Here is a 57,671-nt window from a genome sequence, read left to right on the forward strand (position 1 = left end):
GATGCTGAAAATTGCAAAAGAAGGACTTACAGCGATGGCTAACGCTGCTTTCCGTGATGTGGCTTTCATGCTTCGTCCCGAGCACAACGAACAGGTGGCTAAGATCCTGAGCGATCCGGAAGCCAGCGACAACGATAAGTTCGTGGCATTGACTTTCCTGCGTAATGCGGAAGTATCTGCAAAAGGACAGCTTCCTTTCTGCCAGGATACCGGTACGGCTATTATCCACGGTGAAAAAGGCCAGCATGTATGGACTGGATATTGTGATGAAGAGGCGCTTTCTTTGGGTGTTTACAAAACTTATACGGAAGAAAACCTGCGTTATTCACAGAATGCTCCTTTAAATATGTACGACGAGGTAAATACGAAATGTAACTTACCTGCACAGATCGACATCGAAGCTACTGAAGGTATGGAATATAAATTCCTCTGTGTAGCTAAAGGCGGTGGTTCTGCCAACAAGACTTATCTGTTCCAGGAAACAAAAGCGATCCTGAACCCGGCTACCCTGGTTCCGTTCCTGGTAGAAAAAATGAAGACATTGGGTACGGCTGCTTGCCCTCCTTATCATATTGCGTTCGTTATCGGTGGTACTTCTGCTGAAAAGAACCTGTTGACAGTGAAGCTGGCTTCTACTCATTATTACGACAACTTGCCTACAAGCGGTAACGAAGGCGGACAGGCTTTCCGTGATATCGAATTGGAAAAACAGGTACTGGAAGCCGCTCACAACATCGGTTTGGGTGCCCAGTTCGGCGGTAAGTATTATGCGCACGACGTTCGTATCGTTCGTCTACCCCGCCACGGTGCTTCTTGCCCGGTAGGTATGGGTGTTTCCTGTTCTGCCGACCGTAACATCAAATGTAAGATCAATAAAGACGGTATCTGGATCGAAAAGATGGATTCAAATCCTGGCCGTCTGATCCCAGAGGAATTGCGTAAGGCCGGTGAAGGGAATGCTGTAAAGATCAATTTGAACCAGCCGATGGCTGATATCCTGAAAGAACTGACTAAATATCCGGTATCGACTCGCCTTTCTCTGAGCGGAACGATCGTGGTAGGTCGCGACATTGCGCACGCTAAACTGAAAGAACGTATCGATAAAGGGGAAGGTCTGCCTCAATACATCAAAGATCATCCTATTTATTATGCAGGTCCTGCCAAGACTCCGGCTGGAATGGCTTCCGGTTCTTTCGGCCCGACAACTGCCGGTCGTATGGACTCGTATGTCGACCTGTTCCAGGACAATGGCGGTAGCATGATCATGATTGCCAAGGGTAACCGTAGCCAGCAGGTTACAGATGCCTGTCAGAAGCATGGTGGTTTCTACCTCGGTAGTATCGGTGGTCCGGCTGCTATCCTTGCACAGGAAAGCATCAAGAAGGTAGAATGTCTGGAATATCCTGAACTGGGAATGGAAGCAATCTGGAAGATCGAAGTAGAAGACTTCCCTGCATTTATTCTGGTTGACGATAAGGGTAACGATTTCTTCAAACAGCTGAAGCCGCGTTGTTCTTGTAGTAAATAAATGAATTATTAAATAAGAGGTAAAGAACCTGCTCCGTTTGTTCGGGGCAGGTTTTTTTGTGCATTAAAAAAGGTGTGCCTCTGCCAACACGTAATTCATGTTGCAATGCGCCTGTTCCGCCTGTACTGTTTTTCGATAGCAGCCTACTTCTTTAGCTCAAATATGGCTGTTATTTTCACGAAAACTACTTATTCTTCTCCTTTAGATCCCCTTTTAAGGCCCTTTTGCACCCGGGTTTGAACGGTGCTAAGACCCGGATCTCAGCACCCTTTACACCCGGGTCTCAGAAAAGAAAAGTCCCTACTTTGTTGAAAATAAGTCATATACTTTGCCGGTTTTGTCAGGGTGTTTTATGATAGTATGATGGTTGAAAATAGAACTGTCATAGGAACTGTCATTCTATATGTATATTGAAATACAATTGGTATGTGCTGCTGAGTGATAGTATGATGGTTAATTTGAAAAAAAATGATCTGTTTAAGTTTTATGTGTATGGGTTGTAACGTGCCTGAAAAGTGGAGGTCGGGTATAAAAAAAGAGCCATCCTGTCGCAGGATAGCTCTTTATATATAATGTATAAGAAAGTCGTTTATTAACGATCGTTACGGCGATCTCCACGGTCACCACGATCCTGGCGAGGACCACGGTCGCCGCGATCACCACGTTCCGGTCTCGGACCTCTTTCTGGTCTCGGCGGACGTTCTTCGTAACCTTCCGGCTTCGGCAGCAACACCTTGCGTGAAAGTTTGAACTTACCGGTCTTTGCATCGATGTCTACCAGTTTAACCTGAATAGTATCACCTTCTTTCAAACCAGCCTGTTCTACTGTTTCCAGACGAGCCCAGTCGATTTCAGAGATATGAAGCAGACCGTCTTTGCCCGGCATGAATTCAACGAATGCGCCGTAAGGCATGATAGAAGAAATCTTTCCTTCGTATACTTCGCCTATTTCCGGAACTGCAACGATACCCTTGATCGATCTGATAGCAGCATCGATTGTATCTTTGTTGGTTCCTGAAATTTCGATACGACCGAATCCGTCAACTTCTTCAATCGTGATAACAGCACCTGTCTTTTCCTGAATACCCTGGATGATCTTTCCGCCCGGGCCGATTACTGCACCGATAAATTCTTTGCCGATTGTCATCGTTTCGATACGAGGAGCATGCGGTTTCAGATCTTCACGGGTTGTCGGTTGAGCTTCCATGATCTTTCCTAAGATATGCATACGGCCTTCTCTGGCCTGTGCCAATGCATTTTCAAGAATTTCGTATGACAGACCGTCTACCTTGATGTCCATCTGGGTAGCTGTGATACCGTCTTTTGTTCCTGTTACCTTGAAGTCCATATCGCCCAGGTGGTCTTCGTCACCTAAGATGTCGGACAGGATAGCATAGTTCTTACCTTTGTTTTCTGAAATCAAACCCATTGCGATACCTGATACCGGTTTCTTCATCGGAACACCGGCGTCTCTCAATGCCAATGTACCGGCACAAACAGTTGCCATGGAAGAAGAACCGTTTGATTCGAGGATATCGGAGATTACGCGGATCACATACGGATATTCATCCGGAATCATACGTTTCAAAGCACGGTGGGCCAGGTTTCCGTGGCCGATCTCACGACGTCCTACGCCACGTGATGCTTTTGCTTCACCGGTTGAGAACGGAGGGAAGTTATAGTGTAAAAGGAAACGTTCTTTGCTATGGTTCAGTACGTCGTCAACCATCTTTTCGTCGGCTTTGGTACCGAGTGTAACAGTTGTCAGTGACTGAGTTTCACCACGTGTGAAAACTGCTGATCCGTGAGGTCCCGGAAGATAATCTGTTTCGATCCAGATCGGACGAATTTCGGTAGTCTTACGGCCATCCAGACGTTTGCCTTCGTCCAGAATTGCACGGCGCATAGCTTCTTTTTCTACATCGTGATAGTAACGGCTGATCATTTCAGCCTTTTCAGCCAGTTCTTCTTCTGTGAAGTTGGCTTTATATTCTTCTATGATTGCTTCAAAAGCATCGAAGCGCTGGTGTTTGTCTGTACCTGATGTAGCAACGGCATAAGCCTTTGCGAAACATTTGTCATGTACGTCTTTACGCAGTTCTTCGTCGTTTACTTCGTGGCAATATTCGCGTTTTACGAGTTTACCGCATGCTTCCGACAGTTCGAGTTGAGCCTGGCACTGTACTTTGATCGCTTCGTGAGCAATCTTGATAGCTTCAAGCATTTCAGATTCCTGTACTTCAGACATTTCACCTTCTACCATCATGATGTTGTCGATTGTAGCGGCAACCATCATGTCGATATCTGCTTTTTCCAATTCCGAGAATGTCGGGTTGATAATGTATTTGCCATCTACACGTGCTACACGTACTTCGGAAATCGGACCGTTGAAAGGTATATCTGAAACGGCCAGTGCAGCAGATGCAGCCAAACCTGCCAGTGCATCCGGCATGTCTTCGCCATCGGCAGAGAACAATATAACGTTTACATATACTTCGGCATGATAATTGTCCGGAAATAACGGACGCAGTGCGCGGTCTACAAGGCGTGATGTAAGGACTTCGTAATCAGAAGCCTTTCCTTCTCTTTTTGTAAAACCTCCCGGAAAACGGCCAAATGAGGAGTACTTTTCTTTGTATTCAACTTGCAGCGGCATAAAGTCAACACCGGGATTTGCATCTTTTGCGGCACAAACAGTAGCCAGCAACACTGTGTTACCCATACGCACGGTAACCGCACCGTCCGCCTGTTTTGCCAACTTCCCGGTCTCGATGGTGATGGTTCTTCCATCAGCCAACTCGATCGTCTTGTTAATTGGATTAAGCATAATCTTCTTTCTTATTTTTCTATCTGTAAAAATTGGTGCAAATGTAATGAAAGTTTACCTGTAAATGCATGAAAATGAAAATAAAAAACATCAGAAAAGTTCTTTTTTATAAAAATAAAGGGAAGATTTTGAGAATAATAGTGCCACAATTGTAAAATAATGTATATTTGCATCGGAATTACGAACATTGTAAAGAAGAAATGATGAAACAAATATCTGCACAATTACTGCTTGTTTTCGGAATATGCATGCTGTTATTCACCGCGTGTAATAATGCATCCGATTTTACCGTGAAAGGAGTTGTTTCCGGAGCTGATGGGCAGACCATGTATCTGGAGAACGTCGGTATATCGAATGTCGAGACTCTTGACTCTGTCAAGCTGACGGCTGCCGGTAAATTCAAATTCAATCATAAACGTCCGGCGTTTCCTGATTTTTATCGTTTGCGCCTGAATAACCAGCGGATTAATTTTGCGATCGATTCGGTTGAGACGATCACGATTGCTGCCGATGCAGGTACATTTGCTACTTCATATACCGTGGAAGGTTCTGAAAATTCGAAAGCGATCAAAGCGATTACCCTGGCACAATTAGATGCTAACCAGGCTATCGGCAGGTTGCGTAAAGAATATGAAGATAAACATATAGCGGACACGACTTATCGTGCAAGAATACTGGAAACGGCAGAGGCCTATAAAGATGTTGCCCGTAAATATATTTACTCGGCACCGATGTCGACTGCTGCTTACTTTGCGTTATTCCAGCAGATTGACGGTCTGTTGTTCTTCGACCTGTATGACAAGAATGATGTGAAGGCTTATGGTGCCGTAGCAACCAGCTACGATCATTTCTATCCGGGAAGTCCCCGTTCCAAACATCTGTATAATCTGACACTACAGTCGATGAAGGTGCTTCGTGCCCAGCGTCCGGTGAACTTTGATAATGTGAAAACAACCGAGGTGAGCTTCCTCGATATTGAACTGCCGAACCTGAAAGGGGAAGTGGTGAAGTTGTCGTCGGTGGCTGAAGGTAAACCGGTTGTGATCAATTTTACTGCTTATCAGGCAGAATGGTCGCCGGCTTTGAATATGACTTTGGGAGAACTCTATACAAAGTATCATGGACAGGGATTGGATATTTATCAGATATCTTTGGATTCCGATGTCCATTTCTGGAAAAATGCTGCTTCTAATCTGCCTTGGGTTACCGTGCGTGATCCGCAGTCGGTTTATTCGCAGATTGCAGGATTGTATAACGTGAAGCAACTCCCCGCGATTTTCATACTCGATCGCAAAGGCAACCTGGTTAAACGTGTGGATGACGTGAAAACCTTGGAAGCCGATGTGAAAGCAGTACTTTAATGTATCGCGCTAACAATCAGATTTATATGTTGTAAAGCACTTGCGAAGGTTTGTTCATTTTGAAAAGATGTCTTATCTTTGCGTAGTCTTAAATAGAGAGAAAGAGGAGTTCCGGCCAGGTTGTTGGTCGGGATTCTTTTTTTATATGTGGTATAAATATTAATTTAATAATCAATAATTAGGAGGATTTAGTATGGCTGTTAGTTATATGACAGAAGACGGCTACAATAAGCTTTTAGCTGAGATCAACTATTTGGAAACCGTGAAACGTCCTGAGATTTCTGCCCAGATTGCTGAAGCCAGAGATAAAGGAGATTTGTCTGAAAATGCAGAATATGATGCTGCAAAAGAAGCTCAGGGTATAATGGAAGCAAAGCTGTCACAGTTGAAAGGTTTGTTGGCCAACGCTCGTTTGATCGACGAAACACGTGTTCAGACGAACGAAGTTCAGATTTTGAACAAAGTAAAGATCAAGAATACGAAAAACAATGCTGTGATGACGTACACTTTAGTGTCTGATTCGGAAGCGAACCTGAAAGAAGGTAAGATTTCTGTCAGCACTCCGATCGCTCAGGGACTGATGGGCAAGAAAGTTGGTGACGTAGTGGAAATCAAAGTTCCATCGGGGTTAATGACTTTCGAAGTAATGGAAATTTCAATTTAATACAATAAGATATGGCAACAATATTCAGTAGAATAGTGGCTGGTGAGATACCTTGCCATAAAGTTGCGGAAGACGAAGAATTCTTTGCCTTCCTGGATATTAACCCGGTTGCAAAAGGGCATACATTGGTGATTCCAAAGAAGGAAATTGATTACATTTTTGATCTGGAAGACGCATTGTTAGGGCGAATGATGGCTTTTGCCAAGCGTGTAGCCCGTGCTCAGGAAGCAGCTATTCCCTGTAAGCGTGTAGGGATGGCTGTGATGGGGCTGGAGGTGCCTCATGCCCATATCCATCTGATCCCTATAACGAAGGAATCTGATATGTATTTTGGAGGTGAAAAATTGACAATAAGTCAGGATGAATTATCTTCAATCGCCGCCTTGATAAGAAAAGCGTACAAATAATTGGTGAAAGTCTTTTTTTATTAAAAATAATACGTATATTTGTAACCACTATTTCTGTGTAACCTTAAGGGGCCCAGAGATAGTGGTTTTTTAAATGATTCATTAGTGGTTTTTACTCATAAATTTGTTAACCTTAGAAGAAAGGCCCCTCTGAGACAGAGCGGCCTTCTTTTTTTAAACACACATTTTAAACGATAATCATTTTATTTCCTTCTATATATGTATAGAGTAACCGTTTTGCCAGAAATAAGGAGTAAGAGCCGGTAATCCTACATGTACGAAATAGATCACACAACCAGCCAGTGCGATTATCCATAAGACAAGTAATGTCCATTTTGCTGAATTGGGAAGCGGTTTCAGATTGAACAGTTGTCCGCATATAGCATAAAGCAGGGAGATTGCCGGTATGCCAATCAATAATATAGTGCCGATGCAACCGATGATGACCATATAAACAGGCTCTCCATTATATAAATCCATTCCGAACGGTGAAAGATGATACAGAACACTGGCTCCGCCTCCGAGTAATGCGACCGTTACAATGAATAATATGAATACAACGAGCAGGAGAGGAGGTAATAGAATAATACCCGCCAATATAGCACCGAATTTCAGGATGAAGCCGAACACTGTAACAAACAGGTCAGCTATTTTTTGAAAAAAACTTCTTGGCTTATCAGAACTGATATAATCGTTTACGTTATTCGATACCTTTTCGAAACCGTCTGTAACAGTTTGTCCGATAGTTTCAAGTGTGACGCTTTTCCCCCGCATGATTAATCGATCGGCTGCCGTTCTTGCTAACGGCATTACCAACCAGAGTACGAGATATAAAATAGCCATCCAATGTACGAAAGGAATAAAGAGTAATAGGATCATGGCTAACCTGACGGCTGTGGCATCCCAGCCCATATAAGCGGCAATGCCAGCTGCAACTCCACCGATCACCCGGTTGTCGGGATCACGCATCAGTTTTTTCTTACCGGTAATGACCTGTTCCTGGAATACGCGTTTACCCGTAGTCTCTTTTTCATCTTCTTTCTCTTCTTCAAATATTTCCTCCGGTTTTCCCATGCGGTTGATGACCTCTTCGACATGTTCGATCGTGATGACTTCATGACCCAGGCGGACCCGTTCGCCGAAAAGTTCGGATATGCGCATTTCGAAATCGTTCATGATCTCTTCGGATCCCTCTTCTTTGCGGAAATGTATACGCAAATTGGAGAGATATTTATCTAATAGCTGATATGCATCTTCGTCAATGTGGAAAACTGTTCCTCCCAAATTAACAGTAAGTGTCTTCTTCATTGTTTTGCTGTTTTAATTGTTTCTGATGTGGTTGATTGTTTCGTTTAGTTCCTGCCAGGAGTTTTCCAGTTCTCCGAGAAATTCTTCACCTTTCTCTGTGAGTTGGTAATACTTGCGAGGCGGTCCCTGAGTCGATTCTATCCACTGATAACTTAATAATTCGCTGTTCTTTAACCGGGTTAAAAGGGGATATAAGGTGCCTTCAACTACAATCAATTTAGCCTCTTGTAACTTCTGAATAATGTCAGAGGTGTAAGCCGGCTCTTTCTTGAGAAGCAGGAGGATACAATACTCCAGTGTCCCTTTTCTCATTTGTGATTTTACGTTCTCTGCATTCATCTCTTATAGTTTTATGATGCAAATATATGTATTGCCTATGTACTATGCAATACATACTACTATATTTATTCTATTTTAACATGCTCTTTCTATTGTGTCCGTAATATGTCGGAAATGTTTTTTGCACAAAAAGTGCGATTGTGTGTAAAAAAAGGAGGGAATGTGTTGCTATTCAGTAGGAAAGCCGTACTTTTGTTGTATCAATTCAAAAAGAAGAATTATGGTATATTACCACTATGCCGAGTTAATTCACCGGCAGGCTGAAAAATATGGCTCGCGTACAGCTTTGAAATACCGCGATAATGAAAGCGGAAAATGGTTAAAGATCTCATGGAGAGATTTCTCTGAGTATGTAATGCTTACAGCAAAAGCGATGGCAGAGTTTGGAATAGAGGTACAGGAGAAAATTGGTATCTATTCTCAGAACATGCCGCAATGTTTGTTTACCGATTTTGGAGCTTATGGCAACCGGGTAGTCTCTATCCCTATGTATGCCACTAATTCTCCGGCCCAGATAGAATATATTATCAATGATGCGGATATACACACCTTATTTGTGGGCGAACAGTTACAATATAATAATGCCTTTAAAGTCCAGAAAGAATCATCTGTGTTAAAACGCCTGGTGGTATTTGACTCAGCTGTTAAATTCAATCCGGACGATAAAACGTCTATCTATTTCGATGATTTTTTGCGTTTGGGGGATAATGCACATGCGGAGACTACCGTAAAGATCCGTACCAATGAAGCTACTCCTGATGACGTAGCAACTATCATGTATACTTCCGGTACTACCGGCGAATCGAAAGGGGTTATTCTCCACCATTTCAATTATCTGGAAGCAATGCGCATTCATGATATCCGTCTGCCGATGGTAAACGACAAGGATACGTCGATGTGTTTCCTGCCTTTAACCCATATCTTTGAAAAGGCCTGGACTTATTACTGTCTGCATAAAGGGGTGAAGATAGCCATCAATCAGGATCCGAAGCAGATCCAGAAAACATTGCCGGAGGTTCATCCGACCTTGATGTGTAATGTACCTCGTTTCTGGGAAAAAGTATATGTAGGAGTTCATGAGAAGATCAATTCTTCTGCTCCTTTTATGAAAAAGATTTTCCTGGATGCAATAGAAACAGGACGTTTATATAATCTGGAATATAAGAATAAAGGACTTCAGGCTCCTTTCTGTCTGAAATCCAAGTTTAAATTTTACGACAAGACTGTTTTCACTTTGTTGAAAAAGGTATTGGGTATCGAAAGGGGACGTCTGTTTCCTGTGGCCGGTGCTCCATTGTCCGATACGGTGAACGAATTCCTGCAGTCTGTTAATATCCCTATTGTTTATGGCTATGGCTTGAGTGAGACTACGGCAACCGTATGTTTCTATCCGGAGATAGGTTTCCAGTTTGGTTCTATCGGTGAAACCATGCCGGGTGTGGAAGTGAAAATAGATGAAAGCAATGGTGAAATCCTGGTAAAAGGAAAGACGGTAACAACCGGATATTATAACAAGCCGGAAGAAAACGCCCGTTCGTTTACGGAAGACGGATTTTTCCGTACTGGAGATGCCGGACGCCTGGAAGGTAATGTGTTGTTCTTTACAGAGCGCATCAAGGACCTTTATAAAACATCCAATGGTAAATACATTGCTCCCCAGGCCATCGAGATGGAGATGAGTAGTGATAAATATATCGAGCAGATTGCTGTTATCGGCGATCAGCGTAAGTTTGTCAGTGCTTTGATCGTTCCGGCTTATCCTTTATTGGAAGAGTATGCTGAGAAGAAAGGTATAACATACGGCAGTCGTGAAGAATTGGTTGCCAACAATGATATTATCCGTCTGATAGAATCGCATATTGAAGAACATCAGAAGAATCTGGCTTCTTATGAAAAGATCAAGCGGTTTACTTTGCTTCCCCAACCGTTTACTATGGAAGGGCGTGAGCTGACCGATACCTTGAAATTACGACGTCCGGTTGTCCTGCAGAAATATGCCGATCAGATTGAAGCGATGTATGCAGAGTAAACTGACGATTAATTTTCTATCTTTGCACAAAATTTAAAAGAAGAACAAGAGTATGATAACATCAGACCAACTACAGAATGTGTTGGAGCGCGAGCTCGCGCTGAGGGGGTATCTTTGACATAGATGGTAAGACCATCCAGTTAGAAGAAGAAGAATTGCGTACGCAGGACCCCGGTTTCTGGGAGGATGCCAAGCGGGCAGAGGCTCAGATGAAGAAAGTGAGGGAACTGAAAAAGTGGATTGAACTTTATAACGAGGTTCATGATGCCGCAGAAGAGTTGCAGTTGTCTTATGATTATGTAAAAGAGGAAATTATCACTGAAGCTGAGGTTGATGCTGCTTACAACAAGGCGTTGGAACTGGTAGAAAACCTGGAATTCCGGAATATGCTTCGTGATGAGGCCGATCAAATGAGTTGTGTCCTTAAGATCAACTCCGGAGCCGGCGGTACCGAAAGCCAGGACTGGGCTTCCATGCTGATGCGAATGTATCTGCGTTATGCTGAATCCAATAATTATAAAGTCTCTATCGCCAACTTACAGGAAGGGGATGAAGCCGGTATAAAAACGGTAACGATCAACATCGAAGGTGATTATGCATTCGGTTACCTGAAAAGTGAGAATGGTGTACATCGCCTGGTTCGTGTCTCTCCGTATAATGCACAGGGAAAACGTATGACTTCTTTCGCTTCCGTGTTTGTCACTCCGTTGGTGGACGATACGATCGAAGTGAAGATTGAAACTGCGGCAATTTCGTGGGATACGTTCCGTTCGGGAGGTGCCGGTGGACAGAATGTGAACAAGGTGGAATCCGGTGTTCGTCTGCGTTACCAGTTTAAAGATCCTTACACAGGTGAGGAGGAAGAGATCCTGATCGAAAACACGGAAACGCGCGACCAGCCTAAGAACCGTGAAAACGCGATGCGTCAGTTGCGTTCCATCCTGTATGATAAAGAGTTGAAACATCGTCTGGCTGAACAAGCCAAGATTGAAGCCGGTAAGAAAAAGATCGAATGGGGATCACAAATCCGTAGCTACGTCTTTGACGACCGTCGTGTGAAAGACCACCGTACCAACTATCAGACTTCTGATGTGAACGGTGTCATGGATGGCAAGATCGACGAATTCATCAAGGCTTATCTGATGGAATTTGGTGGTGAGGAAGCTGCTGAAAAGTAAAGTTTTCACAAGAATACTTGCAAAATCCGATTAAATGTCGTAATATTGCACCCGATTTCAGAGTAACCCTCTGAAATACCGGTCCTATAGCTCAGTTGGTTAGAGCACCTGACTCATAATCAGGGAGTCCTTGGTTCAAGCCCAAGTGGGACCACGTTGAGAATCAAGCAGTTGCTAAATAAGTGACTGCTTTTTTTGTTTGCGGTGTTATGCAGGTGTTATTGAATTACGTTTGTCTCTGTTTTGAGCGCTGGATATGCAGGATTTTTTCATGGCTGTCTGATCGAGGAACTTTCCAGTGAAGGGTGGGAGGGGTAATTGGTCTACTAATAATATATACGTTTCTGATCCTGAAATTTTTTTCATCAATTGTTTTCTACATATTTTGTATTAAACTTGGATAACGAGAGGGTCAAAAAATTAATTCTGACCCTTTTCGATTCATCTGAAATAATTACCAATCACTGTGAACTGCCTTGTCTAAAACGCCTTCTAAAATCATTAAGATGGTACTGTTGACTGTGTATTCCAATGACTTTTTCGCTTTTTCGTTTTTCAGTTTTCCTTTCATATTGTAAATTGAAAATTCATCTCCTCCAATAGATATGGTATTCTTTTTAATGAACATCTCTTGATATTTATGTGTTACAGTAGTCATTTTGTTTATAATTGGCGCATTTACTTTTATTTTGTTATCCTTAAATTCAAATACTAGCTTGAATGAAATATCAAACGAATGAAAGTCTGTCCTTTTTACTCCTTTACCAACAGTACATGCTATTGAAACTTGCTTGTTTTCAACTGTTGATAAAACATCTTTGGGAGATGTAAAATGTTCTCCCACCGTTAACAGCACTTTCTCATAAAGATCTCTTTGGGAAAATTCGGGATAATCAAAAATGAGGTAGTCTGGAGTTTCTGGATTGGTGCTTAACATACCTGACGGAGAAAGTACAAATATGTGACCTTCTGCAAAAGAGGTTAATGATACTATTAACATAGCCAATGTAAATAAACTTTTTTTCATGATCGTATTATTAGTGGATTAAAAAACATCTTGTATAAGAATGTTTGTATAGTATAGCTAAGTATTATTGTTTCGTACAGATGATTTTCATGCTGTCTTTGTCAAGAAACATTTCTAATTCACATTCCTTCGCAGATATGTTCAATATTTGATATCTCACATATTCTTTACCATCAATGTAGCAAGTAATAGTTTTGCCGGAAGCCTTATAGTTACCTTTGCCATTCCCAAAATATCCTTCCCCGTAGTAGGAGTCATCTGAATTAAAGGTCGCGTAAGCGGCTTCTATCGTGTAGGAATAAGGTGGTTTTGTCACATCTACATAAGAGCCATTGATCTCCACTTTCGTTAGTTTCCATTTCCCGATAAGAATATCCTTATCAAAGTCGAGTTTCTCATCATCAGAGCATCCAGCACAGATAGTGATGATTAAAGTGAGCAATAAAATAAAGTTCTTTCTCATAACTTGTAAAATTTATTTGTTAATACTAAATCAAAAAACATTTTAATTCAGCAGTCACTCCATTTACAAGCATAAAAAAAACGTAGAGCTACCGCCATACGTCATCTAGGCCTCCTACAGCCTACTTACTCAATGGTGCAGCTCTACGCCTATGGCATAGATACACTAACCCAATGAGTAAGTCTGAAAGCCTGTTGTTGGTCGATGTAGGAGTTCGATGACGATTAGGCTTATGTAAAAAAATCATTCGTACAATTCGAATGGTGCACAAATATACAAAACGTTAGAATACTGACCAAAGATTAATAATAAATATTGTTCCCTTTATACAGGGGGTAGGAATGTTCTGTCAATACTATAACTTAATTTGTATATGCTAAGAGATTAATACTGCTTTATCTTTAAATTAACTTCATATCCTTCATAAGCTAAACAACGGGCAAAGATACGGACATACTCTTGTATTTGAGGATCATTCCACCATCTGGAAGCTATAGGTCCAAGGGATGATGGTTTTCCTTGAAAATTGAAAGCAAACCTGTATGCTTCTGACATAGGGTAACACCCCATTACATAAAGAACCAATGCGGTTCGTGTTTGGAGATCAATTTGGTTTTTTACAAGTGTCCAACCTGATCTTATAGGCCTTTGCTCGCCCCACTTTTTATACTTTTTTCTTCTCATCGTTACTATTTAATTGGTGCTCAATACAACCGTAAAGGCCATAATCAGCAGTTAATGATGCCGGTCTATTCTCCCCTAGTTTACAGCGCTCCCATTTGTGGCAGTTCCGGCACGAGTATTGGGGAGTACTGTGCCGGTGTTCTGCTTGAGGCAGTAAATTAATCAAGGGCATACAAGAGATCCTTTTTGATCGATAGATGACCTAAAGAGGGCTCTATGTTCCTCTAATTTTTTGTTATTACCAATCCAAAACCAATGAAATCGAAGTTTAATCTTGTCATCTTGGATATTGGGATGCACTTTGTCATATGATATTATCATTTTTTCTAATAAGATATACGGGTTATAGAAATGAATATACTTAGTAAGCACCTCATCTATAGTCGTCTTTAGCACTTTGCCTAAAGAGTCTTCATCGTCTTTATATCGATTGACTACTCGCCAGATTTGTTTACTGACTTCTTTGTTTAAGATCTTATAATACTTTTTATTCGACCCATAAACAGGATAAAATGATTTATATTTATACATGATAATTAATACTGTTCCTTTACAGTAATTAAATGATGAAAAAGCTTATATATTAAACCACAAGAGCCGCTTTTTCAAAATAAACTCGTTGTTGTTGTTGTAAGACAAAGATAGTTTGTCCTAGTTTGGACAGGTATTTGACAATTTAGACAAAACAAAACATAATATACTGAATGATAGCGGTTTATATTGTCTTCTTTTTGACAAGTCTTTAAGACAAAGCGACACACACCTATATATAGGTGTGTCGTCTTGTCAAATGTCAAGTTCCTGTTCAGTAGTAGCTTCTTGCTCCTGAAGAATATACATTTTTGCCTGATTCTTTTTTAATATACCCCAATCAGATGCCGCTTTAATCCTCCTTTCAGCAGTTTTGTAACCTTTGGGGGCTATTATTTGCATAATTTGCCCCTTTAGTTCATTACGGGACCACCAAAGACGATCTTTCATAGCCTGTTTCATTAGGTCATAAAGCTCTTTGTACTCCTCTTCTATTTTGGGTATCTTACAAGCAATTGGCAATCCTGTGTTATCAATAGAAAAAGAGAAGGGTTCTATTCCTTTATTACGGCTGTGAATAGAAGAAACCGTGGCTATCCCACTACTATTTACAACCTGTAGAACAGTTTCAGATTTGTTACATAATTCTGATCCTAAATGTCCACGAGCATTGTTGTCGGCTTTATTTTGATGCAGAACAGTGATTATTCCGCACTGGTGATTTGTTGAGATTGCCATTAAACAACTAGTGATATAAGCAGATTCTTTCAAATCATTAAAATCTCGTATCATGTCGCGAATGCCATCGATAATAATCAAATCTGGTTTCAGTTGTTCAATTGCCTTTAGACTGATTCTTAGACGTTCTTCGGCCTCAAATTCGCGTAGGGATAACATTATTAGTCTATTGTTAGACTTCTCTAATTTCCAATTGCAAAGTCTATAAATACGTTTCTGTACCATATTGACATGGCTTCGACTTTGTTCTGTGTCAATGAAAAGACAAGTGTCTCCTACTCCACTTATACTAAATACATCGTCTTCTAGAAAGGCTGCTACGATGGAAGATGTTAAGAATGTTTTGAAAGCTTTAGGCTTACCTATGATAGTTGCTATATTTCCCTTTGAAACAATTGTTCTATCTCCTTGCTTAATTATAGGATCAGGTTCGGTGAATTGCTCTGTTATTATTACTCGGCAATTCAGATATTTATCCTCATTCTCATTCTCTTGGGACTGAAAGTTTCTTCCTTCATTATCCATGACCTGTATCCTTTCTCTCTTTAATGGCCTCATCTATTTTATCAGGATCGAAAAAAACACGTTTCCCGATCGTGTAAAATGGAATTATTTCTTTGTTTTTTAGGTCCTGAGCCTTTGATACAGAGCAGCCCAAATGTTTCGCCAGTTCTCTGATTCCACTTATTCTTTTTGGGGATGGTTGATGTTGGAGTAAGCATTGACTGTTTAGCTTTTCCACAACCTTTTTAGCAACAATAGAGGATATCTGTTCGTAATCTATTGTTAAAATAATTTCGTGATATGTCATATTTCTTTGATTTTTTTGCTTGCCCCGCAATATGCGTTCTCTAGCATGAAGTGAAACTGTTGTTAAATAGTTATATCTGTTGACTACAGTTTCATAGTGCAAAGTAAGCTACTGGCATTGGTTAAATCAAGAACCTTACATAATTTTGTTATGCATCTGATTTACAGTGTTATACGATCAAGATTCGGCAATGTTTACTATTGCCGTATTTATTCAGGAATTAGTAACATAGAGTTGAACATAATTCTTTTTTGTGGTGAAAAAGGAGCTATATAACCTCCTGTAATATTTTTATTGCTATGTCCCATGGCTTGAGAAATATATCGTTCTGAGACGCCAGCGTGTGTCAAATTGGTTGCAAAACTGTGCCTTGCATAGGTCATTGAAATGGGGATTGATAATCCTACTTCTTTAGCCGCCTTTTTTAGACGGAAACCAAAATCTGCATTTAAATCCTTTACAATAGCCTTTATTTTGATTGGGTTAGTTTCTCCTTTTAGTAAATTCGGAAAAACAAAATTATCTTTTGAAGGAGTTGAGGCGTAGTGATTGAGTATCTCTTCCAGTTCGGGTATTATAGGTATAATAATCTGAATTTCTGAATCTGATGTTGATTCTGTCTTTTTACGAACAAACATCAATTCTTTGCCCATGCTGTTAAAATAGTGGTCGTTATATGTGAGTAAACAAATATCCATTAGATTCATTCCATTGGCAAGATAAGAAAAGAGAAACATATTTATGGCCTCACAAATCCATTTTGTTTGATGCTTTTCCCGTTTGTCAGGGGCGTCGTATTTTTTTAATTTAAGTATGTCAGATATTGGTAGATAAGCTTCTGTCTTACTTCTGCCTTTTTTAATAGTAACTTTATCTGTCCCTTTGCCAAAAGGATACTGATTTAGTTCTATGTAGCCTAATCTCATAGCCTCATTTATAACAACTCTCATTCCTCTATGATATATTCCTATTGTAGTTTGAGATAAACCGCAATCGGTCATTTTGCTTGTCCATCTATCTACAATGTCAAAACCAATATTACTGAATGATATATTGAACCCTACGCTTTTGGAAAAGCTATTGAATGCATTGTTATAGCTGTCCGCTGTTCCTGCTCTACCTTCATGGCGAAGCTTTTCTATTGTTTGTTTCCAAAATTCAGAGAAGTTTAGGTCTAATCTACCGGTGAGTTTCTTTTTTAAATTTTCAATGTTAAAGGCTTTAATTTCATGAAGTTCTCTAATAGTGGCGCACACTTTATCAAATACCTTTTCCTGCTCTTTACGGTGTTTGGCAAAGTTGCTGGAACCTGTTGCGTGTCTTAGCTTCTCCCATTCATAAATAGTAAAAGTTCCGCCTGTACGATAAAAGTAAAGGTGGAATTTATCTGAAGAGAATGAGACTCGTATGGCGGCAGGTAGTACTGTTACCTCATTTTTTAATTCGTTTATATCATTAAGTATTTCGGTTTCTTTTAAACTCTTGATGTAGTCGACATGTTTGCGTTGGTCGAGTATCAATCCGATAGAGATAGTTTCAATTTTCTTTGTAAAAATGGGTTTTAGAAAATGGTCTACTTTGTTCATTGTGGTGTTATTTAGGTGTTATTGAATTTCATAACAGGACAAAGTTAGAAAAAACAATTGTGTTTTGCAAGTTGTTGAAATACAAATATATATAATATTATTCAGGGCAAAAAAGAACAAGGGATAATAAGAAAAAACATTGTTTGTGTTACTCATAATCAGGGAGTCCTTGGTTCAAGCCCAAGTGGGACCACAATAAAAAGCGAACTACTTTATTATTAAGTAGTTCGCTTTTTTCTTAGAAGGATCCCTCCCCCTCTTATGCAGAAAATGATTGGTAGTTACCTATTCTCCTATCTTAAATTTAAACTCCCTTTCTACCGGTTTATCGCCTTCTGAGTCCATCCGGATGTTGTAAGTCATTTCCCAGGTTCCGGATGTCGGATCAAAATCTGTTTGCCAATAGTCATTACCGTAGGTAGACTGGTCGATCTGTGTCCACTGGTTTCCTTTTTTGGTGTATAGAGCCGGTTTTTTATATCCGGATAATTGACGGATTGTGATGGGAACATAACCTATTCCTCCTTTTGTTTTGAAATGAGCCTGATCATTTATGGCAGAAATGACGATAGGATAATTATCTTCTACTGTTCCTTCTACCGGAGTTACAATAATGTTATTTCCTTTTGCTTCCCTGTATGCAAGGGGCCATTTGTTGGTGAATTTTGATAAGGCCGTTTTAAAATAGGTATTAGGGCCGTAATAATCATCACCGGTTAAAGGCGTAACAAATAATTCTATTTCAGCTTCTATATAATCCCCCGCAGATAAAGTACGGCAATTTTCGGGAAGGGTTACTGTGATGATAGAACACGGATCGCCATGTGCTCCTTCTGTCGTAATGTATTCACTCCAATAAGGAGGAATATTTGTTTTTCCATTGACCTTGGAATCCCACTTCCGGATAATGAAACCACGATTCCCGGAGACAAAACGTCCTTCCTGATCTTTACTGATAGGTGAATCGTATAAGAAGAACCAGGGAGTATTCCCGGAAAAAGACTTCTTGCTTTTGTCATTTACAGGGTGTGTATTATTATTTGCTTTCCACTTCTTTATAAGCCCTTTTTCATTTCCTAGAGCAATCTCTTTCGAAAAACCGTAATGATAAGTGGCTGCTCCTAATTGGAATATATCTAATTTTTCAAACTCTATGTTGTCCTTTACATTCATCCGGATTTTATATATTCCCCTGGTTATGTCGTCAGACCGGGTGATAGAGGTTGCATACTGAAAATCTATTTTTTGATCTAACATATTACCGGAATATATGACTTCCGTAAGATTGGGGCAATATCGTTTGTAATCAGTTTTCATTGCCGTATGCCATGCCCGGGTACCGTCGTTTCTCCGAAGATTTAAAATATCGGCTCCCCCTACATTTCCTGTCCATCCCCATTGTTGTCTTTTAGGATCGACGATTAGCAACGGACGAACATCCAGTACGGCGGCAGATGCCTGGTCCAGATCCGGTTCATAACATATACTTTCTCCCCATGCACCGATTGCCGATTGATCCCATTGCTGGTTACTTCCCCAGCCAACAAGGCAAAGTTGAGCATGAGAAGCGGCAGGTACGCCTCCCCAATGTGCATTCACCCCTGAATACTCAAGTGTTATTTTACTGTTGGCAGGTATACGAAGGACACTGAGTCCGTGGAACCAAGGCCCTTTATAAAGGTGTGAGTCATAATTGTTGAAATCAGTGGTATGCCAGTTTTTAGATAGTTGGACAGGAATGCCTGTGGGGTAACCCTCCTGATCTCTTATTATTCCCGAAATACCGGGGACCGCGTAGACCTCGTTTTCTTTTGAGAAATTTAATCTGACCGTAGCTTCCGAGGAATTATTATTCTCGATCGTAAATTTAACCTGCTCCATACGGTCGTTATCTTTGACTGTTTCACCGGAAATGTCATTGCGAAGCTGGATGGAATGCCATCCCATTGCCGGATCGTATTGAGTTATTAAAGAAGTGTTGACCGGCTGTATTTGTTCGGCACTTACTACCAGAGGATTTGTTTCTTGGTGGATAATGCTGTTCAGTTCCTTTTCCACATCTTCGACCGGATAGATGATAAGCCCTGTCTGATAGAGTTGTTCGGGTTGGAGTTTTTGAGTTGAATTCAGGCGTGCTTCTATTTTGTTTCCTGAAAATGAAAGATGGGTATTGTCGGTGGATTTGGTTATTATGTACCCACCGGTTCCTGTTGTGTGCTTGTAGACTGTCCATCCTTCGGGAGAGGATTGTTTCTGGTAATTAGAAGGAATTGTATAATTGATAACAATAGCGTTCGAACGAAGGATCACCGTTGGAACCACCCGTAAGGAAAGTGTTAAGCGATCGTTCCATGAAATAATGTCGAGCCCGCTTTGGTAGGGATCGCAACCGTTTAACTCCGGTATCCAGTTGATAAAACGGTGTTGTAGGAAACGTCCGGTATGAATGAGTTGACAATCTTCTACCCGTAAAGAAGATTGTTTGCACGGATAAAGTTTGCCATAGGTTTCTATTCCAAATGAAATATCGGGAGGGTTATTATCTATCTCTTGTTTACTCCCGGAAATAGAAAAACTGTTGAAGACCAGTTTCTCATAATCAAATTTGAATGCATATTTATTCGTTTGAACTTCGAAGATCAATGGAGATTGGGTTTTAAGAGAGTTTTTCCACCACATATTCGAATTCAGTGCCGAACTGTTTTTGCATAAATCTTCAACTTTAATCGATTGTGCATGAATACCGTTGGAACACGAAAGATATAGTATAGTCAGAAACAAAAATATTTTTTTCATTGTAATCTCGCTATATGAATGTAATGAAGAGAATAAAAAGATCTTTCCGGAATGAAAACCGGAAAGATCTTTTCTATTTAATTATAACCTGGATTTTCTAAGAGGTTCGCGTTTGCGCCGGTCCTGTTTAATGTGATTGGGAAATAGTAATTCTGTTTGTAGAAGCGAGGAGGAGTGTTAACTCCGTCAATATCGTCCAACACAACCAGTTTATACTTTCTTGTATTAAAATCGAGTATATATCTTAGTCCCGAGAATGACTGTGACAAAACGGATTCAGCTTCCCTCCAACGGCGTAGATCCCAGTATCTGTGTCCTTCAAAGGCCAATTCGACTTTCCGCTCATGGCGTATTGCCTGGCGGTCGATTGTCGTTTTGGTAGCGATACCCGCTCTTGTTCGTAGTTGGTTGATAGCACCTAGGGCTTCTCCCGATTTACCTAACTCGAATGCCGCTTCTGCATAATTCAAAAGAATTTCACCAAAACGGAATACAATGAAATCTGTCCCGGAATTAGACCATGTACTACCGATATCTACATTTTCATCCAGATATTTCATCACTCCGAAACCAGTGCCAAAATTCCCTGCATTGATATTCTGGTCTCCCATCGCATTAACGCCTTCGTAGCCTTCCCCGTCGTTTTCATACAATTTACCGTCTCCGCCGATCAAGCCTTTGTGGAAGTCAACATTTCCGCCCCGCCAGGGAGTTCCCATCGTATAGATGGTTGCTGCAAACCGGGGATCTTTCTTTCCCCATAGTTCTTCCATACTCCACAGGCCATTTTGAATAGCTTGCCGATCCAGTTTGCCTGGTTTACCGTCTATATATTCAAATTCTTCAGCCATCTCCAGGTAAGGCGTATTACCCATTCCCAGATTCCACCCATGTGGTTTGGGACGTTGGCAGAAATCATATCCCCATGTATTTCCTCCACCTGCTAAAGCATCTATATAACTGTGTTGTTTGGCAAATATGACTTCGCTATTTCTCTTCTTAACAAATATATTCCTGAAATTAAGCGATTTGTCAGTATCTTGGTCATATAGCTGGAACGCTCCGCTATTTATGATAGCCTGGGAAGCATCAAAAGCTTTCTGGTAATAATCGGAGGCCTGGCTTTGAGGTATTCCCAACAAGTCATTCAACTGCATCGAACCGAATTGGGCTATACTTCCGGCATATAAAGCAGCCCGGCTCTTCAGGGCAAGTGCCGTCCATTTTGTTGGACGTCCGAAGTCGGTGGTAGCTGCCAGGTCTTCGGCTATTGCATCCATTTCCGATATGACAAAGTCGTACAGTTCCTTTTCCGAATTCCGTTTAGGGTAAAGAACATCTTCGGAGTCATCCAGGGAAGCCGCTTTCGTCATTAGAGGAACACCGCCATATCGCTTGACCATTGAGAAATAGTTGAACGCCCTTATAAAACGTGCTTCAGCTACACGGAGCGTTCTTGTTTCGCTGTCAATAGGCGAGTCTGGCACCCGTTCAATAAATTGATTCAGGTTACGAATGATATAGTAAGGGTATTCCCACCATTCGAGAAATCCTCCGTTAATATTCAGTTTCCCGGTTTTGTAGCTTCCGGCATTCCCGGAAATTTCCCAGCCACCTTTGCCTTCGTCCGCAATGTTGTTAATGACCAGCGGACCGTATCCATGTTCACTGGTATGGATCTCCCATTTCCCATCGACAGGCGAACCTGCCGACCAACTCTCTATATAATCGCTGGCCTCATTGGTAAAGACTGTTGTCAGCATATATTGTTGGGCCAGATAAGCATCGATCATTACGGGATCATTCCATACCACGTCATCTGAAATAATATCCAGCGGTTTCTTATCCAGGATATCATCCAGACAAGAGGTCAGACTACATAATCCGATTAAGAATAGAACTAATTTCTTTTTCATATTATTGATACTTTATTTTCTGTTAGAATGATAAATTCAATCCAAAACTGAATGTGCGCTGTTGCGGATAATACATCAGTTTATTGCCAATATTCGGAGCTTCAGGGTCTATGCCGTATTTTCGTATGTTGCTTATGGTGAACAGGTTGGTGCCTGCAACATAAATACGAACCTGGTCGATCCCGACCTTATCCAGTATTTCTTTCGGTACATTATATCCCAAGGAAGCATTTTTAAGTCTTAAGTAAGAGGTTGACTTGTAATAATAATCGGAAGTCCAGCCATTGGATGTCGAGCCTCCTAATCGAGGAATCAATGCCTGTGGATTATTATTCTCCTGTGTCCAGCGTTCATCATATTTTACTTCTGTTTCAAAGCCTAAAGATGCATTGGTGTAATATCCGAATGCTCCCTGAAATAAAGCAGAGAAATCAAAGTTGCGGTATCTTAAATCCATCGACAGACCATACATCCAGTGTGGCATTGTACCCATTCCGATATCTTTCTGGTCTTTCCAATCTAATACGCCGTCTCCGTTCAGGTCTTTGTATTTGATATCTCCGGGACGAAGAGAGTGATTACCGCCTAATGCACTATAAGTATATTCCAATGCATCGATCTCTTCCTGGCTGGTAAATAACTTCTCGGCTGAATAACCGAAGGCGCGGTCTGTCCACTGTCCTGACAACTGATTGATTCTTTTTTGATCAGGATCTTCGTAATCGGGCTCTTCATGGTGATCCCATTTGGATCGTGACCACGATATGTTACCATTGATATTATAGGAGAAATCAGCAACTTTACCCTCCGTTCCCAGGTTTAGTTCAAATCCACGGTCATTCAGGCTGTTCAGGTTTTCCTGAGGCAGCGCGGAGCCAAAGGTAGAAGGCAGTGAGCGTGTACGGGTTGCCGGTATGCCATCCCGTTGACGATAGAATCCTTCGATGGAGCCATGAATTTTCCGGCCAAGGAAAGAATAGTCGATACCTCCGTTATAGATAGACATTTTTTCCCAGGTAAGCAGCGGATTAGCCAGGCCTGTTGAGTAAAGCCCCGAGACAGGGGTGTCACCTAATAAATAAGTCCCTCTCATCGCATATCCCGACAGATATTGGAAATTACCTACGGCATCATTTCCGGACTGACCGTAACTAACCCTTAACTTCAGGTTGTCGACGAAGGTCAGGTTTTTAAAGAAACTTTCCTGTGAGGCGACCCATCCCAGGGATACTCCGGGGAAATATCCCCAACGGCTATCTTTCGGGAATTTGGCAGATGCATCGGCACGCAGGATAGTTTCAATCAAATAGCGGTCTTTGAATGCATAATTGATCCTTGCAACAAAACTGGCTCTTCCCATTTCGCTGGCAGAGCCATCGTTACTCATTCCCGAGGTACTACCGGCATACAATTGTTCGATGGAAGGAGTCAGGAAATCTTTCCGGTAAGCCATAAAGTTATTATTGGAGTAATCGATACTCTCGAACAAAGCTAAACCGGAGACACGGTGAGTGTCGTTGAACAGGTTGTCGTAGGTGAACGAATATTGTTGAGTCAATATGCTTCCCCGGTACGTCCTTTCCCTGAGTTCTGCTTTTTCTTTAAAGTTACCCGCATAATTGTACGTGTCCGTCGCTGTATTGTAGGTGTAATACTTGATTGGTTTTGTAAATTCCTTTACATACTGTTCATCGTCGATATAATTGATAAATGCTTTAGCCTTCAGCCCTTTGACATATTTGAAATCGTAAGACAAGGAAACACCTCCTCTTAAATCACGTTTCTTGTTGTGGTTATAGCCCGTCAGGTCCGAATTGGAGGTGGCGGCAATACTGCCCACATCGATACCACCCCAGGCAAGCTTGGTCGGGTCCGGTAACTGGGACGGATACCAGGGTTTGGTATTGTATAAATCCTGCCACAAATGTCCCTCATTTCCCATGCCTCTGACAGGGAAGTTACGATCTTCGTAAGTCAGGGTCAAGTCGATGGTCAGATTGATACGGTCTGTAATAGCGGCATCCATGTTCGATTGGATGTTATAACGTTTGTAGTCTCCACCATTCTTTTTGATCATGGTTTGTTGGTCGGTATAACCGAAGTAACCCATATATTTGATTTTACTGCTTCCTCCTCTGACAGATAAGTTATGATTCTGTTGAGGTGCCCATTTGCGGAATACATAATCGAACCAATCCGTATTAGGATAAGCCGGATCGTTGCCTGCAAAGAACTTATCTACCGCCTCTGCCGTCCAGGGGGCACCGGCTTCCGGTTGACCACTCTGCAGGTACGCTTCGCGTTCCATCTGTGTCCTTTGACCTGAGCTGGCTGGTTTTACCATATCGGTAACTCCCTGGATCGTAAATGATCCGTTGTAAGTGATCGTCGGCTTTTGATCTTGTCCGCGTTTGGTCGTCACCAGTAGTACCCCGTTTCCGGCACGAGCTCCGTAAATAGAGGCTGCACCATCTTTCAGTATCGAGATAGACTCTATCTGATTTGGGTCGATATTATTGAAACTGGACTCCACTCCATCCACTATTATCAGAGGATCACCAAATCCGCGAATACTTAATGAACTGCCGTCGGAGCCGGGCTGGCCGCTATTTTGTTTGGCTAACAATCCGGGCAGTTGTCCGGCCAGTGCATTGGTTACGTTGGCAATCGGGGCCGTTGTCAGTTTATCTGATTTAATAGCAGCGACCGATCCGGTAAGGTTTCCTTTTCTTTGCACACCGTATCCTACGACAATAACTTCGTCGATTGCCTGACTATCTTCTTTTAACTGGATATTGATCACCCGTCTGTTATTTACCGCGATGGTTTGCGGATTATACCCGATATAAGTGATTTGCAGTGTAGACGACAATAATGCGTCTATACTATACTTACCCTCTATATCTGTTATTGTGCCATTGGTTGTCCCTTTCTCTACAATGTTAGCCCCGATGATCGGTTCCCCGTTTATGTCTGTGACAATACCAGTAATTGTAGTACGCTGCTGGTTGATTTCGTTTTTTTCCGATGAGGAAACAACAATGTAAGATCCCTCCTGCACATAACTCAGTCCTATTGTAGAAAATAGATTGTCTAAAATCTGTTTGACCGGCTGGTTTCTGGCATTCACTACAACTTTTAAGTTCGTGTCTACATTCACATTATATACGAACAGGTAGTCTGTCTGTTTTTCAATAGTATTCAATACTTCTTTCAGAGATGTATTGTTGGCCCGTATGCTAATTCGTGCATTTTGTGAGCTCGAATCGATTGCATGTAATGAAAATATCAGTACAAACAAGAGGATTGAGGTTATTCTCATAATTCTGAAAAAATGTTTATGTCGTGATTTTTTTAGGTAATAGGTTCCCGACAAAGATACTTTATTCATAACTTTGTAATTATTAGAGATTAATACAGTTTTTGATAATTGTGTTAGTCATAAAGCGATAGATGTTCCCGCATTTATCGCTTTTTTCTTTCAGCATTCTATCATAGGCAATGTGATTTAAGGGTTTAACATGTTATTTAATGTAGATAATAGTGTTGTTTTCATTCCTCTTGAAGCGGAAGTCGGCATCTCGCTGGAGAACCTGCAATATGAAATCTACGCCGTCTGAAATACGAAATTTCCCGCTACAGATATAATTGTCCAGGTGCTTATTCTCGTTAATGATCTGTATATCATAGGTTTTTTCAAACTCTTTCATTAAATCGTTAAATGCAATATGTTCAAAACAAAGTAATCCTTCTTTCCAGCGGTAGATATCGTAGTTCTGTATTTTATCAACTATCAGTTGCCCGTCTATATAATCCGCTTTTTGCAGTGGGTGTAATATTATCTTGTTATCTGGTTCGCTTTTGTCTGAAATTAATATGGAGCCTTCCATCAATGCTACTGAAAATGAAGATGTTTTATTGTAAGCATCGACATTGAACTTTGTCCCCAATACTTCTATATTATATTTGTCGGTCTGCACGACAAATGGTCTCCTGGTATCTTTCGTGACCTCAAAATAGCCTTCCCCGTCTAACGTAATCACCCTTTTTCCTTTCTTGTTGGTGAATGATGCCGGGTATTTCATTTTTGATCCGGAATTGAGCCATACGTTGGTTCCGTCTGACAATAGAACATTGACCCTTTGGCCGGTAGGAACGGATATCGTGTTCATTAGCTGCCCTGTATCTGGCTTCACAAAATTGTAAATCTGTATGCCGCATACGATAAACAGGGCGATAACGGCTGCATACCGGATTATATTCTTCCAATGAAGAACATTTTTCGGCGAGGTATGAGATATCTGAATCTTCTTGTTCTGAACAAGCAGAATATCGAAGTATTTGCGTTCTTTCAGATATTCCTGCATGTTCTGCTCTGAAGCTTCAGCCCAGTTACAAACCTCTTCTTCTTCTTTATAAGAAGCTTTTCCTAAGAAAAAACGATATAGTATTTCCTTTTCCATATTTAATAAGCACATAAATAAATAGTATCCCTAAAAGAGAAAGCTTATTTTTTTGGAAAAAAATGGGGATGGTCTGTTAATTCAAAAAAATGAAAAAGAACGGAAGATAATCTTTCAATCTTTTTCTTAATACGTTTAGTGCCTTTGTGATGTGAAATTCAACGCTTTTAGTCGATAATTCGAGTCGGGCTGCAATCTCTTTGTGCGTTTTATTTTCGTATCGGCTCATAATGAAAATGGTTCGTGTTTTTTCGGGGAGTGTTTCCAACGCTTCATTAATTAGGCGTTGTGCTTCCGAGCTGAACAGTTCCTCAGGGTCGCATGCCTCCAATGTTGTGATCTTCAAATTCCTAACCCTTTCCATATGCGTCCGGATGTTTTGTTCTATATCCTCCCGTATCCGTTGATTGCGTAGATGGTTGAGGCTTTTGTGTTTCACCACTTCCATGATATAAGCCGGGATATTGGCATTAGAGATAAGAGAATGTCGGTTTTCCCAATAGTAAACCAAGCTGTCGACAACTATATCTTCAGCAGTCTCTTCATCCTGAATATAGGTATTTGCAAAACGAATGAAAATGCCCTGATAGTTTGAAAACAGTTTGTTAAATTCTTTTATCTCTGAAATGTTCTCCATATCTCAAACCATTGATAAGGTAAAGATAGATAAAAAATGGAGATTATAGTATTTCTTTGTCATAATCGTATTTATATCTATGATATTGATTTATGTAGAATCCTTTTTGACAAAATGATAATTTAGCATCAGTTTGCAGGAGGTATACAAGTATAGGCCGGGCTTGTCTTCATACAGGCTATCCTACGGGAATATCAAAATGACATATATGTAAGTTAATTTCTCTATTACTGTTAAACTGGAATGAATGTGTGAGCGATAGGGCGGTTTTTGTTCATGAACCGTCTGTATAGATGCATTTCGGTTCTTTGTTTTTGTTCACATTTTTACTCGTTCTGGCATTGTGAATATGTTATTTAGCATGCAAAATCAGTTTTTTGACAGGCTATTTTCTCAAAATTTGGGCTCCTTTTTGTGGAAATCTCGTTTTAAACGGAGCTCAATCTCGGTTAAACAAAATTTTTTTTCGTTTTAAACGAAGTTGAAGTTTGTTTAAAACCGGGTTTTGGAATCATATTATTGGAGATTAGTGTTAAAATATGTATTGATATTTTCTCCAGAACTGATTTGATATGTGATATTCATGTTTTTATTTTGCTCCTTTTTGTGTTAAAATGCTTCAGATGTCTTCAAATTTGATTATTGTGATATCTGTTTGGTTGCATAGATCTTTTGTATAAAATATAGACGTACCTCTAAACAAATTAAAGGTACGTCATAATTAATAACACTGTAAATACTTTTATAATTCAGAAAGCCATTTTTCGAGTCGTTTTACCATAGGTATTTCAAAGTAAAACATCCAATCACTGTTATTTGTCCTGGCTGAAAGATGCTTGTTTGGATCGACTTCTTCTATATATCCGTCTGCTGTAGACATGAAGCGTATTTCAGAATAGACATTTTCGAATTGACTTCTCATTATTTTGAAGTAATTACACAAGTTCTTTATTTCAGAAAGTGACTGTTTTCTTTGTTCGGGAGTATTTGCCATATCATATTTATGAAGGGCAATAATGACTTTTGTTGAAAAAGCAAACAAGTGTGCGGTCTGCCTATATACTTGCAGAGTATATCTGTTCCTTAAAGCTGTTTTCTCTCCGATATTGAGGATAGAATCGATTCTTTCGTATCTTTCTATAGCTTTTATAGCTTCGTTTACCTTTTTGTTATTATCAGAACTCCATTTTCCCGGATTATTAGGGTTAGGCATATCCAATAAAGTAAAAGGTGTAACTCCCCATGCCGGATTCCTTCTCCCGCTTGTAACTAATGCTTCATCGAAGAAATCCGCTAGAGCTTTCAGATCGTTTATGAACTCTGTTAATGAATCTGCCGGACAAAAACCGAACTCTCTTTGACCATGTGCCAGACTGAAAGATATTCTGTCCCTGGCATCGGGGTTCCAGCTGTATTCTCCCAAGGCAATAAATTCCCTCCACACTGCTTCCGCATGTGGCGAACCATCATCCCAGGTTGTAGCCAGTATTCCAACCAAGTCATTTTCAGTAGTAATTTTACAGAATCCTTTGATGAAATCTGTTCTTTCAATTTCCCTGGGAAGGTAAATACTATTTCCGGTTGCAGCAGCTGTTGCCGCCATAACCTTCAATCCTTTTTCTTTATACCAGTTCAATAATCTCTGATGGATGGGAGTTACCGCTTGTTCGTATTTCCAACGCATGTAGATACATTCTTTTGGAAATAAATTAATAGCTTCGTCAAGTTTCTGGGTGTTCCATTGCCGATCTAATTCTACCCCTTGAAGGGTATCGTTTTGGAGAATATCCCATAAATCAGCATGTTTCAGAGGCATATCATCCCAAAAGATTGGAGTACGGCTGTGTTCCGTGGCATACTTACAGGTTTTTTGTAACCAATCCATTTGTAATTCAAAAGGTGTTTTTCCTGTTGCTTTGCACCGTTCATCAATTCCGATAGACTGAACTTCATCTCCTCCAATATGGAGATATTTGCCATACGGCATCGCTTCTATAGCATCCTGATATAAGTCAAACTGAAGTTCGTATGTTCGAGGATCTGCAGGACAGAAATCTCTGTCACTGTTTGGATCTTCTCTTAATTCCCAATGATGTTTCAGGATATATGAAGCATGTCCCAGCCCTTGAACAAGTGGTGATACATCAATGTTTCTATCATGCGCATAACGGCAAAGAGCAATCATTTCCTCTTTACTGATCGCGTTTGGCGCTCCTATTTCCGGACGTCGTATATAGCGAAGTTTATCTTCCAACTCCCAGATAACAGCATTGATTTTATATCTGGCTAGCCGATCTATCGCTTTGTAATAATATTCCATCCGATTTAAATGGTGCTTGGTATCAAAGTGAATGGCCCTGTAAGCTAAAACCGGATAATCGGTAATAACCATTTCTGGGATAGCACAATTGAAATCCCGGCTATCTTCCAGTAATTGTTCCAAAGTCTGACAGCCATAGAAAATTCCGGCCTTGTTTCTGGATGATATAGTCACCCCTTTTGAGTTGATACGCAGTACATACCCTTCAACGGAAGAGGGTACTTCCTCTTCCGTTATTATTAATTGTACTCCTTTTCCTTTTTTCTCTTTTTGAGGTAAAGCATCCAATACGGGAGGAAGTATCGGAAGTTCGTTATTGTGTGAGGAAACCAAATAGGTCAATTCTCCATAACGTAAGGTATTTCCTCCTTTTACCTCTATTTTTTGAGGTGTAGGTATCAATTGGAATACTTTATTTAGCTCTTTACTGCTGATATTGGATAAGAGCAACAGCATGATTATTATTAGTTGTACTTTCATTTTTATTATGATTAATAACCCGTATTTTGCTTAAGATTCGGATTTTTGTCAATACTGGATTGTGGAATCGGTAAATATCGATTGTAGGGGGCAAATTTTCGAGTTTCGATCAGAGAGAAAACTCCCGGCTCGATCACTGCTCTTTTATATGGATCGTTTTCATTATAATTAACTGTCCCGGTAATGCGGGATAAATTTCCATTCATAACTTTTTCTGCCAGCATTTTTCCTTCGGAATCTTTCCATCTGAGAATATCCGCTTTACGGAGTCCTTCTCCGGCTAACTCTATTGTACGCTCTCTTCTGATTAGTTCGCGAAGTGTTTCTTTAGTTCCGTATTTCCCCCGGTTTACAGTTGGCATTCCTACGCGGATACGAATTTTATCGAGAGATTCATATACAGCATTAGAGGGCCCATTCAATTCATTTTCTGCTTCGGCAAAAGAAAGTAATACTTCTGCGTAACGAAAGACGATCGGACAAGCACCTGTATCCCAGATATTATTGTACTGATCCATCGGTGCCAGGTATTTAGACCATGAAAGAGCTGTTTTGGATGCGTTACTAACACCTTCCGGATAATTATCGTTGAGGGCACCGTCGATTTCTTTATCTAATGTGTTGAGAATAACTGTTTCTCTACTTTGGTTTTGCCATAGTTGTCCTGGGAAGAGCATAGTCATTTCCATTCTGGGATCTCTGTCTTTAAATGGATATTTAGGATCATATAATTTAGACTCTTCTTTAGTCAATCCGTCATTCATTTCATACATATCCAACAGATTTTGAGTTGGAACAATGGAGGACCATCCTCCATCTGCGTTATTGTACATTTGTCCGATAACGCCTAGGCCTTGTAAATTCTCAAGATATTGTACAGACAGGATTATTTCATTTGAGCTTTTTCCTTTTAAAGTAAACAGTTCCGTATAATTGGGGTCCAGATCATACTTTTTCATCTCCATAATAGCCTGAGCAGCATCTTTTGCCCGCTGGTAGTCACTCCAGTATAGGGCAGATCTCATTTTTACAGCTAATCCAGTGCCTTTGGCTACCCGTCCTAATTCTGCCGGACTTTCTTTTAGATCGGGAATTAAAGCATCCAACTCGTCATAGACGAATTTTTTTACTTCTTCTTCTGTATTTCGCGGTACTTTTGCTTCTTCCGCTGTGTTATAGGAGTCTATGATGGGGACACCTCCATACCAAAAGTTCATTTCAAAATATTTGTAAGCCCTTATTGTCCGTACCTGGGCAATCAAATCTTTTTTTTCTGTTTCGTCTGTAAATGTTACATTCTTGATGTTTTCGAGAAAGTCATTACACCGGCGAATTGTTTTAAAATCATAGAAACTGGCTCCTGTATTGGATGCACTGAGTTTTCCGTTTCCGTGTACAGTCCAATTTTCCCAGGGAAAATTGTTGTAACCGATATCGGATGCGCAATCCTGGTAAAGAATCGTATAACCGTTAAGCCAGTCTTTGTAACATCCAACAGCAAAGCTTCTGGCATCACTTTCACTTTTCCAAGTAGTGGCAGGTGATAAAGCATCATAAGGTGCTGTATCCAGGAAATCAGAGCAAGATGTTATAGAGGCTGTGATAGCACAACTGATTAATATATATGATAGACGTTTCATAATATGTACTTTTTATTGTTATTGATAAATTCAGAATGTCAGATTAATACCAATGGAATGTGTTTGTACTAAAGGATAATGGGAGCCTCTTCCTTCCGGAGATTCCGGATCTACACCTATCATTAAATTATCGATGGTGAAAAGATTCTCACCGGAATAATATATTCTCAGATTAGATAGCCCGGACGGTTTTATCCATTTAGAAGGGAAAGTATAGCCTAATTGAATACTTTTCATTCTCAGGTAATTTGAGTTTTGTATCCAGAATGTAGAAACAGTGTTTATTGAATAACTGGGTGAATCTAATGCTATCCGGGGCATTTTCCCATTGAGGTTTTCTGTAGACCATGCATCAAGCCATGCTGTTGACGGGTGGGTGACATCTCCTCCGAATTCTCCATACATTTGTGTACTAAAAAAGCGTGAGACTCCGGCAGCACCTGTAAATATAGCTGAAAGATCAAATCCTTTCCAACCGACATTAATATTTAATCCATAAGTGAATTTGGGATCTTTGGTACCACAGATAATGCGATCCTCTGAAGTCATTTTGCCATCACCATTTGTGTCTGCATATATAAGATCTCCTGCTTTAAAGTCTGAGGTAAACGGATAACCTTCTTTTCCTTTGTATTTATCCATATAGGCTTGTGCTTCTGCATCTGATTGGAAAAATCCATCTGTTTTATATGCATAGTATGAGTTGATAGGTGATCCTATTTGTTTGATGGTATTCCCATCTATCATGCGTTGTACACCTCCCAGATTCAGAATTTTATTCTGATTGTATGTGAAATTACCATTAACCGATAAACTCCAGTCATTCCATCTGTTATTGTATCCGAGGGAGATTTCGATACCCCGGTTTACCATGGCACCTACATTGTCTTTATATGCGCCTAACGCAAACTCAGAAGGAACGGGGACATCCATGATAATATCTGTTGTTTTACGATCATAATAATCCATAGAGAAGTTTATTTTATTCACTAAACTCATATCAAGACCAATACCCCATGTACGCGCTTTTTCCCAGGAGATAGTTGAAAGTCTGTAGTTTTCTTGATAATATCCTGTGTATAAGTTATTGTTGAACGGATAGTTTGCCCCAATCGAATAGGTATTCATCCAGGGATAATAATCATTTAATGCATCTTGGTTACCAAGAAATCCCCATGATCCCCTTATTTTCAGATTATTCATCCATTCCCGGGTGTTTTCCATAAAATCTTCTTCACTTAAACGCCATGCGGCTGATAAAGAAGGGAAATAGCCCCAACGATTGTCCGGACTGAAACGGGAAGAAGCATCTGCTCTGAAGTTTGCTTCAAATAAATATTTACCATTATAGTCATAATTAATACGTCCAAAATAAGATAACATAGCTAACTCTCGCGTGAAACCACCATTCGTCTGTGTAGATGCGGTACCAGCATTCATGTCTGTAAGGTCGTTGTTGGGAAAATTTTTACGGAACATCGTATTTTCATAATAATTATACTTTTCCAAATGATAACCTAATAATATTTTTAATCCATGCAGGTTGAATTTTTTATCATAATTCAATAAAACGTCCAGATTTGAACGATTCCAGTTATAAACTGTTTCCGTTAATTCGTTTGGCCCATGGTATTTAGTTGGATTATATTGAATGTCTTTTACGAAAGATTTATGATGTTGATTATTTGTTGCATATGCTCCCTGTACAGATGCTTTAAGTCCATCTATAATCTGGTAATCTACAGCGACAGTTCCGGAAAAATTCTGGATATTATTATCTACTGTCTGGTCTATATCTAACCAGGCTATAGGATTTCCGTCTGAAGTGCTACCATAAGTGCCATCCTCGTTTTTATAAGGAATCCAAGGTGCTACTATATTTACTTCACGAATCAGCAAATCAGAACTACCGGGTATAGTACAACTGTTTGGATCGGAATATGTATTATTGAAATAGGACATATTCATTCGGACATTTAATCTTTCTGATAGTTTTATATCCAGATTTGTCCGGGCATTGAATTGATTTCTGGATGAATTTCTCAGGACTCCTGATTGGTTTAAATACCCTACGGAAGCCAGATATTTTATATTATCAGTCCCACCACTGACATTAACATTATGTTGGTGTTGTACTCCTGTTCTGAATGCGAGATCCTGCCAGTCTGTGTTAGGATATTTATAGGGCTCAGAGCCGTCTCTGAATTTTTGTATTTCTTTTTCATCGAAACGGGGATTTTTCCCTTCTGCCACTAAAGCTTGATTATACAATGTAGCATAATCGGCGGAAGAAAGGAGATCAATCATTGCAGTAGGATTCTGAATACCTACATATCCATTATAGGAAATTTGAGGTTTACCTGTTTTTCCTCGTTTAGTGGTTATTAATATAACCCCGTTTGATGCTTTGGATCCATAGATAGCCGCAGAGGAAGCATCTTTTAAAACAGTGATACTCTCTATGTCATTTGGATCAATAGAATTCATTGAACCACTTTCTATTCCGTCGATAAGTACGTAGGGGTCAGATGAGTTTAATGTTCCTACACCACGGATTCTGATAGAACCATTGTCTTGTCCGGGACGTCCTTCTGAAGTGGAGACAGTTACACCGGGCATTAATCCCTGTATTCCGGATGAAATATTTGTAATGGGACGGTTGCTTAGTTCTTTACTGTCTAATTGAGCGACAGCTCCGGATAAATTAGCTTTTTGTTGGACACCATATCCAACAACAACGACTTCTTCCAATTTTTGAGAATCTTCCTGTAATTCAATATTGATTATTGAATTGTTATCTGTTTTTACTTCCTGAGTATTATAGCCTATATAGGAAATGACAAGAATTGCATTTGTGGCTGTTTCTAGTTGAAAACGACCGTCTATATCGGTGATAATGCCGTTGGTTGTTCCTTTTTCCACGATGTTTGCTCCAATGACTGGTAGCCCGTCGGGATCGGTGACCGTTCCTGTTATTTTCTTTTTCTCAGTTTTCGATTGATTAGAAAGCAGATCTTTCTGAATGATGATATTCTTATTCTTGATCTCATATGAAACTTTTTGACCATGTAGTATTTGTTTTATCACCTGATCTACTGTTCCATTCTGTACATCTACCTGAATGACTTTCTGTGTGTCTACATCCCCGGAAGCAAAAACAAAGGAATAACCGTTTCCTTCCTTCAATGTTTCCATGGCCTTTTTCACTGTTACATTATTTAATTTGAGGTTGATATTCTGCGCAAATGCAGTCAAATTAATGCATAATACTGCCAGGACCATATATATGGCCTTCTTTTTAATTTTCATAAGTAATTAGAATTAATTGTTTTAAACAAGAAATCTTAATACCGGAAGTAAAGTTTTATTATATTTGTCATTACTTTCGGAAACTCGCAGAGATAGAGTCCGGAAACTTGAATCGGGAGATTGTGCAGATCTTCCGGTTCTTTTTTATTTTGGACTCTGTTCCTTTTACTAACCAGCGTCTTTTCTTTTCATATAAATTCAATTTTAAAGTTAATAATACAGTTATCAATAAAAGCTTTTATTTAGTATATAGTTGTATGTCTTTACCATTTACTTTGTATTCAAGTTTGCCGGTTGAGGCTAACATATCCAGTATTTCCTGGATCGTTTGTTCTTTCCGTAAGAAATTCCCGTAAAAACGGAATGTTTTTAAAGACTCGTCTTTTATATAGATTTTTACGTTGTAACTTCTTTCCAACTCTTTGATGATATCCGGCAATAATTCTTCATCGAAGAAAAGATAATCGTTAGTCCATTCTGCAGCATAGCGTACTTCTGCCGGGGAGACTTTTAATTGACCGTCTTTTTTATTCAGTATAGCTTTCTGATCGGGTTCCAGATAACATAGGTCATTGTTTTTCAGATAATTTGTTAGGCGGACTTTCCCTTCCAGCAAGCTGACTGAAATTTCCTCATCTTCCGGATAGTTCCTGAAATTGAATTTGGTACCCAACACCCGTAGCTCCAACTCTTTTGTCTTGATCTCGAAAGGTAATTGCTCATTTTTAGTGACTTCAAAATATCCTTCACCTGCCAGTTGCAGTTTTCGTTCGGCGACACCGAAGCCTTGTGAATAGGTGATTTTCGAGCCGGCATTCAACCATACCAATGTGCCGTCCGGGAGGTATAATTTGGTTTTCGAGCCTAGAGGAGCTTCTATCACCATCTCGGCAAATTGTTTCTTGACCTGTTCGGAACCACTCCAATAAGAGGCGAAAGAAATGAGACATAAAAGAGCAATTGCTGCTGCCGCATACATATATTTGTGCAGAGGATATTTTTTGATCACTTTTTTCTCTGCTGCTACCTGGGTTTTGGAAAGGAACCGTTGGAATGCTGTTTCTTTATCGTATCGTGTTTCTTCATTAGCTCCGATCGTAGAGAACCAAACTTCCCGTATCTGTCGGAAATATTTTTGGTTTTCCGGAGAAGCCTTGAGCCAATCTTCGAGCTCGGTTAACTCCTCTGTTCCCAAACCTCCTGAAAGGTAATTTGTGATCAGTTCGTCTATTCTGGTATGTATGTTTGTAGCTTTCATTTTTTCGTTCTCTTGTATATATGACAGTTAGAAAAGGAGAGAGGGTAGTGCGTTCGGATAATTTTTTCAATTAAATCCAAAAACAGCATATGAGCAGGAGCAAATACTTACTTAGATCAGCACTTAGGCGAGATATCGCATTTTTTATATGATATTTTACCGTATTGACGGAAATGCCGAGTTCTTCAGCTATTTGTTCATATCGTTTTTCTTCGAAGCGGCTTTTTTTGAATACAACTTTACATTCTTCAGGAAGTCTGTCTATGGCATTCCTAATCTCTTGTTCGAGCTCATTCTCCAGCAATCGAGCCAGCGGGTAGTCGTCGGATGGGAAGACAGAATTTATCCACTCATTTTGCTGGTCGATGACTGAAAAGCGGACTTCTCTTTTTTCTCTTTCCAGGTTCAGATAATTTATACAACGGTTACGGACAGCCTGAACCAAATAACTGCGCAGGGAGGTGGTAATTTCAAGGGTATCTCTTTTCTCCCAAAGATGAAAAATAATATCGTCGACAATACTTTCAGCCAGAAAATCGTCTTTCAGGAATTCATAGGCAATCTTACATAACAGTACATAATGATGATCATATATGTATTTGTATGCTTGATTATTTCCTGATTTCAGGGAATGAATCAAATGTAGTTCTTCCTTTTTTTCCATATAATTATCCGTTCTCCCTGTTTCTGAAAGATGCATTGTCGCAAATATACACGATTTATATAAATCTCAGTTAGTATTTGGAGAAAAGAGGTGGGTGTTTTTTATTATTGGTCAAAAGGCTGTAAATATATTTGTATTTAATCATTATTATTTTCTATAGTAGGTTTAAGTGGCAAAAGCCAGTTGCTATTTATAGTGCAACTGGCTTTCAATATTAAAAGTAGAAAGAATAATTCGGGAATTTACGAGGGTTTGTGGTTGTCTTTAAAGCAAAAACAGTGCCTGCTTTCTTTTGAGGTTGTGATTGGAAACTAATAGTAACTTTATCTTTTCCCATTGTCAGATTTTCTGGTAATTCATAGGTTACTTCATAAAAAGTGACAGGATGTTTATCAAATAGATTCTCAGTTGCTATTCGTGTTCCATTTACCAGAATATCAAATACATGATCTTTGGCTTCATTTCCCCAATAGGTTACAACCAGATAGTTTTTCTTGTTCTTATCAAGTTTCATATCATAAGAAAACCATCCTGCAGCTTCTCGTCCCCATCTTGTTTTTTCCCAGGTATTAAAACCTAATGCAGGAGAATGACCGGCTTGATAAGTTAGTTGTGTATTTTCTCCTTTCATATTATGTGCTTTTTCATCTGCTTTATATGAAGGACGTAATTCATCAATAATTATCTTATTCCTTAATGACATTTCATCTGGCGTATACATTTTTAAATAAAGAGTATACCGTTGATGATGAGTCAGGTAATAGGGGAGAAGTTGAATCTCTTTTTTTTCTCCTTGCAGGTAGCCGACATTAACCGTTTGATATTCCATCGGTTGTTTGTTCGTAGGTTTCAACCAGCTATCCAGGTCTGCTTTATTTACCAATAGAGTCGGAATATCATTCAGTGGAACAAAAGTGTTATTGTCTCCAGCATATTTTACCCGGTCTTTGGGCATATTGTCAGTACCTAACACACCGGCATATACAATAGGCCCTTTTAATATAGCATTCATGTAAGGATCATCTTTAGAAGGTTCCAGACGAAATGTCTGTGGTAATTCTACCGTTATTTCATCACCTGTTTTCCAGTCTTTGTTCAGGCAGATATATTCACCGGGTTTTGTGTCGACAGGAATCGATTCTCCATTGATCTGTATACTGACTGTACTTTCTATCCATGTTGGATAACGAAGATAGATCGGATTGTTATATCCTTTGTTTTCTGTTATCTTAAGAATTACTTTATCCTGTTCAGGGAAGCTTGTTTCCTGTCTAAGTTTTAGACCTTTCTCTTTCCAGTTCAATTCTGAAGGAATAAAAAGATTAACGTATAGAACCTGATTGTTATTGAAATAAATGCCTTCTCCGTACTTGGAATGGTTTTCCATACCCGTTCCGACGCAACACCAAACGCCTTCAATATTGAAGCGATCACTATAGGATTTAAAACCTCCGGGTAGAGTTGATGTATAATAAGTGACTCCTCCTGAGTGTGGATCTTGTGAAGCCAGGATATGGTTATATAAAGCCCGTTCAAAATATTCCATATGTTTAAGATCGCCTGTACTTTCGAATGTGTTCAATGCCACTTTTAGCATGTTGTATGTATTACATGTCTCACTGGAAGTATATCCCAATCGTTTAGTGGTCTCTCCTGGTTTTCCAAAACGTTCGTAACAACTATTACCACCGATACAATTGATATGATTATTATAAGCCATTTCTAGGAAATTTCTTGTTGCCTTACCACTCACTTCGTCTCCGGATAATTGATATTGGCGGGCTGTCCCTTCAAATGTAGGAACTTGAAAGTTTGCATGGCGACCATATAATACATCTTTATTATCAGCAATATTCAGGATCACTTTCTGATGATTGAACTTCATAGAGGTTTCCAGATATTTCTTATTTCCTGTCACTGCGTATAGATCAGCATAAACAGCATTCATTCCTCCATGTTCAAGATCAAGAAATCCATCAAATAGGTCGGGGTTGACTTTTAGAACAAATTCGGCAAGCGGATCGGCGTCTTCAATCCACAAATGGAGGGCATTTGAATTGTTACAATATAAATATGCGTCTCTATAAGCGGCATGTACTTTATGTATTCCATAAAAAACATTTCCACAATTTCCTCCCCACGGATATCCGGCATCATCGGGTTTGTTAAGAAGAAGTTCCCCATCCAGTAATTTCTCAAAAGGATAGCTTTTCTTTTCACCTTTAGCTTTCTGTAATGTTTCTTTCTTTTGTTTGATTGTTGCCAGTTCGTTAATAATGTAGTTTACTCGATTCAGATATTCAGTATCCCCTGTTTGGGCATACATAAGGGATATACCCGAAATGTAATGAGGAAGATCACCTGGACGGGTACCTTCCGGTTGATTCGATCCGGGATAACTCCCTTTTTCCGGTAATCCAACCTCTTTACGAGCCTTGTTTAGCATCCTTTCCACATCCATGTCGAGAAGATATTGCTGAGATACTTTCATGGCGTTGTAGAATGGACTACCGGGAAGGAGCCGTACATCTGATAAGCAAAATGTTTGCCATACTTTTGGCTTTTTGCTGATTACAACAGTTTTTTTATCGATTTCTCCTCCCAGAATCATCTGGGAGAAGAATAGCAAAATGAATAAATAGGTGTTTCTCATTATAAATAATTTTTTAATCTGGATAACCAGGATTCTGTTTTAAATTAGGATTGGCCACTCGTTGAGCAGATGGTATTGGGAATAAATTCAGGTTTACATTGTTACTGGCTTCGTGGAAAGGCCATGAACCTTTGATAAAGTTATTATCGAAACGTATTAATTGAGTGCGTCTCATACCTTCTGTGGCAAATTCCCACCCCCATTCCTGTAACATACGTCCGAATCGTACCGGGACATTATTCACATTGATTGTAGCTGCTAATTCTGCTCCTGTTACAGGATGAGGTGTGTCAAATGCTCTTTCCCTCACTAGGTTAACCAATGATGCTGCTTCGTCAGCATTCCCTCCGGTTCGTAAAATACACTCAGCTTTGGTAAATAACACTTCAGCATATCGCATGCTTTGAAAGTCGTTATCGCAAGAAGCTCCGATCTGGTTCATTTTGGGTAGATATTTACCATTTCTATATCCATCCAGTTCTTTGGCATCAGTTAACGATGTTATTTCTTTCCGGTAAGACAAAGGAACATCGATACCTCCTTCTTTAGCTGTAAGTACATTACCTCGCGGATCTTTTTGTACTCCAAAAAGAAAACTACCTTCAATCCGCTTATCGTCCGGATCGTAAGAGTCGATGAAAGAATGTAGGACACAGACTCCGTTATGACCTCCGAAATTGATTGCATCCCATCTTTTGTTCTGTCCTCCGATAAAGGTCATTTCACAGAAGACATACATACCGAGTCCCTGCACATTATCCATGGGATATGCAAAAATGTTTTCGACACTACCTTCATTGTTAGGCACAAAATTATCTTCAAAGACAGGTAATAGTTCATATTGTCCTGAATTAATGATGTCATCGCAAAGTTTAATTGCTTCGGCATATCTATTTTCTCCTATGCTTGCTTCTGCGTTTAAATATAAACGGGCAAGAAGCATTTTACCTGACCATTTGTTCATTTTACCATAAGTGGATACTTTATCTTCACTTGCTTTATCGATGTTTTCCAACAATTCTTTTTCTATAAATTTATAGATATCTGCGCGTGAGGCTGTTTCCGGAAGCCAACCGTCAGGAACATCATATTTGTCAACAAGTGGTACGTTTCCAAAGATATCGAATAAATAATAATACCACATAGCTCGTACTATTTTTATTTCAGCAATCATCTTGTCTTTGTTTGGTAAATCCAGACCTGATTCTTCTATCTGATAAAGAACGCGATTACAATTATTGACACCTGTATAAAGGATTTCCCACCACCGGGCGAATTGTGAATCGCCTGTCATCCAGGTATGTTTGTGTAAACGTTGGAAGATGCCTTCATCATACCATGCTCCGCCTATACGGGTAGGTATGATGGAAATATCTCCTGTAGCTTCGCTATCCCAGATAGAATGCCATTGGAGTATTTCTCTGAAATTTGCATAGATGGGGCCCATTGCCCTGTTTATATCATCTTCTGTTTTATAGAAATCTTTACTGTCAATTCTGCTGTAAAGCGTTTCATCCAGATTTGTACAACTGGCTATCACCAGGAGTAAAAGATTTAATAATATGTATTTTTTCATGTTTCTTTCAATTTAAATTAGAATGATAAATTAACACCAAATGTAAAGGTACGAGTTGTAGGATATATTTCTCCTCGTCCGGCAATAGAACCGGCTGTTCCCGGATCAAGTACACTAGATCCTGTAAGGCTTACTTCGGGGTCGAGTCCGGAGTACTTAGTGAAGGTAAATAGATTCAAACCTGAAGCATATACGCGTAAGTTTCTGATTTCTTTACATGGTAACTTAAAGGTATAACCTAGTGTAATATTATCGATCTTAACAAAATTACCATTTTCAATATAATAATCCGAGTAAACAGGAGAGTCCCATATATAAGATTGCATACCTTTCGGTATTTCAAGTGCTTTCTTTGTCATATTTGTTCCTGCTTTGGCATGTTGTGCCTGTGTAAATCGCATATCATAACGATTTAATACCTGGAACAGGAATGAACCGCGGGCTGAGATTGTCAGGTCGAAATTTTTATAAAAAATAGTGGTACTTAAACCGGCATTGATTTTGGGTATACCATTACCGGTGATTGCTTTGTCTTCTTCTCCAATCTTATCAGCTGTAGTCGGCTTGTTATCTTTATCATAAAATAACCATTTTCCTTCAGGAGTCAAACCTGCATAACGCCAACTATAAAAGTTTCCGACAGGTTGTCCTTGTTCCAGTCTATGAGTATAAGTTTTCATAGGCTCTTCTGTATCACCTACTTGCACCCAGTCTTTTTGATACAAAGCGTTTGATAATGAGTTTACGACATTTTTGTTGTAAGAAAAATTACCATTGACAGACCATTGTAAATCTTTGTTTCTGATAGCATCATAATTCATAGATAGTTCTATACCCTTATTTGTGATTTTACCTACATTAGCCCAGGTATTGGCAACCAGGTTTGGTGGTACAGGTACCGGATAATTGAATAACAGGTCTGATGTTTTTCTCATGTATACATCAACGGAACCGGATAAGCGATTTTTGAATAAGGAGAAGTCTACACCGAGATTATATTCATTTTTAGTTTCCCATTTCAGGTCCGGATTGGGATTTGAGGTCGGAACAACCGATTGAACCCAATTCCCGTTAGAATAAATGATTTGTCCGTAATCCAACAGAGTAAGTGATAAATAGGGATCGTTAGGCATAGTTCCGGTTACTCCAAAACCTGCTCTCAATTTCAATGTATTGATAAATTCAACATCTTTTAAAAAGTTTTCTTTCTTTATTTCCCAACCAGCAGATATTGCAGGGAATAATCCCCATTTATTACTTTTACCAAATTTGGAGGAGCCTTCATCCCTTAAACTTCCCATAATGAAATATTTTTCATCGAAATTATAAGTAACACGGCCAAAGAAAGCAATCAGTTTGCTGCTATTTCTAAAACTTCCGAGAGTGGCTTTTCCATCTTTAATGGAACTGGCGGTGCCTATGTTCCAAGGACCAAATAAGTCTGTCGGAAGATTATCTGCATACATATTGGTATATTTATAATCGAAGTCCTGATAGCTATATCCTACCATTGCAGAAAAACGATGTTTACCGATAGCTTTAACATAATCTCCTGTAAGTTCCAGGGTTTTATCCATATTCAGGGTATTAGTTAATGTTGCATTTGGTAATGTTCCATTTTGGGCAAAAGAAGGATGTTTTTTTGTTCTTGAGGCATTGTATTCGGTGTCATATCTTTGCATGGCTCCCATAGCCGATATGTTTAACCCTTCGAAAGGAGATAAAGTTATTTTCCCACTAGCTAGAAGTCGATTCCATTCTTTTTCCCTGGTTTCTTCTTTTAATAAAGCGACAGGATTAGATGGCATTCCGTACGTATCGACATAGCTACCGTCTTCATTGTAAATGGGTATTGTAGGATTTCTTTGGATAGCTCCAACATATACACCTCTTTCTCCTACCAGATTGTCTTTTCCGGTTGCATTGTTGATATTTAAATTAATCTTCAGACGGTTATTGAACATCGCATGGTTGACGCTTGCTTTCACGTTTAGCTGATCTCTGTCTGAATTTAGAATGATCCCTTGATTTTGTTTATATGTGACGGAGGCTGAATAATTAGAATTCATATCACCTCCCCGTATAGACAGGTTATGAGATTGGCTTATCGGTGTTCTTAATATCTCATCAACATAATTGACGTTGTCTCCATAGTCTAAAATATTCACATTGTTTTCAATGAACTGTGGGTCGTTTTTTAGATTCTTGTATTCGCTTGCACTTAAAACGTCTATTTTGTTTTTAATTGTATTGACGGATAGGTAGCCATTGTAATCTAACGTCATCTTTCCGGAACCGTTATTTCTTTTCGTTGTTACAATTACGACACCATTAGTCCCTCTTGTACCATAAATAGCTGCGGCAGATCCGTCTTTCAACACATCGATACTTTCAATATCTTCAGGAGCAATAGCACTTAATACACCACCAGGAATACCATCGATAATGATGAGGGGAGCAGTGGAAGAAGAAAGAGTTGACACTCCTCTAAGCATCATTTGTATATCAGAAGTTGGGTCGCCGGAAGGATTTACTACTTGTAAGCCTGCTACTTTCCCTTGTATAAGTTGTTCTGCACTTTTAACCGAACCTTTTATAAAATCATCGGAGGTTACTTTTGATATGGAGGTTGTTATTTCAGATCGCCGTTGCTGACCATATCCGATTACAACAACTTCGTCGATCATCTTTGTATCTTCGATTAATCTGATATTTAAATTTGTTTGATTGGTAACAGTGACTTCTTGCATGTTATATCCTATGTAGGAAATAACAAGAGGTTCTTTCCCTGATATTTCAAGGGTAAAATTACCATCTGCATCAGATATAGTTCCGTTGGATGTTCCTTTCTCTACAACATTGGCACCGATAATGGCTTCTCCGGATTGATCTGTGACAGTACCTGTGATTTTCCGTTTTTGTTGTGTCGTGCTTGTTTCAGTACTTTTTTTCTCAAACAGATAAATTTTGCCATTTTTCACTTCGTAGTTCAAATTGGTACCACTTACAAGTTTGTCTAACGCTTGGTTGAGTTCTACATCTGTAACATGAATACTAATTCTACGATTCAGATTAACAATTTGTTTGCTATATGCCATGCTGAGACCCGTTTGTTGTGAGATGGCAGATAGTACAGTTTCTACTTTCACATTGTCGAGGGCAATGGAAACTTTCTGGGCAGAGGCTTTTGCGGTAAAACTTAATAAAGAGATTACCCAAAATAGAAATGTAAGTTTCATTGTATTCGGAATTTTCTTAATTAATAATAACAAATGCTTACTCTCTGATGTGAGATACTTTTTTTTCATCTTGTGTAATTTTAAGGTTGAATACTAGTGATGATAGTAGCATGCTTCTGAATAATTGACACATGTCTGAAAAAAAAGTATGAGTTGAATATTGTTTATTTCTTCAAAGAAACAGAGTAAGAGCTATTTTTCTGCTCTGTAAATCGCACAGGTGCAATCTTTTCTAATTCAGATAATATTTCCTGAACTTGTTTTTTGTGTGATGTAAGTGTATAGCTATATTTTAAAGTTGAAGGATCATTGATGATAAAGTTTATGTTGTACCATCGGGAAAGTGTTGCTATAACTTCAGACAAAGGAGTATTGTCAAATATGATCAGATTTTTTTTCCAAGCAGAAGCCTGTGTTATATCTTTGGATTTTGTAATCAGACATTTTTGAGTTATTTTATTATAAGTAGCTTTTTCCCCTGGTTTTAAAAAAGCAATAGATTGTATTTTATTACTGATAGATATTTTTCCAGTCTCAAGTGTAATGAGAATATCAGAGTCGCTTGAATATGCTTTTACATTAAAAGTAGTGCCCAGTACTTGTACATTTATGCTATTTAAATCAACAATAAAAGGACGTTCCTTATTAGAACTGATTTCAAAAAAGGCTTCACCCTCTAATTCTACTTTTCGTTCTGTGAAGCTGAATTTTCGGGGATATTTTATCCGGCTTTCTGAATTTAAGGAAGCCTTCGAACCATCCTGAAATACCAGTTGCATGCGTTCTCCTTTGGGCACGACTATTTCTTCATATCCAGCGTTATCAAACAGATCCACTTTTTTGTCGATATACCAGAATTGTCCTGTGAGTAAGAGTATAGGGATAAGTATGGCTGCAACTTTGAATAGGATACGTCCTCTCTGTTGTCTACGAATACGATTTATAATGAACTCGTACATTTCGGATGAAGGAATCGGGTGTTCTATATAATCTGATTCCTGCCTTAATGGAATATTTTTTAAATCGTTATCCATTAGCTTAGATAAAAAGGTTCCTCCTTCAGGAGTAGAGAACCAACGTATAACTTCTTTGGCTTCTTCCTGAGTTGCCGTATTATTCAGTGTATTATCTATTTTTCTTTTATCCGGGGTGTCCATATTGTTTGTTTTTTAATTGACATTTTATGTGTTTTGAAGTATGAATTAGATCCAGAATGCTCCTATCTGATTAATAAATAGGTTATTAACAGTAGTGTCTTGTCGAAATTATTACGTAGTATTTTGATCGCCTGAGCGTAATGTGTTTTGACTGTTGGTATCGATATTTGCATTTTCTTTGCAATTTCCTGATTGGAGAGATTTCCTTGTAATTTGTATAGACAAACTATTTTTTTCTGTTCAGGTAGACCATTGATTGCATGATACAATGCTATCATCTGTTCTTTTTCTTCTAATCGGGATAATATTTCGTTTTCATATTCGATCGGTGATTGTGCCATTTCGTAGTTTTTTTCGAGAGCAGTCAAATTATTCCTGATTTCGTTCAGTGTATAATTTTTAAGCATCGTATGTAAGTAATTTTTTAAATTGACGTTGATTATTAATATCTCTCGGATTTCCCATAGTTTCAGGAATATTTGTTGAACTATATCCTTCGCTACATCCTTGTCTTTAAGATATTTGTAAGCTAATACATAAAGCAGTCTGTTATACCGGTTATAAATTACCGTAAATGCATTTTCATTACTCCTTTTTAAAAGGGATAATAACTGTTCGTCAGTATATTCTAAAAATGTGTTATATTGGTTGTACATCTTTTGTTTTTCATTTGCTAGCATTTGATTTTCCGAAAAGGAACAAAATATTCATATATAACATGACACATGAAAACGAGAAAAGGATGATAAAAACTGAATTTATTTTTAGTGATTGATCACTTTCCAATCATTAAACTCCAAACTTAACTGTTTCCATCTTTCTTTTTCTATTGTTTCTTCCCGTTCTTCCTGTGGGTTTGAAACAGAAAGGCCAAGTAGGCGGATCGGGTGTGTGGCGTAATTAACCTCTTTCAGTAGCTGTTTGGCTAACGGAAGGATTTCATTGAGGGTGGTTAGTTCGTGGAGTTGTGTGATACTTTTCGTTTTGAGGGTGAAATCATGGAATTTGATCTTTAATGTGAGGGTGTTACCTTTGAACCCCGTTCGTTGCAGGCGGCCGATCAGTTCGGTCGCTACATGGTAAAGCTCGATGATGACGGACGATTGGAGGGAAATATCTTTTTCCAGCGTATGTTCGCATCCTACCGATTTGCGGATACGCACGGCTTCGACCGGGCGCAGGTCTATTCCGCGGGAACATTCATAATACAGGAAGCCGGCTTTCCCGAACTGGCGGGTAAGCATTTCCAATGAGCATTCCCTTAGCTTTTCTCCATTGTGGATACCCAACGTATGCATCTTTTTGGCGGTGACGGGACCGACACCCCAGAATGATTCGATGGGCAGGCGGGCGATAAAATCGAGAGCCTGTGCCGGATGGATCGTACAAAGACCGTCCGGTTTCCGGTAGTCGGAAGCAATCTTTGCCAGGAACTTATTATAGGATACGCCAGCTGAGGCGACCAGGTTCAGTTCCTGACGAATCTTTTGTTTGATTTCTTTAGCGATATCGACGGCTAGAAGCATTTGTTTTTTATTTTCTGTTACGTCGAGAAATGCTTCATCCAGTGAGAGAGGTTCTATGATATCTGTATATTCATGGAATATTTCATGGATCTGTGAGGAGACCTCTTTATATACATTCATTCTACCCGGAACGAAGATCAAGTGAGGGCATAATCGTTTAGCTTTTTGTGACGACATGGCGGAACGGACTCCATATTTCCGTGCTTCATAGCTGGCTGCGGCAACCACACCACGTTCTTCCGAATAACCGACGGCTAATGCTTTTCCCCGTAATTCCGGATTATCCCGCTGCTCGACTGATGCATAGAATGCATCCATATCTATATGTATGATTTTACGTTCCGTATAACCTCCTTTTCCTAAACAAAGATAGCTAAAAAAAGGAACATGCGGATATTTGCCTACTACTTATAAAATCCAAAATAAGTTTAATCGATTTCTGATATATTATAAATATGACGATATTTGTATTCGAGTAAAAAGAGTAAAAACCAAGTTGTTGCAGAAAATGTCCGCTTTTTAGTATGGACAATCATATGAGCACTTAAAAAAGAAGGTGTATCCACAAATGAAGAAAAGTATTTTATTAAGGTTGTTTATTATTGTGTGTTTATTGACAGGGTATTGGGGAATGTTCGGGGTACAAAGTATAAAAGCTGATATCAATCAGCTTCCGGAGCATAACAAGGATGTGTATGACGAATTTATTCCAATATATAGTTCTTTATTTGGTAAAATAAATAGTTTAAGTACTTCTGATAATTGGGGACAGACTACTATTTTATCTGAATTTGAGATTCAAGGGGGGAATAACATTCTTAAATTGGAATCATTCAACACTCAACCTATTTCTTTCTATGAGGATGCATTCCTCAGATCGGTAGTGACACATATAAATGTAGACCTATTTGTAGAACAAGAGATTAATTCTTTGGATGTTCGATTATTTGCTCCGAGAGATGAAAATGTAACTCTTCAATATGTAACAGGACCTTTATCCGCAGGGAAATGGCATACTTTGCAAATTCCATTGGTAGATTTTAGATTATTGGCGGGAGAAAAGGAGCCGGTAAAGATAACCTCATTACAATTCGGATTATCGGGGAATGAGGTAGGGACGACGACTTTCCTTGACAATATTTATTTCTTTAAGGAGAAAGGAATCGAAGCTGCTCCTATTCCTGGATATCAAAGTTCTAATGTTATAAATGTTTATAGTACGAAATATGGAACAGATACAGATTTTCAGTATTTAGCATGGGGGTGGGGTGATTTTAACAATGTCACACAAAAAGGGAAAACCTATGATACGGAAGGTAAGCCAGTTCTCAAATTTACCGATTTCTCTCTTATGGCGCTTCAATATAATCAAAATGATTGTCTGTTGGATATAAGCGGGAAAGACAGGCTTTCTTTGGTAGTTTGTCCGGAGACTGATATTGATTTATTGGTTAGGCCTATATTATATAAAAGACATGCCGGAACTCAGGCTGATGTCGGACATACGTATGGACCTTACTCATTGAGCGCGAATGTTTGGACTACTATTGACATCGATCTTTCTGATTATTATACACAGACGGGCGATAAACTGTCAGTCAGTGTTCTTCAACTTTTCTTAGAAGGTGATCTGGTAAATATATCACCTTCTACTTTTTATACAAATCATATCTATTTTTATAATAGTAATGACGTAATAGTAGAATCAGCTCCTGATTTTGCGGCTTATCTCCCTCCGGTTCGTAAAGCTAAAGATGTATTATCTGTATTTGGAGATTCATATATCGACAACGATTCGAAGATCGATGAGGTAACTTTTGTTACGGACTCCGACGGCGACCAGACAACAGATCCACAGGCCGCATTTATTGGTAATCGTGAAGTGAAGGCTCTAATCAATATGAATCATATACCGATTGAAGTTTCGGAAACGAATGTTAGTATTATGGATTATTTTCATATAGATGTATATTCAGAAGTAGAAGCAAATTTGACAGTTGATTTAATTGGAGTAGGAGATGATAAAGGCGGCCAAACCCATACCCTCTCAGCCGGGAAATGGACTCGGATAGATATGCCTAATCCGGTATCCGGTACACTACGCGTTGTTAATTTAACAATTAGCGAGAACGGTAAGGGTAAGAATATATTTATAGACAATATGTACTTTTACAAAAAGCAGAGACCTTTTACTCCAACCAACCTTGCCTTTTTTAACAGGCAACTCAGCCGGGGTGTCAATATTGGTGCTACATACGAACAAAATCCTGATTATGCGTGGAGCGACACATATATCCAGAAAATAAAAGCGAAAGGTTTTAAACACGTACGGTTGCCTGTCCGTTGGGATAACTATCCGACGGGAAATTATAGAAGTCTGGAAGAGGCTCCTTATAATATAAAGGCAGAGTTCCTGGCAGAAATACAGACTGTGATAGATAAGCTATTGGCTGCCGACCTGAAGGTCATACTAAATATGCATCATTACGATCCGTTGATGGATTTATCAGATACGGAACAAGAAAAAGAGATAGAACGTTTTCTTGCGCTCTGGGGGCAGTTAGCTGATTATTTTCAGAATTATGATGAACGATTGATTTTTGAAATATTGAATGAACCCCGCGATAATATGGATAGCAAATGGAATGAAGTCTTCCCGGAAGCTATCGCTACGATAAGGCAAGGAACTGAGTTCAGGAACGACAATAATAAAAATCGTGTTATCATGGTCGGTACGACAAATTGGGGAACAATCTATGGCCTGGAAGGTGAGAATGCTTTAAAATTACCGGAAAATGACGACCGTCTGATTGTAACGATCCATTATTATAATCCATTACCCTTTACCCACCAGGGGGCCGAATGGGTAAATCCGATGTATCCTGTCGGATTAAGATGGAATGATACGCAGAAAGAGCGGGATGCTGTCACTGCTGATTTTAAAAAGGTAAGAGCGTTCAGTCAAAAGAATAATAATGTCCCTATCCATATCGGAGAGTTTGGAGTTCATGAAAAGGCAGATATCGACTCTCGTCTTCTTTGGACGAACCATGTGGCACGGACAATTGAAAGTTATGGTTTTAGTTTTGCTTACTGGCATCTGACATCAAGTATATACAATACCTCAAAAGGGTATTATCCTTATCTGCCTGATGCATTGCTTACTTATAATATGCCTGCTAAAGCTGCGGAAATAAAGTTTCTGGACGAAAAGACTATTTATGATAGTAATGATTCGAAAGGGAAGAATTGGGCAGTATACAAAGGAGAGGGAGGACAGGTTGGTTCTACCCAATCAGATGGCGTGTTAACGATAAATATAGTAGACGGAGGTTCTGAAACTTACTCAGTTCAGGCTTTATTGGAAGGGCTTTCCATAGAGAAAAATGCAACCTATGAAGTTTCTTTTACCACAAAATCAACAGCTGGGGGTAGTGTAAGCTTTTCTACTTATGTAGGTTTAAATGGTAAGCCTTATACTCAATATGGGAGTTTATCATTTATACCAGGAACAACGGAGCAAACGTTTTCTTATACCTTTACCATGCATAACGAAACGAATAATTCGGCTCGCATGGCTTTTGATTTGGGTAAAGGAGGGGCAACAACAATTACTTTGAAAGATATAACGATAAAGAAAGTCATTGAAGTTATCCCACAGGCTCCAATGCCATCCAAAGATGCTGAAGAAACAATAAGTATTTTTAGTACTAAATATGCCCCGGACTTGTATGATCCGGCCAATAATTCTGCTCTGGATACGAATAACAAACGTATTATTCTATTCTCCGGTTTTGAGTCGCAGGAACTTCCTTTTGCTGAAATTTCTTCGGGAGGGAGACAAATGCTTCACATGGAAATATATCCGGGTAGTTGGTTTGATATAACAATAGTTGCAGCCAGAGGAGGAACGGTGTCGGTTACCAAGAGTTATAAATTGAACCCCCATACATGGAACAGCCTCGATATCGACTTGACTGATCTCTTTTCTAGAACAGGCGGGAAGATCAAGAGTATCAAATTATCCGGTGGAACAGGGGAAGAACGTAGAGTCTATCTGGATCATATTTACTTGTATCAAAAAGCGAGCGTACCGGATCCTGATCCGGAAGAAGAGGCTAAACCTCTTTCACCTGCCCCTACTCCTACGGCTGTGCAAGGAGATGTGATCTCTATATTCAGTGATTCTTATAAAGATGTTCCTTCCTCTTTAGATAAGGTAGATGGACAAACAACAGTTATTGATACTATTACAATCGACGGTATTTCTACCTGGAAACTGACCAATACGAATATGATGAGGCTTTATGTGGGATCATTGGATATGTCTTCCATGAAATATCTTCATCTTGATACCTGGTCTCCGGATACGGGGATATTGAATGTCTATCTGTCGGATGCCGTAAATAAGTCAGGAGTTATATCTGTATCGGTTGAAAAAGAAAAATGGAAAACGACTCAGACTCTTTTATCCAATTTGTCGGGAACATTTGATATGAAGAATATCAAGTATATTTGGATTGAAAGTCGCGTAGAAGGTACTTTCTATCTGGATAATCTTTATTTTTCGAAAAATCAAACGACAGGAAATGAGAATATCCATAATGAGGGCATCGTTTATAAACTTTCAAATGAATACTTAGTTATTGAGGCTACTGCCCCTGTTTCTTGTATAGAGATATTTGATGTTTCAGGACGTCTAATAAAGAAGGAATTGCCTATGACCCATGTTGGTACAGTCGATATTCATTCGATGAGTAAGGGTGTTTATGTTACACAGGTGGTTTGTTCAAATGGTAACAGGAAAACATTTAAATTTATAAAGAAATAAAAGTATAGTCTTTCTGTGTCGTATGTATCGTGAAGAATGATACATACGACATGGAAATAACTATAAAGTAACTCCGGATTTGAATATAGCAATCTCCCGATATCCTTTCCGTTCATTGTTGGTCTGTTTTCCTCCGGCAATATCCTGTATGAACCGGATAAACTGTTCGGTGAGGGGTTCCATAGCTTCGCCTTCTGCCAAAGTTCCGGCGTTAAAGTCGATCCAGCCGGGTTTGTTTTCTGATAAAGCGGTGTTGGTTGAAATCTTGACAGTGGGGATAAACGTTCCAAAAGGCGTTCCTCGTCCGGTGGTGAAAAGTACCATGTGGCAACCTGAGGCGGCTAATGCCGTGCTGGCTACCAGGTCGTTTCCCGGGGCGCTCAACAGGTTTAAACCTTTAGTGGATAAACGCTCTCCGTACGTAAGGACATCCTTGACTCCTGATTTACCTGACTTCTGTGTACAGCCGAGTGATTTTTCTTCCAGTGTAGAGATACCTCCGGCTTTGTTTCCGGGAGAAGGATTTTCATAGACCGGTTGTTTGTTTTCCAGGAAATAGGCTTTGAAGTCGTTGATGAGGCGGACGGTTTTGTTGAATAACTCTTCTGTACCGCAACGATTCATTAATAATGTTTCGGCACCGAACATTTCGGGGACTTCCGTCAAAACAGTCGTTCCTCCCTGTGCAACCAGAAAATCGGAAAATACACCTAATAGCGGATTGGCGGTAATACCGGAGAAACCATCCGAACCGCCGCATTTCAAACCGATACGCAGTTCGCTGAAAGGAACCGGCGTACGTTGGTCGGTTGAGGCTATGGCATATAATTCGCGCAGTAGCTTCATGCCTTCTTCCTGCTCGTCTTTCACTTTTTGGCAAATCATAAAGCGAACACGTTCCGTATCGTATTCCCCCAAAAACTCACGGAAAGTATCCGGCTGATTGTTTTCACAGCCTAGTCCGACTACCAGTACAGCACCGGCGTTCGGATGTTTTACCATATCCCGCAGGATTTTACGGGTGTTCTCATGGTCGTCACCTAACTGGGAACAGCCGTAATTATGGGGAAAAGCCACGATCGCATCCACACCTTTCCCATCCGTTTCCCGTCGGAGAGCTTCTGCTAGTTGGTTGACGATGCCGTTAACACAACCGACTGTCGGCAGGATCCATATCTCATTACGTATGCCGACTTCTCCGTTTTTACGTCGGTAGCCGTTAAAGGTCAATCCTCGGTCGGGAATATGCAATGTTGTGTCCTGTGGTTGCCAGGTGTAATCTTGTAACCCGTCCAGGTTTGTTTTTATATTTTTCTCGTTTATCCAGGCTCCGGCAGGGATATCGTTCCGCGCGTGGCCGATGGGAAAACCATATTTGATAACAAGATCACCGGTGGTGAAATCTTTCAAAGCCACTTTATGCCCGGTTGGGATCTCTTCCCGGATAGTGATCTGACGATCGCCAAGTTCAATCTGATCTCCGGCTGATAACGGGTCTATGGCAACGATGACATTATCGGCCGGATTTATTTGGATATACTTTTTCATCAGAGAATCTCTTTTACTACCTCTCTCATACCTTTTTCCTGAATCGCATCCAGGTAATAAATAACCCGCTCTGTTAACCCGGAAATTCGGTTGAGGTCTTCGCCCCAAATCTCATCCACTGCCAGGATATTTTCAGCCACGGTCCGTGTAGAGTTGGTTGCCCAAAGTTCTTTCATCAGGTATATTGTCTTCGGATCATCGTTGGGTACGATCTCGGTTCCGTCTTCACGTTTGCCTCCTTTATAATAGGTAAGGATTGCTGCCAGTCCCAATACAAGTCCTTCCGGCAAAACGCCTTTGCGTTTCAGGTATTCTTTCAGCCCCGGCAGGTCGCGTGTCTGGTATTTTGGGAAAGAGTTCAGCATGATGGAAGTAACCTGATGATCGACAAACGGGTTGTTGAAACGGTCCAGTACGTCATTTGCAAACTGTTCCAGTTCTGCTTTAGGCAGGTTCAACGTTTCCATCAGTTCTTCGAACATCACTTTGCGGATATATTTTCCGATCACTTCATCCTGGCAGGCCTCCCGTACGATGTTGATTCCGGAAAGGAAAGCAACGGGTGAAAGGACGGTGTGAGGGCCGTTCAGTAAAGTAACCTTTCTTTCGTGATAAGGAGCTTCGGAAGGAACGAACAATACATTCAGGCCGGCTTTATCGGCGGGAAATTCCCTGGATATTTCTTGTGGTGCTTCGATCACCCATAAATGAAATATCTCAGCCTGTACCACCAGGTTATCGTTATATTGGAGTTTGTCTTTGATGGTATCGATTTCTTTTCGTGGAAAGCCGGGTACGATACGGTCTACCAGCGTGGCATAAACACCACAGGCCTCTTCGAACCAGGTTTTGAACGCTTCGCCCAGTTGCCAAAGATCGATATATTGGTAAATTGTCTCCTTCAGCTTGTGCCCGTTCAGGAAGATCAGTTCGCAGGGGAAGATGATTAATCCTTTATTCTTATCCCCGTTGAATGTTTTGAAACGATGGTAAAGTAACTGCGTCAGTTTACCTGGATAAGAAGAGGCTGGCGCATCATCCGGCTGGCAGGACGGATCGAAAACGATGCCTGCTTCGGTCGTGTTGGAGATCACGAAACGCATTTCCGGCTGTTCCGCCAATTGTATGAATGCTTCGAAATCGGTGTAAGGATTCAGTGAACGGCTGATCACGTCGATCAGTTCAAGGCTGTTGACTGTTTCCCCTTTATCCAGGCCCTGTAAGTTGACATGATACAGGTTGTCCTGTTGGTTCAATATGTCGACCATCCCGTTTTCAATAGGTTGAACTACCACAACATTACTGTTGAAATCCGTTTTGGCATTCATATTCCAGATGATCCAGTCCACAAATGCTCGAAGGAAATTACCTTCTCCAAACTGTATGATACGTTCCGGACGGATAGTGACCGGAACGTTCTTCCTGTTTAATTCTTTCATTTTATTTTATTTGTTTACAACGAAGTTTCGTATCTGACATTCCGTACCTAAAGAATTGGGATTCTTTTCTTTCGAGATACGAAGTACCAGTTTATGAGCAGTGTCGTCTAATTCTGTTTCCAGCATATATACCCAGGGAATATAAAGGTATTTACTCCATTCGGTGAACGTATCGAGCTTTTTGAATGGGGCACCGTCGATGCTGTATTCAAGGATTCCGGCTGTCGGACCCGGTGTACAGAAAATACCGATCGCTTTTCCTGTGAAGTCGAGTGTCAATTTGTCGCCCGGACGAGTCGCTTCCAATATGGGAACATCAACGAAACCTCTTCTCTTTTCATACGTATTATCCGCACGCCAGGAAGGAACGTATTTCCAGCCTTTGTTCAGTTTAGCCTCTTTCAGGTCGATAAAGTCGCCTCCGTAATAACTGTATGCATCGAGTGGTTGTGCAGGTATTTCGTGGGCAACGACCGGACTATCGGGAGTGATTCCTTTCCACATCGTATCGAAGAGGTGGTTGATAGCTGCGGCATAGAATTTATGTCCGAACGGTAACGGATGGGTTCCGCCGAACTGTTCCCAGGTGAACTCGCCGTCCTGCATCCGTTCGCCTATTTCCTGAACGAGGTTGACAGAAGGGATCAGGTAATGGTTTGCTACCCGTTCGTGGTTCAGTATGACGTCCGGTTGCTGTTTTTTAGCAACCATCGGGATAAACGGATCGTAGATGAAGTGTAACATCACGATATCCATTTCCGGATTACTCAGTAATGCATGGCGCACTTCCCCTTCCATACCACGAACCTGTTCCAATGGAGTGAAATGGTTTGTATGGTCGTTCACGGCTGCTTCTACAAAAAGCAGGTCTATTTTTCCTTTCGAGAGAATATCATTTTTCATTCGGAAGGAACCCGGAGTCGTTCCGGTAGAACCGATGCCGGCTTCTATAAATTCGAAAGTCGTATAAGGGAAACGCTGTTGCAGCTGTTTTTCGATCATGTTCTTCCAGCCGTTCATCTCTGTGATAGAACCGCCCAGGAAAGCGACACGTGCTTTACGTTCTTTCTCGAACTTGACAAACGAGTTTTGCAGGCTGCCGCGCACATTGTAATGCAGGTATTTCTCATATTTCGGCTGGTGGCGGAGGATAAAGTCCACAACCGGTTCCGGATTTTCCAGGCTGTGGGGATGATGGTCTACACCCGGTTTGATAATTATCTCTACCGGACCGCCCAGAGCCAGGTAGCGGGAACGTACTATATCCATATTCTCCTTGAACGGAACGACTTTGTCGGCATCTCCGCAAACGCTGATGATCGGGATTCCGGCTTTTGCCAACGGTTCCAGATTGTCGATCGGATTACCTTTGAACGCATTCATCTCTTCGTCTGTCAGGTCCCATTCTTTCAATAGGTCGTTCCACAACTCTGCATTCTTTCTTCCCGGCCAGCTGAATACATTGCAAACCGGGGCGTCGATATAGATGCAGGCGATCTTGTCTGTATTTTTGGCAGCCCAGTTCAAAGCATATAACCCACCGCGGCTGAATCCTTCCAGGGTTACTTTCGGAGAAAGTCCGTACCAATCTTTCATATAATGGTAGAACTCTGTACCTAGTGCTACTGCACGTGGGTTCCCATAACAATGTGTCACATCATAATAAGCTACATGAAATCCTTTTTCCAGTAAAGCCTTGTCTACACTGGGGAAAGCATTGAAGAAAGCTGGTCGCCATATCCACGGATTTCCTTTGGCCGCCTGTTTAGGGACAACCACGATCGCATCGCGTCCCTTGAACTGGAAATCGTAACGGTCGCATCCGTTCCATTCGCTTTTCAGACCGGGAAAAGCCTGCATCCGGTGAGAAGTTTCTTTGCCTGTGATTGCTTTGTAAACGGTCTCGGCGAGCTTATGTGCACCGACCGGATCGGGATGGACATTATCCGGGAAATGTTCCTGCATGCCGCTCAATGCCGTATGCAAGTCAATGATTGGTAATTTATTTCTTTTCGCTACCTGTTCAATCACTGGAATAACACCGGCTGCAATGATACTGTCGTTAATACTGGCATCGCTGACATAGGCTTTGGGTGGATAACAAAGATAGATCTTTGGTTTTGACGGGATTGCCTTAAACGCATTGATCATCGTCTGAATATCTCCGGGAAGTCCGGCTTTGTATTTCCAGTTGAACGATTTGGAATCATTTGTCCCCAGCTTGATAACAACGATGTCGGGATTATAGCTGAGAGCATCTTTAAATATTTGCTCCTTCATGTAAGGGAGATTCCCTTTCATCAGCATGGTACGGGCACTGATACCGAAGTTTTGCACTTCATATTCTTTCCCAAGCATTTGCCCGAGAACAGAAGGATAACTGTCGCGGTCGCGGTTCGCAATCCCGGCTCCAAATGTAATACTGTTTCCTACACATGCCACCCGGATTACTTCAGCGGCTTCCTGCGCCCAGCCATTCAGACTGACGATCAGAAAAAATGCGATTAGATTGATTAGCTTTTTCATGATAACTTATCTCGATTCTTGATTTATGTTCTGTGGTGGTTAATCTTGCGAAGGTAATTAAATTTTTTATATGTCAGAACTTTACAAGAATACGAAATACTTTACCGGGAGCAACGCTCCATGCCTGCATGGCGGCAAATGCTTCTTCGGGGGTGACAATCCGGGATATCAGTTCTTCCCGCGGACAACTGTCCTGCTGAAGATAGCGTACT

The 57,671-nt window shown here is 40.1% G+C and carries 36 protein-coding genes and 1 tRNA gene (2 of these 37 running past the window's edge); 8 read left to right on the top strand and 29 right to left on the bottom strand.

Annotated features, from left to right (window positions below):
- On the top strand, positions 1-1,528 hold the 3' portion of the coding sequence (locus BQ7394_RS25075) for a fumarate hydratase (protein WP_075559886.1). The gene continues 113 nt to the left of window position 1, outside the view; the window shows 1,528 of its 1,641 coding nt (coding positions 114-1,641); its start codon lies beyond the left edge, outside the window; it ends in the stop codon at positions 1,526-1,528.
- A 592-nt stretch (positions 1,529-2,120) separates the two neighbouring features.
- Here BQ7394_RS25075 and pnp read toward each other — a convergent pair.
- A complete protein-coding gene (gene pnp / locus BQ7394_RS25080; RefSeq protein WP_075559887.1) occupies positions 2,121-4,355 on the bottom strand; it encodes a polyribonucleotide nucleotidyltransferase in 2,235 nt (744 codons plus the stop codon).
- Positions 4,356-4,558: 203 nt separating this feature from the next.
- Between pnp and BQ7394_RS25085 the strand changes: the two genes are divergently transcribed.
- From BQ7394_RS25085 to BQ7394_RS25095, 3 genes are all read left to right on the top strand, one after another.
- Positions 4,559-5,716, top strand: a complete 1,158-nt coding sequence (locus tag BQ7394_RS25085) for a TlpA disulfide reductase family protein (RefSeq protein ID WP_075559888.1) — start codon at positions 4,559-4,561, stop codon at positions 5,714-5,716.
- Between the two features lie 193 nt (positions 5,717-5,909).
- Positions 5,910-6,380 carry a transcription elongation factor GreA gene (gene greA, locus BQ7394_RS25090; protein WP_028726457.1) on the top strand — a complete coding sequence of 157 codons (471 nt, stop codon included), beginning with the start codon at positions 5,910-5,912 and terminating at the stop codon, positions 6,378-6,380.
- Positions 6,381-6,391: 11 nt separating this feature from the next.
- Complete coding sequence (locus BQ7394_RS25095) at positions 6,392-6,787, top strand: HIT family protein (protein ID WP_075559889.1); 396 nt, start codon at positions 6,392-6,394, stop codon at positions 6,785-6,787.
- A gap of 213 nt (positions 6,788-7,000) precedes the next feature.
- Here the strand turns inward: BQ7394_RS25095 and BQ7394_RS25100 are convergent, their stop codons facing one another.
- Together BQ7394_RS25100 and BQ7394_RS25105 are read right to left on the bottom strand one after the other, a co-directional pair.
- Complete coding sequence (locus tag BQ7394_RS25100; RefSeq protein WP_075559890.1) at positions 7,001-8,095, bottom strand: PspC domain-containing protein; 1,095 nt, start codon at positions 8,093-8,095, stop codon at positions 7,001-7,003.
- Positions 8,096-8,107: 12 nt separating this feature from the next.
- The gene (locus BQ7394_RS25105) at positions 8,108-8,434 is read right to left on the bottom strand and encodes a PadR family transcriptional regulator (protein WP_075559891.1); all 327 of its coding nucleotides are present in this window, start codon (positions 8,432-8,434) and stop codon (positions 8,108-8,110) included.
- A gap of 220 nt (positions 8,435-8,654) precedes the next feature.
- Here BQ7394_RS25105 and BQ7394_RS25110 point away from each other — a divergent pair, with 220 nt between their 5' ends.
- The 3 genes from BQ7394_RS25110 (at position 8,655) to BQ7394_RS25120 (ending at position 11,795) form a co-directional block, all read left to right on the top strand.
- A complete protein-coding gene (locus BQ7394_RS25110; RefSeq protein WP_075559892.1) occupies positions 8,655-10,463 on the top strand; it encodes an AMP-dependent synthetase/ligase in 1,809 nt (602 codons plus the stop codon).
- Between the two features lie 52 nt (positions 10,464-10,515).
- A protein-coding gene (gene prfB / locus BQ7394_RS25115) for a peptide chain release factor 2 (RefSeq protein ID WP_097677889.1) occupies positions 10,516-11,641 on the top strand; the annotation gives its coding sequence in 2 pieces (ribosomal slippage) (positions 10,516-10,578 and positions 10,580-11,641; 1,125 coding nt in all).
- 80 nt (positions 11,642-11,721) lie between these two features.
- Positions 11,722-11,795 (top strand) — tRNA-Ile (locus BQ7394_RS25120).
- 300 nt (positions 11,796-12,095) lie between these two features.
- On the opposite strand, the gene BQ7394_RS25125 is transcribed toward BQ7394_RS25120, so the two are convergent.
- From BQ7394_RS25125 to dinB, 22 genes are all read right to left on the bottom strand, one after another.
- The gene (locus BQ7394_RS25125; RefSeq protein ID WP_075559894.1) at positions 12,096-12,668 is read right to left on the bottom strand and encodes a DUF4468 domain-containing protein; all 573 of its coding nucleotides are present in this window, start codon (positions 12,666-12,668) and stop codon (positions 12,096-12,098) included.
- A gap of 64 nt (positions 12,669-12,732) precedes the next feature.
- Positions 12,733-13,131, bottom strand: a complete 399-nt coding sequence (locus tag BQ7394_RS25130) for a lipocalin-like domain-containing protein (RefSeq protein WP_075559895.1) — start codon at positions 13,129-13,131, stop codon at positions 12,733-12,735.
- Positions 13,132-13,515: 384 nt separating this feature from the next.
- Positions 13,516-13,815: a hypothetical protein gene (locus tag BQ7394_RS25135; RefSeq protein ID WP_075559896.1), complete on the bottom strand. Its 300-nt coding sequence runs from the start codon at positions 13,813-13,815 to the stop codon at positions 13,516-13,518.
- A gap of 786 nt (positions 13,816-14,601) precedes the next feature.
- The gene (locus BQ7394_RS25145) at positions 14,602-15,609 is read right to left on the bottom strand and encodes an AAA family ATPase (RefSeq protein ID WP_075559898.1); all 1,008 of its coding nucleotides are present in this window, start codon (positions 15,607-15,609) and stop codon (positions 14,602-14,604) included.
- Complete coding sequence (locus tag BQ7394_RS25150; protein ID WP_075559899.1) at positions 15,602-15,895, bottom strand: helix-turn-helix domain-containing protein; 294 nt, start codon at positions 15,893-15,895, stop codon at positions 15,602-15,604. The genes BQ7394_RS25145 and BQ7394_RS25150 overlap by 8 nt, the downstream gene beginning before the upstream one ends.
- Positions 15,896-16,104: 209 nt before the next feature.
- A complete protein-coding gene (locus BQ7394_RS25155; RefSeq protein WP_075559900.1) occupies positions 16,105-17,481 on the bottom strand; it encodes a tyrosine-type recombinase/integrase in 1,377 nt (458 codons plus the stop codon).
- Between the two features lie 285 nt (positions 17,482-17,766).
- A complete protein-coding gene (locus BQ7394_RS25160; protein WP_139317748.1) occupies positions 17,767-20,277 on the bottom strand; it encodes a hypothetical protein in 2,511 nt (836 codons plus the stop codon).
- A 77-nt stretch (positions 20,278-20,354) separates the two neighbouring features.
- Entirely contained in the window at positions 20,355-22,193 is a 1,839-nt protein-coding gene (locus BQ7394_RS25165) for a RagB/SusD family nutrient uptake outer membrane protein (protein WP_075559902.1), read from the bottom strand.
- A 22-nt stretch (positions 22,194-22,215) separates the two neighbouring features.
- Positions 22,216-25,515, bottom strand: coding sequence for a TonB-dependent receptor (locus BQ7394_RS25170; protein ID WP_235848817.1), 3,300 nt, complete (start codon positions 25,513-25,515; stop codon positions 22,216-22,218).
- 202 nt (positions 25,516-25,717) lie between these two features.
- Positions 25,718-26,656, bottom strand: a complete 939-nt coding sequence (locus tag BQ7394_RS25175) for a FecR family protein (protein ID WP_075560244.1) — start codon at positions 26,654-26,656, stop codon at positions 25,718-25,720.
- A 76-nt stretch (positions 26,657-26,732) separates the two neighbouring features.
- Positions 26,733-27,293: an RNA polymerase sigma-70 factor gene (locus tag BQ7394_RS25180; RefSeq protein WP_075559904.1), complete on the bottom strand. Its 561-nt coding sequence runs from the start codon at positions 27,291-27,293 to the stop codon at positions 26,733-26,735.
- A 742-nt stretch (positions 27,294-28,035) separates the two neighbouring features.
- The gene (locus BQ7394_RS25185) at positions 28,036-30,093 is read right to left on the bottom strand and encodes a family 20 glycosylhydrolase (RefSeq protein ID WP_075559905.1); all 2,058 of its coding nucleotides are present in this window, start codon (positions 30,091-30,093) and stop codon (positions 28,036-28,038) included.
- 11 nt (positions 30,094-30,104) lie between these two features.
- Positions 30,105-31,733 carry a RagB/SusD family nutrient uptake outer membrane protein gene (locus BQ7394_RS25190; protein WP_075559906.1) on the bottom strand — a complete coding sequence of 543 codons (1,629 nt, stop codon included), beginning with the start codon at positions 31,731-31,733 and terminating at the stop codon, positions 30,105-30,107.
- A gap of 30 nt (positions 31,734-31,763) precedes the next feature.
- Entirely contained in the window at positions 31,764-35,042 is a 3,279-nt protein-coding gene (locus tag BQ7394_RS25195) for a TonB-dependent receptor (protein ID WP_082212197.1), read from the bottom strand.
- A gap of 238 nt (positions 35,043-35,280) precedes the next feature.
- On the bottom strand, positions 35,281-36,300 hold the full coding sequence (locus BQ7394_RS25200; RefSeq protein ID WP_075559907.1) for a FecR family protein: 1,020 nt from the start codon (positions 36,298-36,300) through the stop codon (positions 35,281-35,283).
- A gap of 70 nt (positions 36,301-36,370) precedes the next feature.
- The gene (locus BQ7394_RS25205; protein WP_075559908.1) at positions 36,371-36,964 is read right to left on the bottom strand and encodes an RNA polymerase sigma-70 factor; all 594 of its coding nucleotides are present in this window, start codon (positions 36,962-36,964) and stop codon (positions 36,371-36,373) included.
- Positions 36,965-37,178: 214 nt separating this feature from the next.
- On the bottom strand, positions 37,179-39,617 hold the full coding sequence (locus BQ7394_RS25210; RefSeq protein ID WP_075559909.1) for a beta-L-arabinofuranosidase domain-containing protein: 2,439 nt from the start codon (positions 39,615-39,617) through the stop codon (positions 37,179-37,181).
- Positions 39,618-39,630: 13 nt separating this feature from the next.
- Entirely contained in the window at positions 39,631-41,193 is a 1,563-nt protein-coding gene (locus BQ7394_RS25215; RefSeq protein ID WP_075559910.1) for a RagB/SusD family nutrient uptake outer membrane protein, read from the bottom strand.
- A gap of 17 nt (positions 41,194-41,210) precedes the next feature.
- A complete protein-coding gene (locus BQ7394_RS25220; protein ID WP_082212199.1) occupies positions 41,211-44,501 on the bottom strand; it encodes a TonB-dependent receptor in 3,291 nt (1,096 codons plus the stop codon).
- Between the two features lie 95 nt (positions 44,502-44,596).
- Positions 44,597-45,589, bottom strand: a complete 993-nt coding sequence (locus BQ7394_RS25225) for a FecR family protein (RefSeq protein ID WP_075559912.1) — start codon at positions 45,587-45,589, stop codon at positions 44,597-44,599.
- Between the two features lie 62 nt (positions 45,590-45,651).
- A complete protein-coding gene (locus BQ7394_RS25230) occupies positions 45,652-46,269 on the bottom strand; it encodes an RNA polymerase sigma-70 factor (RefSeq protein WP_235848818.1) in 618 nt (205 codons plus the stop codon).
- A gap of 84 nt (positions 46,270-46,353) precedes the next feature.
- Positions 46,354-47,448: a DNA polymerase IV gene (gene dinB / locus BQ7394_RS25235; RefSeq protein ID WP_262497561.1), complete on the bottom strand. Its 1,095-nt coding sequence runs from the start codon at positions 47,446-47,448 to the stop codon at positions 46,354-46,356.
- A 235-nt stretch (positions 47,449-47,683) separates the two neighbouring features.
- Between dinB and BQ7394_RS25240 the strand changes: the two genes are divergently transcribed.
- Entirely contained in the window at positions 47,684-51,946 is a 4,263-nt protein-coding gene (locus BQ7394_RS25240) for a cellulase family glycosylhydrolase (protein WP_075559914.1), read from the top strand.
- A 60-nt stretch (positions 51,947-52,006) separates the two neighbouring features.
- Here the strand turns inward: BQ7394_RS25240 and BQ7394_RS25245 are convergent, their stop codons facing one another.
- The 4 genes from BQ7394_RS25245 to BQ7394_RS25260 form a co-directional block, all read right to left on the bottom strand.
- The gene (locus BQ7394_RS25245) at positions 52,007-53,494 is read right to left on the bottom strand and encodes a UxaA family hydrolase (RefSeq protein WP_075559915.1); all 1,488 of its coding nucleotides are present in this window, start codon (positions 53,492-53,494) and stop codon (positions 52,007-52,009) included.
- Positions 53,494-54,933 (bottom strand): tagaturonate reductase, encoded by a 1,440-nt coding sequence (locus BQ7394_RS25250; RefSeq protein WP_075559916.1) that lies wholly within the window; start codon positions 54,931-54,933, stop codon positions 53,494-53,496. Before BQ7394_RS25250 ends, BQ7394_RS25245 begins: the two co-directional genes overlap by 1 nt.
- Positions 54,934-54,939: 6 nt before the next feature.
- On the bottom strand, positions 54,940-57,459 hold the full coding sequence (locus BQ7394_RS25255) for a GDSL-type esterase/lipase family protein (RefSeq protein ID WP_075559917.1): 2,520 nt from the start codon (positions 57,457-57,459) through the stop codon (positions 54,940-54,942).
- Positions 57,460-57,532: 73 nt separating this feature from the next.
- Positions 57,533-57,671, bottom strand: the final stretch of a protein-coding gene (locus tag BQ7394_RS25260; RefSeq protein ID WP_075559918.1) for a zinc-binding alcohol dehydrogenase family protein. The gene runs 878 nt beyond the window's last position; the window shows 139 of its 1,017 coding nt (coding positions 879-1,017); the start codon falls outside the window, past its right edge; the stop codon is at positions 57,533-57,535.

Origin of the sequence: Parabacteroides timonensis (assembly GCF_900128505.1) — a bacterium.
In the GTDB taxonomy this organism is placed as follows: domain Bacteria; phylum Bacteroidota; class Bacteroidia; order Bacteroidales; family Tannerellaceae; genus Parabacteroides; species Parabacteroides timonensis.

What these genes read in the sequence shown, in the direction of transcription:
- BQ7394_RS25130 (WP_075559895.1), bottom strand. Translation starts at nt 13,131, where the DNA reads ATGAGAAAGAACTTTATTTTATTGCTCACTTTAATCATCACTATCTGT.
- BQ7394_RS25230 (WP_235848818.1), bottom strand. Translation starts at nt 46,269, where the DNA reads ATGCTAGCAAATGAAAAACAAAAGATGTACAACCAATATAACACATTT.
- BQ7394_RS25100 (WP_075559890.1), bottom strand. Translation starts at nt 8,095, where the DNA reads ATGAAGAAGACACTTACTGTTAATTTGGGAGGAACAGTTTTCCACATT.
- BQ7394_RS25245 (WP_075559915.1), bottom strand. Translation starts at nt 53,494, where the DNA reads ATGAAAAAGTATATCCAAATAAATCCGGCCGATAATGTCATCGTTGCC.
- BQ7394_RS25255 (WP_075559917.1), bottom strand. Translation starts at nt 57,459, where the DNA reads ATGAAAAAGCTAATCAATCTAATCGCATTTTTTCTGATCGTCAGTCTG.
- BQ7394_RS25085 (WP_075559888.1), top strand. Translation starts at nt 4,559, where the DNA reads ATGAAACAAATATCTGCACAATTACTGCTTGTTTTCGGAATATGCATG.
- BQ7394_RS25165 (WP_075559902.1), bottom strand. Translation starts at nt 22,193, where the DNA reads ATGAAAAAGAAATTAGTTCTATTCTTAATCGGATTATGTAGTCTGACC.
- BQ7394_RS25110 (WP_075559892.1), top strand. Translation starts at nt 8,655, where the DNA reads ATGGTATATTACCACTATGCCGAGTTAATTCACCGGCAGGCTGAAAAA.
- BQ7394_RS25190 (WP_075559906.1), bottom strand. Translation starts at nt 31,733, where the DNA reads ATGAAACGTCTATCATATATATTAATCAGTTGTGCTATCACAGCCTCT.
- BQ7394_RS25220 (WP_082212199.1), bottom strand. Translation starts at nt 44,501, where the DNA reads ATGAAAAAAAAGTATCTCACATCAGAGAGTAAGCATTTGTTATTATTA.
- BQ7394_RS25175 (WP_075560244.1), bottom strand. Translation starts at nt 26,656, where the DNA reads ATGGAAAAGGAAATACTATATCGTTTTTTCTTAGGAAAAGCTTCTTAT.
- pnp (WP_075559887.1), bottom strand. Translation starts at nt 4,355, where the DNA reads ATGCTTAATCCAATTAACAAGACGATCGAGTTGGCTGATGGAAGAACC.
- BQ7394_RS25125 (WP_075559894.1), bottom strand. Translation starts at nt 12,668, where the DNA reads ATGAAAAAAAGTTTATTTACATTGGCTATGTTAATAGTATCATTAACC.
- BQ7394_RS25205 (WP_075559908.1), bottom strand. Translation starts at nt 36,964, where the DNA reads ATGGAAAAAAAGGAAGAACTACATTTGATTCATTCCCTGAAATCAGGA.
- BQ7394_RS25180 (WP_075559904.1), bottom strand. Translation starts at nt 27,293, where the DNA reads ATGGAGAACATTTCAGAGATAAAAGAATTTAACAAACTGTTTTCAAAC.
- BQ7394_RS25200 (WP_075559907.1), bottom strand. Translation starts at nt 36,300, where the DNA reads ATGAAAGCTACAAACATACATACCAGAATAGACGAACTGATCACAAAT.
- BQ7394_RS25195 (WP_082212197.1), bottom strand. Translation starts at nt 35,042, where the DNA reads ATGAAAATTAAAAAGAAGGCCATATATATGGTCCTGGCAGTATTATGC.
- BQ7394_RS25145 (WP_075559898.1), bottom strand. Translation starts at nt 15,609, where the DNA reads ATGGATAATGAAGGAAGAAACTTTCAGTCCCAAGAGAATGAGAATGAG.
- BQ7394_RS25150 (WP_075559899.1), bottom strand. Translation starts at nt 15,895, where the DNA reads ATGACATATCACGAAATTATTTTAACAATAGATTACGAACAGATATCC.
- BQ7394_RS25135 (WP_075559896.1), bottom strand. Translation starts at nt 13,815, where the DNA reads ATGAGAAGAAAAAAGTATAAAAAGTGGGGCGAGCAAAGGCCTATAAGA.
- BQ7394_RS25225 (WP_075559912.1), bottom strand. Translation starts at nt 45,589, where the DNA reads ATGGACACCCCGGATAAAAGAAAAATAGATAATACACTGAATAATACG.
- BQ7394_RS25095 (WP_075559889.1), top strand. Translation starts at nt 6,392, where the DNA reads ATGGCAACAATATTCAGTAGAATAGTGGCTGGTGAGATACCTTGCCAT.
- BQ7394_RS25240 (WP_075559914.1), top strand. Translation starts at nt 47,684, where the DNA reads ATGAAGAAAAGTATTTTATTAAGGTTGTTTATTATTGTGTGTTTATTG.
- BQ7394_RS25250 (WP_075559916.1), bottom strand. Translation starts at nt 54,933, where the DNA reads ATGAAAGAATTAAACAGGAAGAACGTTCCGGTCACTATCCGTCCGGAA.
- BQ7394_RS25160 (WP_139317748.1), bottom strand. Translation starts at nt 20,277, where the DNA reads ATGAAAAAAATATTTTTGTTTCTGACTATACTATATCTTTCGTGTTCC.
- BQ7394_RS25155 (WP_075559900.1), bottom strand. Translation starts at nt 17,481, where the DNA reads ATGAACAAAGTAGACCATTTTCTAAAACCCATTTTTACAAAGAAAATT.
- greA (WP_028726457.1), top strand. Translation starts at nt 5,910, where the DNA reads ATGGCTGTTAGTTATATGACAGAAGACGGCTACAATAAGCTTTTAGCT.
- BQ7394_RS25185 (WP_075559905.1), bottom strand. Translation starts at nt 30,093, where the DNA reads ATGAAAGTACAACTAATAATAATCATGCTGTTGCTCTTATCCAATATC.
- BQ7394_RS25215 (WP_075559910.1), bottom strand. Translation starts at nt 41,193, where the DNA reads ATGAAAAAATACATATTATTAAATCTTTTACTCCTGGTGATAGCCAGT.
- BQ7394_RS25210 (WP_075559909.1), bottom strand. Translation starts at nt 39,617, where the DNA reads ATGAGAAACACCTATTTATTCATTTTGCTATTCTTCTCCCAGATGATT.
- BQ7394_RS25105 (WP_075559891.1), bottom strand. Translation starts at nt 8,434, where the DNA reads ATGAATGCAGAGAACGTAAAATCACAAATGAGAAAAGGGACACTGGAG.
- BQ7394_RS25170 (WP_235848817.1), bottom strand. Translation starts at nt 25,515, where the DNA reads ATGAGAATAACCTCAATCCTCTTGTTTGTACTGATATTTTCATTACAT.